The sequence below is a fragment of the Humibacillus xanthopallidus genome (assembly GCF_006717145.1).
GTDB lineage: Bacteria > Actinomycetota > Actinomycetes > Actinomycetales > Dermatophilaceae > Humibacillus > Humibacillus xanthopallidus.
Map to the genome: position 1 here is coordinate 1,724,098 of NZ_VFQF01000001.1, position 57,328 is coordinate 1,781,425.

50 protein-coding genes and 2 tRNA genes (1 of these 52 cut by a window edge) are annotated in these 57,328 nt (G+C 71.2%); 25 read left to right on the forward strand and 27 right to left on the reverse strand.

The genetic code is table 11. The features are described 5' to 3' along the window. Positions 1-176: 176 nt before the first annotated feature. Both FHX52_RS07640 and FHX52_RS07645 read right to left on the reverse strand, forming a co-directional pair. The gene (locus tag FHX52_RS07640; protein ID WP_141821328.1) at positions 177-962 is read right to left on the reverse strand and encodes a TIGR03936 family radical SAM-associated protein; all 786 of its coding nucleotides are present in this window, start codon (positions 960-962) and stop codon (positions 177-179) included. A 96-nt stretch (positions 963-1,058) separates the two neighbouring features. Then, positions 1,059-1,865, reverse strand: coding sequence for a lysophospholipid acyltransferase family protein (locus FHX52_RS07645; RefSeq protein WP_141821330.1), 807 nt, complete (start codon positions 1,863-1,865; stop codon positions 1,059-1,061). Positions 1,866-1,937: 72 nt separating this feature from the next. Here FHX52_RS07645 and FHX52_RS07650 point away from each other — a divergent pair, with 72 nt between their 5' ends. The 7 genes from FHX52_RS07650 (at position 1,938) to FHX52_RS07680 (ending at position 10,468) form a co-directional block, all read left to right on the forward strand. After that, on the forward strand, positions 1,938-3,359 hold the full coding sequence (locus FHX52_RS07650; protein WP_141821332.1) for a DUF2207 family protein: 1,422 nt from the start codon (positions 1,938-1,940) through the stop codon (positions 3,357-3,359). Then, positions 3,356-6,010, forward strand: a complete 2,655-nt coding sequence (gene valS, locus FHX52_RS07655) for a valine--tRNA ligase (RefSeq protein WP_141821334.1) — start codon at positions 3,356-3,358, stop codon at positions 6,008-6,010. The genes FHX52_RS07650 and valS overlap by 4 nt, the downstream gene beginning before the upstream one ends. Positions 6,011-6,076: 66 nt before the next feature. Continuing rightward, positions 6,077-6,868 carry a DUF4129 domain-containing protein gene (locus FHX52_RS07660; protein ID WP_141821336.1) on the forward strand — a complete coding sequence of 264 codons (792 nt, stop codon included), beginning with the start codon at positions 6,077-6,079 and terminating at the stop codon, positions 6,866-6,868. Further along, a complete protein-coding gene (locus FHX52_RS07665; protein ID WP_246069664.1) occupies positions 6,865-7,434 on the forward strand; it encodes a hypothetical protein in 570 nt (189 codons plus the stop codon). The genes FHX52_RS07660 and FHX52_RS07665 overlap by 4 nt, the downstream gene beginning before the upstream one ends. Before the next feature lie 3 nt (positions 7,435-7,437). Next, entirely contained in the window at positions 7,438-8,562 is a 1,125-nt protein-coding gene (locus FHX52_RS07670; RefSeq protein ID WP_141821338.1) for an AAA family ATPase, read from the forward strand. Beyond that, positions 8,559-9,872, forward strand: coding sequence for a DUF58 domain-containing protein (locus tag FHX52_RS07675; RefSeq protein ID WP_141821340.1), 1,314 nt, complete (start codon positions 8,559-8,561; stop codon positions 9,870-9,872). Before FHX52_RS07670 ends, FHX52_RS07675 begins: the two co-directional genes overlap by 4 nt. 113 nt (positions 9,873-9,985) lie before the next feature. After that, positions 9,986-10,468: a hypothetical protein gene (locus FHX52_RS07680; protein WP_246069665.1), complete on the forward strand. Its 483-nt coding sequence runs from the start codon at positions 9,986-9,988 to the stop codon at positions 10,466-10,468. Between the two features lie 140 nt (positions 10,469-10,608). Here FHX52_RS07680 and FHX52_RS07685 read toward each other — a convergent pair whose 3' ends face one another. Further along, on the reverse strand, positions 10,609-12,447 hold the full coding sequence (locus FHX52_RS07685) for a DUF6077 domain-containing protein (protein WP_141821344.1): 1,839 nt from the start codon (positions 12,445-12,447) through the stop codon (positions 10,609-10,611). A 571-nt stretch (positions 12,448-13,018) separates the two neighbouring features. Here FHX52_RS07685 and FHX52_RS07690 point away from each other — a divergent pair. Beyond that, positions 13,019-13,657, forward strand: a complete 639-nt coding sequence (locus FHX52_RS07690; protein WP_246069666.1) for a TetR-like C-terminal domain-containing protein — start codon at positions 13,019-13,021, stop codon at positions 13,655-13,657. A 54-nt stretch (positions 13,658-13,711) separates the two neighbouring features. Continuing rightward, on the forward strand, positions 13,712-15,265 hold the full coding sequence (locus FHX52_RS07695) for a DHA2 family efflux MFS transporter permease subunit (protein ID WP_141821348.1): 1,554 nt from the start codon (positions 13,712-13,714) through the stop codon (positions 15,263-15,265). A gap of 295 nt (positions 15,266-15,560) precedes the next feature. Here FHX52_RS07695 and FHX52_RS07700 read toward each other — a convergent pair whose 3' ends face one another. The 8 genes from FHX52_RS07700 to tig all read right to left on the reverse strand — a co-directional run bounded on the left by FHX52_RS07700 (position 15,561) and on the right by tig (position 22,799). Then, positions 15,561-16,220: a hypothetical protein gene (locus tag FHX52_RS07700; protein ID WP_141821350.1), complete on the reverse strand. Its 660-nt coding sequence runs from the start codon at positions 16,218-16,220 to the stop codon at positions 15,561-15,563. A 46-nt stretch (positions 16,221-16,266) separates the two neighbouring features. Beyond that, on the reverse strand, positions 16,267-17,544 hold the full coding sequence (gene clpX / locus FHX52_RS07705; RefSeq protein ID WP_141821352.1) for an ATP-dependent Clp protease ATP-binding subunit ClpX: 1,278 nt from the start codon (positions 17,542-17,544) through the stop codon (positions 16,267-16,269). Positions 17,545-17,853: 309 nt separating this feature from the next. Continuing rightward, positions 17,854-18,783: a hypothetical protein gene (locus FHX52_RS07710; protein ID WP_246069667.1), complete on the reverse strand. Its 930-nt coding sequence runs from the start codon at positions 18,781-18,783 to the stop codon at positions 17,854-17,856. Positions 18,784-18,971: 188 nt separating this feature from the next. Then, entirely contained in the window at positions 18,972-19,226 is a 255-nt protein-coding gene (locus FHX52_RS07715; RefSeq protein ID WP_141821354.1) for an acyl-CoA-binding protein, read from the reverse strand. Between the two features lie 89 nt (positions 19,227-19,315). Further along, complete coding sequence (locus FHX52_RS07720; RefSeq protein ID WP_141821356.1) at positions 19,316-19,972, reverse strand: ATP-dependent Clp protease proteolytic subunit; 657 nt, start codon at positions 19,970-19,972, stop codon at positions 19,316-19,318. A 33-nt stretch (positions 19,973-20,005) separates the two neighbouring features. After that, positions 20,006-20,608 carry an ATP-dependent Clp protease proteolytic subunit gene (locus tag FHX52_RS07725; RefSeq protein WP_141822102.1) on the reverse strand — a complete coding sequence of 201 codons (603 nt, stop codon included), beginning with the start codon at positions 20,606-20,608 and terminating at the stop codon, positions 20,006-20,008. A 305-nt stretch (positions 20,609-20,913) separates the two neighbouring features. After that, positions 20,914-21,249, reverse strand: coding sequence for a hypothetical protein (locus tag FHX52_RS07730; RefSeq protein WP_141821357.1), 336 nt, complete (start codon positions 21,247-21,249; stop codon positions 20,914-20,916). A 164-nt stretch (positions 21,250-21,413) separates the two neighbouring features. Next, positions 21,414-22,799, reverse strand: coding sequence for a trigger factor (gene tig / locus FHX52_RS07735; protein WP_141821359.1), 1,386 nt, complete (start codon positions 22,797-22,799; stop codon positions 21,414-21,416). Positions 22,800-22,936: 137 nt separating this feature from the next. On the opposite strand from tig, the gene FHX52_RS07740 reads away from it, so the two are divergent. After that, a complete protein-coding gene (locus FHX52_RS07740; protein WP_141821361.1) occupies positions 22,937-23,464 on the forward strand; it encodes a hypothetical protein in 528 nt (175 codons plus the stop codon). A gap of 54 nt (positions 23,465-23,518) precedes the next feature. Here FHX52_RS07740 and FHX52_RS07745 read toward each other — a convergent pair whose 3' ends face one another. Then, the gene (locus tag FHX52_RS07745) at positions 23,519-23,815 is read right to left on the reverse strand and encodes a DUF2087 domain-containing protein (protein WP_141821363.1); all 297 of its coding nucleotides are present in this window, start codon (positions 23,813-23,815) and stop codon (positions 23,519-23,521) included. A gap of 51 nt (positions 23,816-23,866) precedes the next feature. Beyond that, a tRNA-Gly gene (locus FHX52_RS07750) sits at positions 23,867-23,940 on the reverse strand. Positions 23,941-24,056: 116 nt separating this feature from the next. Here FHX52_RS07750 and FHX52_RS07755 point away from each other — a divergent pair. Further along, positions 24,057-24,130: transfer RNA gene (locus FHX52_RS07755), tRNA-Pro, on the forward strand. Positions 24,131-24,331: 201 nt separating this feature from the next. Here FHX52_RS07755 and trmB read toward each other — a convergent pair. Continuing rightward, positions 24,332-25,108, reverse strand: coding sequence for a tRNA (guanosine(46)-N7)-methyltransferase TrmB (gene trmB, locus FHX52_RS07760; protein ID WP_246069668.1), 777 nt, complete (start codon positions 25,106-25,108; stop codon positions 24,332-24,334). Between the two features lie 170 nt (positions 25,109-25,278). On the opposite strand from trmB, the gene FHX52_RS07765 reads away from it, so the two are divergent. Next, entirely contained in the window at positions 25,279-25,482 is a 204-nt protein-coding gene (locus FHX52_RS07765) for an antitoxin (protein WP_141821365.1), read from the forward strand. 93 nt (positions 25,483-25,575) lie between these two features. Here the strand turns inward: FHX52_RS07765 and FHX52_RS07770 are convergent, their stop codons facing one another. The 3 genes from FHX52_RS07770 to FHX52_RS07780 form a co-directional block, all read right to left on the reverse strand. Beyond that, entirely contained in the window at positions 25,576-26,691 is a 1,116-nt protein-coding gene (locus FHX52_RS07770; protein WP_141821367.1) for a PP2C family protein-serine/threonine phosphatase, read from the reverse strand. A 50-nt stretch (positions 26,692-26,741) separates the two neighbouring features. After that, entirely contained in the window at positions 26,742-27,224 is a 483-nt protein-coding gene (locus FHX52_RS07775) for a ribose-5-phosphate isomerase (protein WP_141821369.1), read from the reverse strand. 93 nt (positions 27,225-27,317) lie between these two features. Next, a complete protein-coding gene (locus FHX52_RS07780) occupies positions 27,318-27,992 on the reverse strand; it encodes a mycothiol-dependent nitroreductase Rv2466c family protein (protein WP_141821370.1) in 675 nt (224 codons plus the stop codon). Positions 27,993-28,131: 139 nt separating this feature from the next. Between FHX52_RS07780 and pepN the strand changes: the two genes are divergently transcribed. From pepN to FHX52_RS07800, 4 genes are all read left to right on the forward strand, one after another. Continuing rightward, the gene (gene pepN / locus FHX52_RS07785; RefSeq protein WP_141821371.1) at positions 28,132-30,714 is read left to right on the forward strand and encodes an aminopeptidase N; all 2,583 of its coding nucleotides are present in this window, start codon (positions 28,132-28,134) and stop codon (positions 30,712-30,714) included. A gap of 132 nt (positions 30,715-30,846) precedes the next feature. After that, positions 30,847-31,899, forward strand: coding sequence for a mechanosensitive ion channel family protein (locus tag FHX52_RS07790; RefSeq protein WP_246069669.1), 1,053 nt, complete (start codon positions 30,847-30,849; stop codon positions 31,897-31,899). A gap of 31 nt (positions 31,900-31,930) precedes the next feature. Continuing rightward, a complete protein-coding gene (locus tag FHX52_RS07795) occupies positions 31,931-32,317 on the forward strand; it encodes a globin (protein WP_141821372.1) in 387 nt (128 codons plus the stop codon). Between the two features lie 137 nt (positions 32,318-32,454). Next, complete coding sequence (locus tag FHX52_RS07800) at positions 32,455-33,060, forward strand: hypothetical protein (protein ID WP_141821373.1); 606 nt, start codon at positions 32,455-32,457, stop codon at positions 33,058-33,060. A gap of 60 nt (positions 33,061-33,120) precedes the next feature. On the opposite strand, the gene FHX52_RS07805 is transcribed toward FHX52_RS07800, so the two are convergent. The 3 genes from FHX52_RS07805 to FHX52_RS07815 all read right to left on the reverse strand — a co-directional run bounded on the left by FHX52_RS07805 (position 33,121) and on the right by FHX52_RS07815 (position 36,051). Further along, complete coding sequence (locus FHX52_RS07805; RefSeq protein WP_141821374.1) at positions 33,121-33,528, reverse strand: NUDIX hydrolase; 408 nt, start codon at positions 33,526-33,528, stop codon at positions 33,121-33,123. 158 nt (positions 33,529-33,686) lie between these two features. Then, complete coding sequence (locus FHX52_RS07810; RefSeq protein WP_141821375.1) at positions 33,687-34,919, reverse strand: HNH endonuclease signature motif containing protein; 1,233 nt, start codon at positions 34,917-34,919, stop codon at positions 33,687-33,689. A gap of 274 nt (positions 34,920-35,193) precedes the next feature. After that, positions 35,194-36,051, reverse strand: a complete 858-nt coding sequence (locus tag FHX52_RS07815; protein WP_141821376.1) for an LLM class flavin-dependent oxidoreductase — start codon at positions 36,049-36,051, stop codon at positions 35,194-35,196. Positions 36,052-36,166: 115 nt separating this feature from the next. Here FHX52_RS07815 and FHX52_RS07820 point away from each other — a divergent pair, with 115 nt between their 5' ends. The 5 genes from FHX52_RS07820 (at position 36,167) to FHX52_RS07840 (ending at position 42,366) form a co-directional block, all read left to right on the forward strand. Beyond that, positions 36,167-37,939, forward strand: coding sequence for a glycoside hydrolase family 13 protein (locus FHX52_RS07820; RefSeq protein ID WP_141821377.1), 1,773 nt, complete (start codon positions 36,167-36,169; stop codon positions 37,937-37,939). A gap of 104 nt (positions 37,940-38,043) precedes the next feature. Next, entirely contained in the window at positions 38,044-38,388 is a 345-nt protein-coding gene (locus FHX52_RS07825; RefSeq protein WP_141821378.1) for a hypothetical protein, read from the forward strand. Further along, the gene (locus FHX52_RS07830; protein ID WP_141821379.1) at positions 38,385-41,180 is read left to right on the forward strand and encodes a CdiA C-terminal domain-containing protein; all 2,796 of its coding nucleotides are present in this window, start codon (positions 38,385-38,387) and stop codon (positions 41,178-41,180) included. Before FHX52_RS07825 ends, FHX52_RS07830 begins: the two co-directional genes overlap by 4 nt. Positions 41,181-41,193: 13 nt before the next feature. Further along, the gene (locus tag FHX52_RS07835; protein ID WP_141821380.1) at positions 41,194-41,502 is read left to right on the forward strand and encodes a hypothetical protein; all 309 of its coding nucleotides are present in this window, start codon (positions 41,194-41,196) and stop codon (positions 41,500-41,502) included. A 63-nt stretch (positions 41,503-41,565) separates the two neighbouring features. Next, positions 41,566-42,366, forward strand: a complete 801-nt coding sequence (locus FHX52_RS07840) for a glycerophosphodiester phosphodiesterase family protein (RefSeq protein ID WP_141821381.1) — start codon at positions 41,566-41,568, stop codon at positions 42,364-42,366. 101 nt (positions 42,367-42,467) lie between these two features. On the opposite strand, the gene FHX52_RS07845 is transcribed toward FHX52_RS07840, so the two are convergent. Next, positions 42,468-43,109: a DUF8185 domain-containing protein gene (locus FHX52_RS07845; RefSeq protein ID WP_141821382.1), complete on the reverse strand. Its 642-nt coding sequence runs from the start codon at positions 43,107-43,109 to the stop codon at positions 42,468-42,470. A gap of 15 nt (positions 43,110-43,124) precedes the next feature. Continuing rightward, on the reverse strand, positions 43,125-43,610 hold the full coding sequence (locus FHX52_RS07850; protein WP_141821383.1) for an acyl-CoA thioesterase: 486 nt from the start codon (positions 43,608-43,610) through the stop codon (positions 43,125-43,127). Between the two features lie 107 nt (positions 43,611-43,717). On the opposite strand from FHX52_RS07850, the gene FHX52_RS07855 reads away from it, so the two are divergent. Then, entirely contained in the window at positions 43,718-45,847 is a 2,130-nt protein-coding gene (locus tag FHX52_RS07855; RefSeq protein WP_141821384.1) for a RecQ family ATP-dependent DNA helicase, read from the forward strand. 55 nt (positions 45,848-45,902) lie between these two features. After that, on the forward strand, positions 45,903-46,877 hold the full coding sequence (locus FHX52_RS07860; RefSeq protein WP_141821385.1) for an acyl-CoA thioesterase: 975 nt from the start codon (positions 45,903-45,905) through the stop codon (positions 46,875-46,877). Positions 46,878-47,156: 279 nt separating this feature from the next. Here the strand turns inward: FHX52_RS07860 and treZ are convergent, their stop codons facing one another. From treZ to glgX, 3 genes are read right to left on the reverse strand one after another with little or no spacing between them, the layout of a single operon-like run. Continuing rightward, a complete protein-coding gene (gene treZ / locus FHX52_RS07865; protein WP_141822105.1) occupies positions 47,157-48,974 on the reverse strand; it encodes a malto-oligosyltrehalose trehalohydrolase in 1,818 nt (605 codons plus the stop codon). A gap of 5 nt (positions 48,975-48,979) precedes the next feature. Next, on the reverse strand, positions 48,980-51,406 hold the full coding sequence (treY, locus tag FHX52_RS07870) for a malto-oligosyltrehalose synthase (protein ID WP_141821386.1): 2,427 nt from the start codon (positions 51,404-51,406) through the stop codon (positions 48,980-48,982). Beyond that, the gene (glgX, locus tag FHX52_RS07875) at positions 51,403-53,574 is read right to left on the reverse strand and encodes a glycogen debranching protein GlgX (protein ID WP_141821387.1); all 2,172 of its coding nucleotides are present in this window, start codon (positions 53,572-53,574) and stop codon (positions 51,403-51,405) included. Before glgX ends, treY begins: the two co-directional genes overlap by 4 nt. Before the next feature lie 293 nt (positions 53,575-53,867). Between glgX and FHX52_RS07880 the strand changes: the two genes are divergently transcribed. After that, entirely contained in the window at positions 53,868-55,010 is a 1,143-nt protein-coding gene (locus FHX52_RS07880; RefSeq protein ID WP_141821388.1) for a baeRF3 domain-containing protein, read from the forward strand. A gap of 102 nt (positions 55,011-55,112) precedes the next feature. Here the strand turns inward: FHX52_RS07880 and FHX52_RS07885 are convergent, their stop codons facing one another. Next, positions 55,113-55,871: an SDR family oxidoreductase gene (locus FHX52_RS07885; RefSeq protein ID WP_141821389.1), complete on the reverse strand. Its 759-nt coding sequence runs from the start codon at positions 55,869-55,871 to the stop codon at positions 55,113-55,115. After that, positions 55,871-57,016, reverse strand: a complete 1,146-nt coding sequence (locus FHX52_RS07890) for an acyl-CoA dehydrogenase family protein (protein WP_141821390.1) — start codon at positions 57,014-57,016, stop codon at positions 55,871-55,873. Before FHX52_RS07890 ends, FHX52_RS07885 begins: the two co-directional genes overlap by 1 nt. Positions 57,017-57,176: 160 nt before the next feature. Here FHX52_RS07890 and FHX52_RS07895 point away from each other — a divergent pair, with 160 nt between their 5' ends. After that, positions 57,177-57,328: the start of a TetR/AcrR family transcriptional regulator gene (locus FHX52_RS07895; protein ID WP_141821391.1), read on the forward strand. The gene runs 448 nt beyond the window's last position; the window shows 152 of its 600 coding nt (coding positions 1-152); the start codon lies at positions 57,177-57,179; its stop codon lies off the right edge, out of view.

A 57,328-nucleotide genomic window follows, 5' to 3' on the forward strand; every position in this document is an offset into this window, starting at 1 on the left:
CTCGGCCGGAGCCGCCGACACCGCACGAGTGCGGTTCGCAGTCGTCCACCGCGTCTGCGGCGGACGGAAGTCGTTTCGCTACACCCGAAAACGGTTCGCGCTGGGCGCGGCCCCGTGATCGAATGCCGTCGACCTTCTCGTCGGCAACCCTTGCCGGAGTCTGACCCTGGATTGGGTCAGGACAACGGGTCGGTCACCCTCGCGGTTGCGGTGTCGAGCGGTCCCTGCGCCAGTCGCGTCACCAGGGGGGGACGCGGCGGCTGCAGCTCGGCGATCTCACGCAGCGCGGTCAGAATGTCGTCGGGGCGTACGGCAGGTGTGGTGTGTCGTACGACCATTCGCAGTATCGCACAGTCCGCCGCGATGAGGTGAGCCGGTCCGAGCTGTGCAGCCGTGTCGAGCCGGGCCTCGTCGGGTGACTGGACCACTGCCCCGAGCACGGCGCCCCGCACGTCGAAGGTGCGCGGGCCCGTCTTCGTCATGCGCGTCACCTCGGCCGTGTCGCGGGCGAGCAGCAGGTCGACCGCGCCCTGCAGGGTCCGCACGTCCAGACCGCCGAACTCGAGGAGCCAGTCGCTCGCCTCGAGCCGGTCGGCGAGCGCCCCGGGAGCTGCCTCGACGACCGTGAGGATGTCGATGCCGGGCGGGAGCGCCTCGTCGAGCGCCACCCGGACCGACTCGGTGTCGACCCGGTGGGTCACCGAGATCTCGACGTACTCCGCCTCGCTCGCCGTCCCTGTCGAGGCGGCGTTGGCGTAGCTGATCTTCGGGTGCGGGTGGAATCCCGCCGAGAAGGCCATAGGCACGTCGGCGCGGCGCAGGGCCCGCTCGAGCGCGCGCTGGAAGTCGCGGCTCGAGGTGAACCGCAACCGGCCGCGCTTCGTGTAGCGGATCCGCAGCTTCTGCACGGCCGGGTCGGGCGCCGGCCCCTCGGGGACGCGCTGACGTGCCTGTCGTGCCATGGCGTGAAGGCTACCTGCCGCACGGCCACACACTGCGCGACCCGCGACGCACCCCGGCGCCACCCCGAGCCCACGCCGACGTCACCGCGGCGCGGGTCAGCCCTTCGGGCCCGTCTTCTTGGCGGCGTCCTCGGCGGCCTTCTTCGCGCGCTCCTCCTTGCGCTTGCGGATGCGCTCGGCGGCCTCCTCGCGGTCGAGGCGGGTCGCCTCGGTGAGGGTGGGCGCGGTGCCGCCGAGGCTCGCGGGCAGGAACTTGAGGTCGGGGCCGGTCAGCGGCTCGTAGGCGGCGCGGGCGACGTCGAGCATCTCAGCCATGACCGCCTTGTAGCGGGCGGTCACCTCGTTGACGTCGGCGTCGGGCGCGACCGGGATCGGCTCCCCCACCGTCATGATGATCGGCACGTTGGTGCGCCCGAGCCGGCGCGGCATCCCCTTGGTCCAGACCCGCTGCGAGCCCCAGATGACGAGGGGAAGGATCGGCACACCGGCCTCGGCGGCCATCCGGGCCGCGCCGTTCTTGAAGTCCTTGAGCTCGAAGGAGCGCGAGATCGTCGCCTCGGGGAACACCCCGACGATCTCGCCGTCGCGCAGCGCACCCACCGCCGCGGCATACGACCCCGCGCCGGCGGCGCGGTCGACGGGGATGTGCTTCATCCCCCTCATGAGCGGGCCGCTCACGGGGTGGTGGAAGACGGTGTCCTTGGCCATGAAGCGCACGAGGCGACCGGACTTCTGGGCGGCTAGACCGGCATACGCAAAGTCGAAGTAGCCCGTGTGGTTGATGACCATCACGGCTCCCCCGTGCGTGGGCACGTTCTCATCGCCGAGGATCGTGAACTTCAGCCCCTGCGCCGCGAAGAGGACACGCGCGAAACCGATGACGGGGGTGTAGACGGGCTCCATGGGGACACTCTGCCCTGCGCCGCTACGCTTCGGCACGCCGATGCGCCGATCGGGGGCGCCGACGGACAGGGGATGACCATGGGCACGACCGTCGCAGTGACTCACGCCACGCTCGCGGCGGCCCTGCCGGGCAGCTGGTATGCCGCCTCGCCGGCTCTCGTCGACCGTGACACGTTCGTCGGGGCCGCGGTCCTCGGGCTGGTGCCGCTCGCGCTCGCCGGGCTCGTCGTCCTCGTCAAGTGGTGGCGCGGTCGGGACGAGATGTTCGACGCCGTCACGCCGGGCCTGCTGCCGGAGGACCCGGGCAGCGCCCCGCGGCACCGGGTGCGTGGCGGCGAGTGGTCCGGGGTCGTCGCGCCGGCCTTCGCACCGCCGCGCGACGTGCGCCCCGGCGTCGTCGGCACGGTGGTCGACGGCGTGGCCGACCCCCACGACGTGAGCGCGACGCTGCTCGACCTGGCGGTCCGTGGCTGGTTCCGCATCGTCGACCTGCGCGAGGCCGGCGACGACGGGGTGGCCCGGGACTGGGAGCTGCGCCGCGCCGACCCCGCCCCGACCGAGGACGTCACGGCGTTCGAGAGGCTCCTGCTCGACCGGATCTTCGAGGGGCGCGAGCAGGTGCGGCTCTCGGCGCTCAGGGGCGGCTTCGGCCTGACGATGCGCGAGGCCCAGATCGGCCTCTACCGCGAGGTCGTCGACCGCGGCTGGTACGCCCGTCACCCGAGGGCCCGCAACGGCCGGACCCGCCTGGCCGGGCTCGTCGTGCTCGTGCCGCTGACGCTCGTCGCAGCGGTTCTCGTCGTGGCGGGGCTCGCCGACGCGCACGACTGGTCGCTGACACCGGTGCTGGTGGGGCTCGTCGCCGCGCTCGTGGTCCTGGCCCGCTGGGGCGGCGCCCGCACGCCACGCACCGCCGAGGGCACGGCGCTGCGCATCCAGGCGCTCGGCTTCCGCGAGTACCTCGCGACCGCGGAGGCCGACCGGCTGCGGTTCGAGGAGAAGCGCGCACTGCTCAGCAGCTATCTGCCGTATGCCGTCGCCTTCGGTCTGACAGCGCACTTCGCCGCCCTGCTGCGCGACCTCGCGAAGGACATCCACTGGACCGACTACCTCGACGGGCTCGACTGGTACGACTTCGGCGGCTCCGGCCCGGACGGCGCCGACCTCTCGCTCGGCGACGCCCTCGGCGACATCGGCGACGCGTCGAGCTGGCTCAACGACCCGGGTGACCTCCTCGACGGCGTCGACGGCTTCACCGACGCGGCAGACGGCCTCTTCTCCTGGGACGGCATCCCCGGGTGGGGCGACGGGTGCGACGTCCCGGGCTGCGACCTGCCTGGCTGCGACCTTCCGGGTGCGACCTGCCGGGGTGCGACTTCTGACGTCAGGGCCGGGCGGCACCGACCCCGCCGTGGGCGCCTGACGACGGAGACGGCATACGGCGTAAAGGCGGTCGAGGGCACCCCGAGGGTCATGGAAGGATTGGGCGCATGACTGACGCACCTGACACCACGACCTCGCGGATCCCCGAGCGGCCCACGCTCGACGGCCTCGAGGAGAAGTGGATGCAGGTATGGGCGCAGGAGGGCACCTACTCCTTCGACCGCGAGAAGGCGCTGTCGCTCCCCCGCGAGCAGGTCTTCGCCATCGACACCCCGCCGCCCACGGCGAGCGGCAGCCTGCACGTCGGCCACGTCTTCTCCTACACGCACACCGACTGCATGGCGCGCTACAAGCGGATGCAGGGCCTCGAGGTCTTCTACCCCATCGGCTGGGACGACAACGGCCTGCCGACCGAGCGCCGCGTGCAGAACTACTACGGCGTGCGCGGCGACGCGAGCCTGCCCTACGAGGAGGGCTTCACGCCGCCCTTCGAGGAGGGGGTCGACGCGAACGGCAAGGCGATCAAGCCGGCCGACCAGCGCCCGATCAGCCGCAAGAACTTCATCGAGCTGTGCGACATCCTCACCGTCAAGGACGAGGTGACCTTCGAGTCGCTCTTCCGCCGCCTCGGCTTCAGCCTCGACTGGGACATCACCTACCGCACCATCGACGAGCGCTCGCGCGCCGTGGCGCAGCAGGCCTTCCTGCGCAACCTCGAGCGCGGCGAGGCCTACCAGAGCGAGGCCCCGGGCCTGTGGGACGTGACCTTCCAGACGGCCGTCGCCCAGGCCGAGCTCGAGGCGCGTGACTACCCCGGCGCCTACCACCGCGTCGCGTTCCACCGCCCCGACGGCCAACCGGTCCACATCGAGACGACCCGCCCCGAGCTCATCCCGTCGGTCGTCGCGCTCATCGCCCACCCCGAAGACGAGCGCTACCAGCCGCTCTTCGGCACGACAGTCACCTCGCCGCTCTTCGGTGTCGAGGTGCCCGTGCTCGCCCACCGCGCGGCCGAGATGGACAAGGGCGCCGGCATCGCGATGTGCTGTACCTTCGGTGACCTCACCGACGTCCTGTGGTGGCGCGAGCTGCAGCTGCCGATGCGCTCGCTCATGACCCGCAACGGCCGCCTGCAGGCCGAGACCCCCGACTGGATCGCCGGCGGCCCCGGTGAGCAGCTGTATGCCGCCTCGCTGGCGACGAAGACGACGTTCACCGCGCGTGAGGCCGTGGTCGCGGCACTGCGCGAGTCGGGTGACCTCGACGGCGAGCCGGTCAAGACCCAGCGCAAGGCGAACTTCTACGAGAAGGGCGACAAGCCCCTCGAGATCGTCACCTCCCGCCAGTGGTACATCCGCAACGGCGGCCGGGACGAGGCGCTGCGCGGCAAGCTCGTCGGCATGGGCGACGAGGTCGACTTCCATCCGGCCTTCATGCGCTCGCGCTACAAGAACTGGGTCGAGGGCCTCAACGGCGACTGGCTCATCTCGCGGCAGCGCTTCTTCGGCGTGCCCTTCCCGGTCTGGTACCCCGTCGACGCCGACGGCCAGCCGGACCACGACCACCCGATCGTCGCGCCGGAGTCGGCCCTGCCCGTCGACCCGCAGATCGACGTGCCAGAAGGCTACGAGGAGTCGCAGCGCGGCCAGGTCGGCGGCTTCGTGGCCGACCCCGACATCATGGACACGTGGGCGACGTCGTCGCTGACACCGCAGATCGCCGCGGGCTGGCCGGTGCGCGACGGCGAGGGGCTCGGCTCCGACGAGGCGCTCTTCTCCTCGCTCTTCCCCTACGACCTGCGCCCGCAGGCGCACGACATCATCCGCACGTGGCTCTTCGCCACCGTGACGCGGTCCTACCTCGAGCACGGCGTCGCGCCGTGGCGGCACGCGGCCATCAGCGGCTGGATCCTCGACCCGGACCGCAAGAAGATGAGCAAGTCCAAGGGCAACGCCGAGACGCCCGAGGACGTCGTCAAGGCCAACGGCGCCGACGCGGTGCGCTACTGGGCGGCCTCGGGACGCCTCGGCACCGACGCCGCCTACGACACCGGCCAGATGAAGGTCGGCCGCCGACTCGCCATCAAGGTGCTCAACGCGAGCAAGTTCGCGTTGGGCTTCGGCGACGTCGACGGTGACCTGCGTTCGGCCGTGACGCATCCGCTCGACCTCGCGATGCTCGCCACCCTCGGTGACGTCGTCGACAAGGCGACGGCCGGGTTCGAGTCGTGGGACTACACGAAGTCCCTCGAGGTGACCGAGACCTTCTTCTGGTCCTTCTGCGACGACTACCTCGAGCTCGTCAAGGACCGTGCCTACGGCGGGCAGGGCGACGAGGCCGCCGCGAGCGCCCGGGCCGCCCTTCGCCTCGCGCTCGAGACGCTGCTGCGCCTGCTCGCGCCGTTCATCCCCTATGCGACCGAAGAGGTCTGGTCGTGGTTCGGCACGGGGTCGGTGCACCGCCAGAGCTGGCCGACCCGGTCCGAGCTGCCCACCGGCGGTGACGCCCTGCTGCTCGACTCGGTCGGTGCCGCCCTTGCGGGCGTGCGCAAGGTGAAGTCGGAGGCCAAGGTCGGCATGCGCGCCGAGGTGCGCACGATGACGCTCGTCGCACCGGAGGCGGCCCTCGCGCACGTGCGGGCGGCCGAGAGCGACCTGCGCGCCAGCGGCCGCATCTCCGAGCTGTCGTATGCCGTCGGCGACCACGTCGAGGTCCGTGACGCCGAGCTCGTCCCGGTGGAGAAGCAGCCCTCGAAGGCCTGAGCGCCCTTGCAGCCAGTTGGCCGGGCTGCCCCCGCTGCGGGGTGGCCCGGCAATAGGCTGGAACGCATGTCGAGGCGAGGGGTGATGGTCGCCGTCGCGTGCGGGCTCGTCGTGATGGCAGGCCTCGTCGTGGCGGCTGTGGCTCGCCCGGTGGCGCTGCTCGCGCGTCCCGAGGCCGCCGCGCCCGCTGCGCCGATCCCGTCGGTGCCCCAGAGCCTGCTGCCCACCTCGCCGCCGCGGTCGAGCTCGGGCCAGGGCGAGTTCACCCCGTCGGACCCGTCGCCCTTCCTCGTGGCCCTCGTGCAGATCATGCTCGTGCTGACGGCGGCCATCGTCCTCGCGGTGCTCGTGCGCATCCTCATGTCGCTGTGGCGCCGGCCGCGGATCACCCTGCACGAGGACCCGAGCTTCGAGATCCCCGACGTGCCGGTGGAGCTGCTGCGCACGGCCGAGCAACGGGTCACCCTGCTGCGCACCGGCGCTCCCCGCAACGCCATCGTGGCGGCGTGGCTCGACCTCGAGACGTCCGTCGCCGCCACAGGCCTGCCCCGCGACCCCGCCGAGACCTCGACGGAGTTCACCGAGCGGGTCATCGGCACGTGGGAGGTCGACCGGCTCCGGCTCGGCGACCTCGCCGCCCTCTACCGTGAGGCCCGCTTCTCTGTGCACGAGCTGGGCGAGTCGCACCGGGAGCGGGCCCTGCTCGACCTCGAGACCCTCCACGCGGACCTCACCCGGGTCGCCGAGGGGGCCCGGATGGCAAGGGCAGCCACCGACGGTTCGGCAGGTCCGGGTGCGCCGGGCCCGGGCGCCCCTGACGCCCCGGACGCACCCGGCAACCGCGGCGGCGCAACGTGAGCCAGCCGGACGGCATACCGGCGACGGCTGCTCCTGCGACGCGGAGCTGGCGCGAGGTGGCGCGGTCGCTGCGGCCGTGGAAGCGGCGGCTCATCGGGCTGCTCGTGACGTGGGTGGTCATCGCCGGGGTGACGGTGGCCTTCGGCACCTCCCCCAACGTGCCGGTACTGCTCGCCGTGCTCGCCGCGCTCGCGATGCTGCTGTGGCACGTCGTCGACCACGCCGAGGCGCACCACCTGACGGCCTGGCCGCTCGTCGACGGCGAGCTCGGCGGGCAGGGCCGCGGCAACGACTTCCGGGTGACCAACCTCGCGGGCCGGCTGGCTGCCGCGAACGTCGCGAAGGAGGGGCGCGAGGCTCTCGTCCACGACCTGCACGTGCAGCTGCAGGTGCTCATCCGCGAGCGCCTCTATGCCAAGCACGGGCTCGTCGCCGAGGAGGAGCCGCGCTGGTCGGAGGGCGTCACGCCGCCCGAGCTCTGGCAGCTGCTCGTCGGCCTGCCGCCGCCCGACCTCTACCGGCCCGACCGGCTCGACCCCTTGCTGACCAGACTCGAGAAGTGGTGACTGATGAGTGAACCCCTGGGTGACCCTGTGAGCGAGAGCGTGAGCGAGACCGTGAGCGAGACCGTGAGCGGCACGCCGCCGACGATCGGCATCGCCCGCACGAGCGAGCTCGCGGGCCGGGTGCTCGACGAGGTCGACCGAGCCGTTGTCGGCAAGCGGGAGGCCCTGACGCTCGTGCTCGCGGGGGTCCTCGCGGGCGGGCACGTGCTCATGGAGGACTTCCCGGGGCTCGGCAAGACGCTCGCCGCGCGCAGCTTCGCGCAGGCGCTCGGTCTCGACTTCAAGCGGGCCCAGTTCACCCCCGACCTGCTGCCCGGAGACATCACCGGGTCGTTCATCTTCGACCAGCGCACGGGCGACTTCGAGTTCCGTGCCGGGCCGCTCTTCACCGGGCTGCTGCTCGCCGACGAGATCAACCGCACGCCCCCGAAGACGCAGGCGGCGCTGCTCGAGGCGATGCAGGAGAAGCAGGTCACCGTCGAGGGCCGCACGTTCCAGCTGCCGCGCCCCTTCCACGTCCTCGCGACCGCGAATCCCGTTGAGTACGAAGGCACCTACCCGCTACCGGAGGCGCAGCTCGACCGCTTCCTCATGCGCGTCTCGTTCGGCTACCCGTCGCTCGACGAGGAGTGGCAGATCCTCGCGAACCGGATGGCTCGCCAGCAGGAGGAGCAGGTGCTCGACGCCGTCGTCACACCCGCCGAGCTGCTCGCGATGCAGGCCGCCATCGAGGCCACGGTCGTCGACGAGTCCGTCGGCCGCTACTGCGTGGCACTGACGGCGGCGACCCGCACCCACGGCGACGTGCTCATGGGCGCCTCGCCTCGTGGCGCGCTCGGTCTGCTGCTCTGCGCCCGGGCGTATGCCGTCGTCGACGGCCGCGACTACGTGACCCCCGAGGACGTCAAGGCCGTCGCCCACGCCGTGCTGGCCCACCGCATCACCGTCAAGCCCGAGCTGTGGATGAGCAACGTCAGCGGTGCCGGTGTCGTGGCGAGCATCCTGCGCACCGTCGACACACCGTCGGCTCGCGAGGCGACGCCGGGGTCGGGGCCGGGGTCGGGGCCGGGGTCGGCGCCGGGGTCGGGGGCCGGCTTCCGACCGGGCGGAGAGCGGCATACCCCATGAGCAGCCGGCGGATGCGCGCGACGGCGTCGCGGACCCTCGGGGTTTGGGAGACGACGGCTGCGCACCAGCGGGCCATCGCCCTGGCCGGGCTCGGCGCCGTCCTCGCCGCGCTCGGCCGGCGGCCCGACCTGCTCGTCATCGCCGCTCCGCTCGCCGTGGCCGCGGTGTGGGGTCAGCTGGCGCGCCCGCGCGTGACGGTCGAGGCGACGGCACGGCTCACCGACGTCACGCTGCGTGAAGGGCAGGCCGTGGCGCTGCACGTCGTCACCGAGCCCGTGGTCCCCGACGTGCACGGCGTCGTGACGCTCGCGCAGGTGCCCTTCGTCGACCGCCAGCCCGGCAGCGGCATCGCCCTGCTCGACGACGGCGCAGCCACGCTCGGCGTGCGCAGCACCCGGTGGGGGCGCCGGCGGGTCGGCACCGTGTCGGTGACGCTGACGAGCGCGTGGGGCGCCTTCCGGGTCGGGCCCGAGGAGCTGCCCGACCTCGACACCGCGACGCTCCCGGTGCCGGCGGCGTTCGACGCGAGCGCCCCGACCCCGCACCCGCGCGGGATCGTGGGCCTCAACCGGTCCAACCGCCCCGGCTCGGGCAGTGAGTTCAACACGATCCGGGCCTTCCATCCCGGCGACCGGCTGCGCCGGATCAGCTGGCCGGTCTCGCTGCGCACGGGCACGCTGCACGTCACCTCGACCTTCAGCGACGAGGACGCGCACGTCATGCTCCTCGTCGACGCCTTCAGCGACCTGGGCCCGCGAGAAGGCATCGACGGGCGGCCCACGAGCCTCGACGTCACCGTGCGGGCGGCGGGCGCGATGAGCGAGCACTTCCTGCGCAGCAACGACCGGCTGACGCTGCGCACGGTCGGCGCTGCCGAGGTGCCGATGCTCGGCACCGGCTCCGGCACCAACCACCTGCGGCGGGTCCTCGACACGCTCGCCCTCATCACGCCCGCCAGCGAACGCCGTGATACCGGCGAGCACGCCCTGCGCGGGGTCGACCCCAACGCGCTGTGCCTCGTGCTGTCGCCGCTCATCGACCAGACGATGGTGGGGCTCGCGCACACCCTGGCGGCGCGAGGCATGACGGTCGTCGTCGTCGACACCTTCCCCGAGCACCTCGTCGCCGGCACCGGCGACGTCTACCAGGCCCTCGCCTGGCGGATGCGACTGCTCTCGCGCGAGGCCCAGGTGAGCAGCCTGCGCCTGCGCGGAGTGCCGGTCGTGCCCTGGCGCGGCCCCGGCTCGCTCGACCAGGTGCTGCGCGACATCGCCCGTCGCGCCTCGGCCCCACGGCTGTCGAGGCGATGAACATGTCGTCACCCCCGGTCGTCCCTCCGTCTTCCCCGGTCGCACCGCCGCCGCACCGCCGCCGCACCCTGCGCTTCGGAACCGGACCCGAGTGGTCCTTCGCTCAGCTCGGGATGACGGCCGTGGCAACCTCCGGGGTCGTGGTCTACCTCGGCGCCCTGCACCGCGCGGTCGGCGGCTTCGACGGCGTCTGGTGGCTGCTCGCCCTTGTCCCCCTCGTGCTCATGCCGTGGCCGGGGTCGGCTGCGCCGCTGGCCCTCTGGGCGGTGCTGCTCACGGGCTGGTTCGTGCTCACTCCCGAGGGCACCTTCTCGTGGTGGGCCCTGCCGGCAGCCGCGGGGGCCGTCGCCGCGCACGCCGCGCACGCCTTGTCCGCGACCTCCCCGCCCGCCGGGTCGTTCACCCGAGTCACGGTGCGGCGATGGCTCCGGCACTGCGTCGTCGCCCTCTCGGCTGCCTGCGCCGTCGTCGTCGCCGTCGCCTCGCTCTCCAGCCGGGACCTGACGATCGGAGCGGTCGGCCTCGTCGTGGGACTTCTCGGGGTGGCCGCCGGGCTCGCCTGGGTGCGCACGAGCCCTCCGTCCTCAGCGGACTGAGCGGCCGCCAGGCCCTGGCTGCTCGCGCAGGCAACGCGACGGTCCCGACGCGCTCGGCCCGGAGGGCGAGGTGCCGGGGCGGACGGTGTCACGGGTCCTGCGCCGCCACCACGTGCTGTCCGTGCGTGACTGCGACCCGATCACACGGAGCGACGGAAGCAGACGAGCGTTCCCGCGGCGGCGACGGCGTGAAAGCCGACCGCTTCCAGCGCTGCCACTGCCGGGGCCCGGGACGCGCGTACGCAGGCGGTGTCGACGCTGAGCCGATCCAGCTGCTGACGGAGCTTCTCGTGGTCGGCCTCGGTCCGCCCGTCGGCAAAGGACTGGAGGTCACGCCGGTCGGCCACCAGCGAGCCGGGGAGGGACTCGTACTCGTGCAGGTAGAAGGACCGGGCCGACACCGGGTGCACGTCGACCGACATGTCGGCGACGACCCGCGTCGTGTCCCAGGGGGCGAGCAGGACGTCGCCAGGACGCGACACCCGTAGCGCCATCCGGGCCGACGCCTCTGCGCCGACCGGCACCTTCCACGCCGTCGGCGCCGACCACCGCGCACCGTTCTCGTTCGGGCCGATCCATCGCCCGCCGACGAGCGGCATCAGGCCGACGACGAGGGCGGTGGATGCGGCGACGAGTGCCCGCGCCCGGCCGTGGACAAGACCAGCGGCGACGCCAGTCAGTGCGCCGACGAGAAGCGGCACCGGGACGACCCACCACATCCGCCAGAGGACCGGGCCAACTCCGCCGGCCTGGGTCAGGAAATGGGTGACCGGTGGTAGCAGGATCAGGCTCGTGGCAAGGGTCGTGGAGACGACCACCGCGCGGGCGGCGAGAGATCGCATGCCCAGCCAGCCCAGGCACACCGCGAGATAGGTCGCCACCATGAGCCCCTTGGCACCCGGAACGGCGGTGATCGGGTTCAGGAACGCTGACGGGTCGGCCGCCGCACCGGTCTCCCCTGCGACGGTCGGATCAGCGCCGGGCGTGGCCAGCAGGGCCATGATGACCCCGCACACCAGCGGGTAGGCGAGGACCGCGACGACCGCCGCCGCGCGTCGCCACTGACCCAGCAGGAGGGCGGCGAGCACGACACCGCCGAGCAGCACGGGAAGGAGGAAGACGGCGGTGTTGCTCGCTCCCACGGCCGCCACGACAGCCAGCCCCAGGGCGAGGCCGCGCCTCCAGCCCCCGCGCCGGAGGAACTCGATGGCAACGGCAGTGACGAGGGGCAGCACCAGCGTGGCGAGCACGCTCTTGCCCTGCCACATCCGGGGTGCGAAGAAGTTGCCGAAGGACGCGCCCGAGCCGCCGGACGTGAGCAGGTAGAGCACGGCTGCTGACAACGCGAACGCGCTGAAGGGGATGCGGCACACCGAGACGAGCCAGGTCAGGGCCAGCACGGCGGCGACCGTGAGGACCGGCGCCGCCACCACATAGGTGATCGCGGCCCCGGACTGGCCGGTGAGGTAGCCGATGGCGCCGAAGAGGCCCTCGATGCTGTGAATGGGCGGGTCGTGTCCCGTGATCGCGGGGAGGACCTCGTCACTCAGCATGGTGTCGCGCCGAGGGAAGTCGCCCCGGTCGGAAACCCACTGCGCGAGGTTGACGAAGTAGGCGTCGTCACCGTCAGGCTTCGCGGTCAACGCACTGAGCGCGCCGCAGGCGAGCGCCCACAGCCAGCCGGTCACCCACAGCACGGGCTCCGCCGAGCGGTGCTGCGGCCCGACGAGACGAACCCGGTAACGAGCGGCGATGGCGAGCGCCGCCCAGGCTGCGCTGCCGCACGCGAAGAGGCTGATGGCGATGGCCTGGTGACCGAGCAAGCCGGCCCCGATGGCCAGCACCGCCACCACCGCAGCGGCCACCAGCTGCCACCGCGACTCGGGACGCATCCGTTCCGTGGGCGAGCCCTTCCAGAACGTTCGCACCACGACAAACGACAGGGTCGCGGTGAGGGCCAGCGCGGCTGTCGCTGTCACTGGCACTTGGAGATCGGCGAACAGGGCCACCTGATAGACCAGTGTCCAGCTGGCCAGGGCGACCAGACCCACGAGCAACGCGGACTGGGTCCAGCGCTCGAGCCACCCGAGACGAGCCGTCCAGCCCGACGGCGGCGCAGACCTGGTCGTATCGCCACCCGTAGTGGCGATGGTGGTGGGGGCGGTCACCGGGCCCCCACGCCCGCAGAAGCAAGCGCGAACGCGGTCTTCGAGCAGGACGCGATGAGGGCGCTCGTCAGGCGGAACTCGCCGGCGGCGTGACTGGACATAGTGGCTGTTCCTCGGGATGGGCGACGGCACATGGTAGCGGCAACGGACCCCAGTGCATCAGCTGCGCAAGCCTGCCCAGGACGCAACTCGGGTCCAGCTCGGGTCCACCTCGGCCCAGCTCGGGCCCGGGCCGGGAGCACGACGTCGGCCGGGTACACGGCCCGATGCCCCGCCAACGCGTCCGGCGTTTGCATTCGGTCGCGCACCGACTTACGCTGCGCATGAAACGAAACAGTTTCGTTTCATCGAGGCCATATCGGGAGTGAGTATGGGGGTGAGCATGAGCTCAGGAACGGCGAGCACGACGGAGCCGAGTCATGCGAGCCGTCCGCGCGTCGCGGGCGACCGCGAGCAGGAGCTCCTCGAGGCAGCGATCGCCGTCCTGCGCGAAGTCGGCTACGACCGGCTCACCTTCGACGCGGTCGCTGCTGCGGCCCGCGCGTCCAAGGCCACGCTCTACCGCAAGTGGCCGCACAAGAGCGAGCTCGTCATCGACGCGCTCGCCCTCTTCATGGGCTGCCCCGCCGAGGAGGACCCCGACACGGGTTCGCTCCGCGGCGATCTCATCGCCCAGGCCTGTGCCGTCGGGGGTCTCGACGACGAGGTCGTCATGCAGACGTGGAGCGCCCTGCTCCCCGTCATCCACCGCGAGCCCGAGATGGCGCGCGGCATCCACGAGCGGTTCGTCGCTCCCAAGCTCGGGGCCGCGCGAGCGGTGTTCGAGAACGCCCAGCGCCGGGGTGAGGTCGGCGCCGACGCCGACCTCGACACCCTCGCCATGATCCTCCCGGCCCTGTCGATCCACGAGACCTTGCTCTCGGGACGACGGCCGGGGCCAGACCGCATTGCCGTCTTCGTGGACACCGTCGTCCTGCCGGCCTGCGCCGCCACCACCACCGACGCCGCCAGCCACCGCTGAGCAGTCCGTGACGGGGCGACCCACCGCACCAGCACGCCTTCGAGAGGAACACCCATGTCTTCGTCTTCGCCCTCGGTCGACGAGGTGATCGACCCGTCAGAGGAGTTCAGCTCCCACGACGCGCCGCCCAAGCGGCTCGGTCTCGCGCTCTTCGTCATCTGCGCCGCCCAGCTCATGATCGTGCTCGACGGCACCATCGTGAACATCGCGCTGCCCCACATCGAGCAGGACCTCGGCTTCAGCCAGGCCAACCTGCAGTGGGTCATCACCATCTACACCCTCGCCTTCGGTGGCGTCCTGCTCCTCGGCGGACGCCTCGGTGACCTCTACGGCCGCCGACGGATGTTCGTCTGGGGCGTGGCGCTCTTCACGCTCGCCTCGCTCGTCGCGGGCATCGCCCAGACCGAGTCGCAGATGCTCATCGCCCGCGCGGTCCAGGGCCTCGGCGGCGCGCTCGCTGCCCCGAACGCCCTCGCGCTCATCACGACGACGTTCCCGGCCGGCAAGGAGCGCAACAAGGCGATGGGTGTCTTCGCCGCCATGTCCGGCGCCGGAGCGGCCATCGGCCTCATCCTCGGTGGCGCCCTCACCGAGATCGACTGGCGCTGGAACTTCTTCATCAACCTGCCGATCGGCATCCTCGTCGCGTTCTTCGCGCAGCGGATCCTCACCGAGTCCGAGGACGGTCGCGGCTCGCTCGACATCCCCGGCGCGATCACCTCGATCGCCGGTCTGTCGTCGCTCGTCTACGGTCTGACCCACGCGGCCAGCACCTCATGGAGCGACCCCACGACGGTCACCTACCTCGCCGTGGGTGCGGCACTGCTCATCGCCTTCGTCGTCATCGAGACGCGGGTCGCCCACCCCCTCCTGCCGATGCGCATCCCCGGCGACCGCACGCGTGGCACCTCGTACTTCGTCATGCTCATCGTCGGCGCCGGCATGTTCGCGATGTTCTACTTCCTCGGCATCTACATCCAGACGATCCTCGGCTACTCCGCGCTGACGACGGGCCTCGCCTTCCTGCCCTTCTCGGTCGGCATCGTCGTGGCCGCCCAGGTCGCCTCGCGCCTCATCTCCCGCGTCGACCCGCGCTGGATCTCCGGCGCCGGCGCCGGCTTCGCCACGCTCGGCATGTGGGGCTTCACCCACCTGACCCCGCAGAGCACGTATGCGTCGGGCCTGCTGCCGTGGATCATCATCCTCGCCTTCGGGCTGGGTCTCATCTTCGTGCCGCTCACGCTGACCGCGGTCCACGGTGTGGCGCACGAGGACAGCTCGGTCGCCTCGGCGGTGCTCAACACGATGCAGCAGGTCGGTGGCACCCTCGGGCTCGCGACGCTGAGCACGATCTTCGTCAACAACCTCAACGACAAGGTCGCCGAGCTGACGGCGAAGGTGCCCCAGGGCGGTCCGGCTCCGACCCAGGAGCAGCTCGCAGCGGCGCAGAAGATGATCGCCGACGAGGCGTTCACCTACGGCGCGAGCAAGGCCTACCTCGTGGCGGCGATCATGATCGCGGTCGGCGGAATCATCACGCTGGTCTTCCTCAACGTCAAGCACCAGGAGCTCGCACACGACGGGGCAGCCCCGGCCCACATGGGCTGACCGAGAGCCCTCCCCCGGCCCCACCGATTCGAGGTGATCCCGAGACCCACCTGGGTCCCGGGATCACCTCGAATCGCACTCCCCTCCGGCCCGATCGAGGTGATCGCGAGACCCACCTGGGTCCCGGGATCACCTCGATCCATGTCCGGGCACGCCCTGGTTCGAGGTGATCTCGACACGGACGTCCGGCGCGGCATCACCTCGAATCACACTCTCCTCTTGCCCGATCGAGGTGATCGCGACAGCAACCCCCCGGCCGGCATCACCTCGAAACCAGGTCGTGGTGGGCTAGTGGTCACGAGTCGGAGTCGACGGCGGCCCAGACGACGGCCCAGGGCACGTCCCAGCCGGCCAGCCGGAGTCGACGGTCGACGAAGGCCTGTCTGGGCAGGTCGACCACCCGACCGATCGACGGCTCGTAGACGTCGAGGTCCTGGTCAGCCGTGGGTGGCATGACGAGCAGGACGTGGCGCGGCAGCCGGGGGTTGCCGATGTAGAGCAGCGCGGGACGTCCGTCGCGCACCCGGGCCAGCAGGGCGGCATACGCCCGCTCGAGGCCGGCGCGGCCACGATGGCGCAGCCAGGTGACCTCGTAGGCGGCGCCGGGCGCGGCGGCCCCGAACTCGATCTCATGGCGAGCGCCCCACGGCGGGGTGCCGAGCGCGCGAGGCCAGGGCAGCTGGAGGGAGCCCCCGGCGCCGACGAGCCCGTTGGTGCGGCCCGCCACGACCTGCTCGTAGGCGGCGAAGCGCTGCCGGGCGGTCCCGGCGTCAGGCACGAAGGCACGCGACATGACGTCGTCACGCGCGCCTTTCGGTATGCCGTCGCGGATCCATGCGGCGAAGGCCGGGTTGACGAGCATGCGGGCCACGGTCAGCGACGCGGACCCACACGTCGTGCTCGACTGCTGCACCGGCGCGTAGTCGCCTGCGACGAGCCGGAAGGGCGCAGCCACGCCTCAGCCTCCGTTCACGCGCACGAGGCGCGAGCGGCCTTCAGGGTCAGGCGGATTCCTTGCGCTGACGCTTGGCACGCGGCTCGACCTCACGGCGCACGATCGTGGGGTTGACGTTGTCGAGCACGACCTCGCGGGTCACGACCACGCGGGCGATGCCGTCGTCGCTCGGCACGTCGAACATCACGGGGAGCAGCACCTCCTCCATGATCGCGCGCAGCCCACGGGCGCCGGTGCCGCGCAGCAGTGCCTGGTCGGCGACGGCCTCGATGGCGTCGTCGGTGAACTCGAGCTCGACGCCGTCGATCTCGAACATCTTCTGGTACTGCTTGACGAGAGCGTTGCGCGGCGCTGTGAGGATGTTGACGAGCGCCTGCTGGTCGAGCGGCGAGAGGGTCGTGAGGACGGGCAGCCGGCCGATGAACTCAGGGATGAGGCCGAACTTCAGCAGGTCCTCGGGCATGACGTCTTGGAAGCTGTCGCCGAGGTCCTTGGGGTTGTGCAGCGGCTGGCCGAAGCCGAGCCCCTTGCGGCCCGAGCGCGACTCGATGATCTTCTCGAGGCCGGCGAACGCGCCGCCGACGATGAAGAGCACGTTCGTCGTGTCGATCTGGATGAACTCCTGGTGCGGGTGCTTGCGCCCGCCCTGGGGCGGCACCGATGCGGTCGTGCCCTCGAGGATCTTGAGCAGGGCCTGCTGCACGCCCTCGCCGGAGACGTCGCGGGTGATCGACGGGTTCTCGCTCTTGCGGGCGATCTTGTCGACCTCGTCGATGTAGATGATGCCCGTCTCGGCCTTCTTGACGTCGTAGTCGGCGGCCTGGATGAGCTTGAGGAGGATGTTCTCGACGTCCTCGCCGACGTAGCCGGCCTCGGTCAGGGCCGTCGCGTCGGCGATGGCGAAGGGGACGTTGAGCATCTTGGCGAGCGTCTGCGCGAGGTAGGTCTTGCCCGAGCCCGTGGGGCCGATGAGCAGGATGTTGGACTTCGCGATGTCGACGTGCTCGTCGTCGCGCTTCGGGCCCTCACCGGCCTGGATGCGCTTGTAGTGGTTGTAGACGGCGACGGCGAGGGACTTCTTCGCGGTGTCCTGGCCGACGACGTAGTTCTGGAGGAAGTCGAAGATCTCGCGGGGCTTGGGCAGGTGGTCGAGGCCCAGCTCGCTGCTCTCGGCGAGCTCCTCCTCGATGATCTCGTTGCAGAGGTCGATGCACTCGTCGCAGATGTAGACCCCCGGACCGGCGATCAGCTTCTTGACCTGCTTCTGGCTCTTCCCGCAGAAAGAGCACTTGAGGAGGTCTCCGCCTTCTCCGATGCGTGCCACCGATTCGCTCCTGGTCCGTCGGCGCCGAACGTGGGGGTTCGCTCGGCAGACCCCACCCCGGGGCCGACTCCTATTAGACGACGGACGGGGCCACCCTCGCTCGCGCAACGCCGTTTGTCCGCTGATGGCGGACAAACGACGCCCCTGTGACTAGAACCAGGTTCCAGCGAATAACCGCAGGTCACAGGGCTGCGCGGGGCGCCGAGCGGCGGCTCACACCTCCAGCCACGGCTGGATTGTTGCGGGCCCGGGGCCGCCTCGCCCGCATCGATCCGGCCACGGCGGGGTCGTCGTGAGCAGGGCGACCGTTCACCCTGACGCTGGGTCGTGCACGTCCTCCGGCAGGCTGGTGAAATGCCGCCGCCACTCGTCGTCGACGGGAGGTACGGCCATGCCCCGCTGGCGCATCGCGGCGCGGATCCGGTGCAGGGTCGCCGCCGGCGTGCGGTGGAGGTCCGTGGCGATGACCACGACGATGCGCCAGTCGTTGCCGTCGAGCCACTCGCGTCGGCCGAGGTCCGAGCCCCACTGGGTCGTCGAGTCCGCATGCTGGCGGCCGTCGTACTCGACGACGAGACCCGCCTTGGGATAGCTGAGGTCGAAGCGGAACCTGACCTGCCCGTCGGGCCAACGGATCTTGTGGTTGACGACGGGCTCCGGCAGGCCCGACAGGACCATGAGCATCCGCAGCCGCGTCTCCATCGCCGAGTCGACGTCGGCGCGGACCAGCCGAGCAGCCCTGCGGGCCAGTCGACTTCCTGGCCCCCGGTGAGCCGACGCGGCCTCGACGAGCATCTCGACGGTCACCCGCTTGCGACGCACGAGGGAGTCTCCGAGGACGACGAGATCGACGAGGCAGAGCACCGCAGCGAGGTCGAGGAAGGTCTGGATCGGGGTCGTCACGGGCAGCCGGCGCCAGACCGTCGTCGCCTTGCTCGGCCCGAACCGGTGCGATCGGATGCCCTCGACCTGCGCCCGTCGGCTCGGGCAGGCGAGGTGCACGATACCGTCGTCGGGCACGATGCCGCCCCACAGCCGCGCCGCACTGTGGTGCGAGACCGTTGCGTCAGGAACGACGAGGAGCGCTGCGCTCGCCAGCAGCACCGGCGTCAGTTCCGCCGCCCGGTCGACGTACACGTCGTGAAAGAGTCGACGGAAGGACGCCGTGCGCAGGCGCCAGTCCGTCACACCTGCTGGTCGCTGCCCCCGACGGAAGGGCGCGGACTCGTCTGCCGCCATGTCCCGATCCTGCCGGGACGCCGCCGACGCTCCCGATCCCCATCCACAGGGCCCACCTGGTCAGCGCCGCGGCGGGATCGTTGCGGCCGGATCGGCACCTGCGCCGCCGGCAGCCGTCCATGGCGGGATCGTTGCGGTCCCGCACTCCCCTCCGCCGCAACCATCCAGCCGTGGCGGGACGGCTGAGGTCAGGACGACGTGAGGTCGCGCACGATCGCGACGTACTGCTCCTCGGCGGCCTCCGGTGCGGTGCCGGACACCGTCGCCCAGGCGTCGTACTTCGCCCGCCCGACGGGGTTCATCATCCCCGGTCGGGAGCCGGAGACGTCGCCCTCGCTCGCCTGCTTGTAGAGCGCGTAGAGACGCAGCTTGACGTCGTTGCCGGGGTCGCGGGTCAGGCCCTTGACGCTCTCGACGGCGGACTCGAACTCAGCACTGGCCATGCGTCCCAACATAGCCGTATGCCGTGGGGCCGGGTCGAGACGACCGGGGCCCCACGGCATACGTGGGCTTCTGTAGTGCCGGCGTCAGCTCACTGCTCGAGCGAGGCCTTGCGCGAGGCGAGCACCTCGTCGATGAGGCCGTACTCCTTGGCTGCCTCGGACGAGAGGATCTTGTCGCGCTCGATGTCGCTGCGGACCTGCTCCGAGGTGCGCCCCGTGTGGTGGGCCATGGTGTCCTCGAGCCAGGTGCGCATGCGCAGCACCTCGTTGGCCTGGATCTCGATGTCGGAGGCCTGCCCGTAGTCACCGCCGGAGAGCGCCGGCTGGTGGATGAGGATGCGGGCGTTCGGCAGGGCGAAGCGCTTGCCCGGCGCGCCGGCGCCGAGGAGCACCGCCGCGGCCGAAGCCGCCTGGCCGATGACGAAGGTCTGGATGTCGGGCCGGACGAACTGCATCGTGTCGTAGATCGCCGTCATGGCGGTGAACGAGCCACCCGGGCTGTTGATGTACATGAGGATGTCGCGGTCGGGATCGAGCGACTCCAGCACGAGCAGCTGGGCGATGATGTCGTCGGCCGACGCGTCGTCGACCTGCACGCCGAGGAAGATGATGCGGTCCTCGAAGAGCTTGTTGTAGGGGTCGGACCGCTTCATGCCGTAGGAGGTGCGCTCCTCGAACTGCGGCAGGATGTAGCGGCTCGACGGCTGGGCCACGTCGCCGAGGCGCGCGGTGGGGTTGATCATCATGGGTATCTCCAAGTCCTCTTCAGGCCCGCGGGGTCAGTTCTCGGCCTTGGCGTCGGCCTGGCCGACGCTCTTGCCCTCGACCGCCTGGTCGGAGCGGCTGAAGACGTGGTCGACGAAGCCGTACTCCTTGGCCTCCTCCGCGCTGAACCAGCGGTCGCGGTCGGAGTCCTTCTCGATCTGGTCGACGGTCTGCCCCGTGTGCTGGGCGATGAGCTCGGCCATCTGCTTCTTGACGTAGAGCATCTGCTCGGCCTGGATCTTGATGTCGGTGGCCGTGCCGCCGATGCCGCCCGAGGGCTGGTGCATCATGACGCGGGCGTGGGGCGTGGCGTAGCGCTTGCCCTTCGTGCCGGCCGAGAGGAGGAACTGTCCCATCGAGGCGGCCATGCCCATCGCGACGGTGGCGACGTCGTTGGGGATCCAGTTCATCGTGTCGAAGATGGCCATGCCGGCGGAGATCGAGCCGCCGGGGCTGTTGATGTAGAGCCAGATGTCCTTCTCGGGGTCCTCGGCCGAGAGCAGCAGCAGCTGCGCCGCGATGGCGTTCGCGTTGTCGTCGCGCACGTCGGACCCGAGGAAGATGATCCGCTCCTTGAGCAGGCGGTTGTAGATGTGGTCGTCCAGACCACCCGGCATGCCGTTGCCGTTGGCGGAGGTCTCCGAAATCACCGTGTCTCCATCGTTCGAAGTGGTCCAGTCGCGCGGGCCCACCCGAGGGTGGAGCGGTCGCCGGCTGGCTCGTCACTGACCCTAACGCCCGAGGTGGGGACCAGATTTCCCGAACCGCACCGTGTTCGCCCTGAGCGCACAAACCTGAGCGGTGGACGCGCAACACTGCGCCCCACGACGTGACAGACCCCGCCGACGTATGCCGTCCGGCGAGGTCCGTGGGGGCATGACCCCCGTGCGTGTGGGCGGGGGCTGCCGACTACTGGGCGAGACTACTGGGCGAGCCCGTTGTCCTGACCGGAGTCGCCGGCGTCGGACGACGTGCCGTCAGCCTCACCGACGTCGGCGGCGTCGGCGGAGCCGGCGGAGCCTGCGGAGTCGGCGGCCTGGTCGAAGGAGCCGTTGCCGCGGGCCTCGTCGAGGGCACGGTCGCGCGGCTCGTCGAGGGCGTTGCTGCCGTCGAGGTTGCCGCGCTCGGCGTCGTCGCCCGAGGCGCCCTCGGCCGTGCTGCCGCCGCCGGGGTTCACCAGGTTGCCCGATGCGTCGGGGTCGGTGCTGTTGAGGTCGGAGTCCGCCATGGCGGCGCCCGACTCGTCGATGGTGCTCATCTCTGACTCCCTCGTCACGGTGCGTGCCGCCGCGATGGCGACTGACTGAGCCGTACCCGCGCCGCACCCACCCGGAACAGCCGGCCGGTCCGGGTAGGTGCCGGGCACGCGTGAGGCCGGCTCCCGAGCGGGAGCCGGCCTCACGGCATACGTCGTGGGAGGCGTCAGGCCTTGGCGGCAGCCTCGGTCTCGTCGGCGTCAGTGTCGACGTCGTCGGCGGCGTCGACCTCGACGACCTCGACGGACTCCTCGGTGACGACCTCGATGTCCTCGTCACCCTCGGTGCCGGGGACGGCCTCGTTGAGGTCGATGACGTTGCCCGCGGTGTCCTTGACGGCGACCTTCTCGAGCACCGACGCGAGCGCCTTGCGGCGAGCGACCTCGGCGACCATGGCGGGGATCTGGCCCTCCTGGTCGAGCGACTGCGCGAACTGGTTGGGGTCCATGCCGTACTGCTGAGAGCTCATGACGAGGAACTCGATGAGCTCCTCCTGCTGGACCTGCACCTGCTCCTTCTCGGCGAGGGCGTCGAGCAGCAGCTGGGTCTTGAGTCCCTTGCGGGTGCTCTCGTCGACCTCGGCGCGGTGCTCGTCGTCCTCGAGACGACCCTCGCCCTCGAGGTGGCTGTGCACCTCGGCGGAGACGATGCTCTCGGGGATCGGCACCTCGACCTTGTCGAGGATGGCCTCGAGCAGCTGGTCGCGGGCAGCGACACCCTGGGCGAACTTCGCGTCGATCTCGGCCTTGGTCGTGAGGTCGGCCTTGAGCTCCTCGAGCGTGTCGAACTCCGAGGCCAGCTGGGCGAACTCGTCGTCGAGCTCGGGCAGCTCGCGCTCCTTGACCGCGGTGACGGTCACGGTGCACACGGCCTCCTGGCCCTCGCGGTCGCCACCGGCGAGCGGGGCGGTGAAGGTCTTGGTCTCGTCGGCGGACATGCCGAGGAGAGCCTCGTCGAGACCGTCGAGCATGTTCTTGGAGCCGACCTCGTAGGAGACGCCGGTCACCTCGTCGATGTTCTCGCCCTCGATCTCGGCGGCGAGGTCGATCGAGACGAAGTCGCCGTCCTGGACCGCGCGCTCGACGCCCTTGAGGGTGCCGAAGCGAGCCCGGAGGTCATCGAGGCGCTGCTGCACGGCCTCGTCCTCGACCTTGGCCTCGTCGACCGTGATCTCGAGGTCGGAGAAGTCGGGCAGGTCGATCTCGGGGCGGGTGTCGACCTCGGCGGTGAAGGTGAGGTCGTCACCGTCGGCGACGGGAACCGTGAGGTCGGTGATCTCGGGCTGGCCGAGCGGGCGCACCGAGTTCTCCTCGATGGCCTGGCCGTAGAACGTCGGCAGGGCGTTGTTGACGGCCTCCTCGAGCACGGCGGCGCGACCGACGCGCTGCTCGATGATGCGGGCCGGGATCTTGCCCTTGCGGAAGCCGGGCACCTGGATGTGCTCACCGATGTGCTTGATGGCCGCGTCGAGGCTCGGCTTGAGCTCCTCGTACGGGACCTCGACGGTCATCTTGACCCGGGTCGGGCTGAGGGTCTCGAGCGCACTCTTCACTGCGGGGTACTCCTGGGATGGTGCCGACGATGTCGTCGACGGTGAACGGACGGGCCAGCGCACCATGCTATAGGGCAGGGAGCCGATGGCTAAATGCGCGGATCGGCCACGGGTTCCGATCACCTAGGCTCGAGGCCATGAGCGAGTCGCCGGTCCCGTCGCCCAGCCCCTTCGGCTCCCCGACGCAGGCCGCGCTCCGGCCGGTGCAGATGGTCAGCGCGATGGTCGGTATGGGCGCTCTCATGCTGTCGGCCGTGCGGATCATCGTCGAGCCCGCCGCTCCGATGCCCTCGGCGCTCGCCATCGCGATCGTGCTCGTCGCACTGATCGGGTCCGCGCTGCTCATCCGCCGCGTCGGCTACTCCGTGCCAGCCCTGCCCCACCGCCTGCCCCGCGAGAACGCCGAGGCGACGAGCCTGCGCTTCTTCACCTCGACGACGATCCTGCGCACCGCTCTCGCCGAGGCGCCGGTGCTCGTGGCCTTCGCGGTGTCGTTCGCCTTCACGCCGCACAGCTGGCTCACGCTGCTCATCGCGCTGCCCGGCGGTCTGGCTCTCTTCTGGATCCACGCCTGGCCCTCGCCGCGCACCGCCGCTGCGCTGGAGGAGAGCCTCGAGGCCGACGGCGCCGAGAGCTACCTCAGCGAGGTGCTCGGCTTCCGCTGAGCACCTCTCGCCGGGGTGGTCACCGGGTGGTCACGAGGGTGGTCAAGGCGGTGGTCAGGAGACGGTGCCGCCGCTGCGCCAGTACTGCCCGTCGGCGCGGTCGAGGAAGCCCTCCTCGACGAGGTAGCGGCGCAGGGCCGCCACATCGGGGTGGAAGGCGCGGAGCCGGTTGTTGACCTCGGTCTCGGTGAACTTCGCACCCGGCTCGAACTCCTGCGACAGGCGGTCGAGCACGACGAGCCGCTTGCGGATCTTGGTCGGGATGGCTGTGAGGCTCCCGTCGGCGGCGAAGAACGACCGGATCACGGCGTCCTTGTCGCGGAGGGCGTCCTGCAGGTCTGGTCGGAACATGGTCCCCACGGTAGGAGCCGACAACCTTGGTAGCCAACGCATTTGATGCTGTGGAGCGGGCGACGAGAATCGAACTCGCGTGATCAGTTTGGAAGACTGAGGCTCTACCATTGAGCTACGCCCGCAGGCCGCCGATGTGACCCGGCGATCCGAGGCGCTAGCCTAACGGTTCGCGTCCCGGGAGCCGAAATCGAGTCGCCCGCGGGTGCGGTCGTGTCGCGAGCAGGATCAGGGGGCACGACGGGGCATGGCGCAGTTTGGTAGCGCGTCCGCTTTGGGAGCGGAAGGTCGCAGGTTCAAATCCTGTTGCCCCGACTTTGCGAGGAGGGCTCGTGACGCGACGGAGTCGCAGTCACGAGCCCTCCTCGCACGCGGGGCGCCAGGATGCCGGGAGGCCGAGCAGGCGCGGCGAGGAACGAGCGTCGAGACGCGACGGCGGCTCCTGTTGCCCCGCCGGATCCGCAAACTCACCGAGCAGTCGTCGACACCACGAGGTGTGCCCCGTCGAGTTGACGGTTACTCGGTGTGTTGCATGTCAGTCGTGGGGCCGGTGGGTCCGACGAGGTCGAGGCGCAGCTCGGTGATCTCGCGTCCGGCCGCCCTGCCCTTGGCCTCGAAGCCGTCCGAGGGCCGCCACGACGGCCGCTCCACTCGACGGGCCTCGAAGCGCGGGTGGCCAGCGACCTCGTCCAGCACGTGCCGGGCGTAGAAGTCCTGGTCGGTCGCGATGAGCACATGCCCCCCGGGGCGCAGCACGCGCGCGAGCAGGTCGAGGTTCGTCGGGCTGACGAACCGGCGCTTCGTGTGCTTCTTCTTGCGCCAGGGGTCCGGGAAGAAGAGGTGGATCGCCTCGAACGTGGCGTCGGCGACGCGCTGCTGGAGGAAGAGCACCGCATCACCTTCCTCGATGCGCAGGTTGGGCACACCCGCCTCCTCGGCATCGGCGAGCATCCGGGCCAGGCCGGGGGTGTGGACGTCCATGGCGATGAGGTCGTGCTCGGGGAAGGCGGCGGCATACGCGATGGCGGCGTGCCCGTGGCCGCAGCCGATCTCGAGCACGACGGGCGCGAGCCGACCGAAGGTCGCCCGTGCGTCGAAGCGGCCCGCTGGCAGGGCCCGTGACGGGGCGAGATGCTCCATCCGGTCGCGCGTCAGCGTCGACAGACGACCGCGACGCACGAAGCTGCGAACCCGGGCCGGCGAGACGCCCGGCGGGAGCTCGGGCACCGCCTGCTCGGTGCGCCGGCCGGATCCGGTGTCGTGGGTCGTCGGTTCGGTGGGGCGCTCGCTCACGCAGGCATCGTAGTGACAGCGCGGCCCTGACCCCCGGCCCTCCGAGCGCACCCTCCGAGCGCGCGCCTGCGCACCCTCCGGCGGCACCCCTGTACCGATCCTCCCGGTGTGGCTAGTTTGTGAGGTGCATGCGGGCCAGGTGTGGCCCTCGACGACGAAGGGATCAGGGTATGGGCGTCTTCGACAACATGAAGGACAAGGTCAGCGAGCTCGTCGACCAGCACGGCGACCAGGTGGGTGAAGGCGTCGACAAGGCCGGCGACCTGGTGGACGAGCGGACCGGCGGCCAGTACGCCGACAAGGTCGACCAGGGGCAGGAAGGCGTGAAGAACGCGCTCGACGGTCTCGACGGTCAGGACGACGACATCCGCTGACACCGTCCGCTACCGAGCAGACGAGGGCGACGGCCGGTTCGGTCGTCGCCCTCCGGCGTGCTCCCGTGCGATCCGGCTCGCGACCGGCCCGGGTCAGGCGCGCCAGATGGTGACGACCGCGCGGTCGTCACCCAGACCTGCGGCAGCCTGGTCGCAGAGACGCTGCGCCAGCCCCTCGAAGCCGGTGCGGATGAAGGACTCCGCCCGGCCGAGCATGCGGTCGATGCCGTCGGTGAGCGCCTTGTCGCGGGCCTCGATCACGCCGTCGCTGTAGAGCACGAGCGCGTCGCCCCTGCGGATGAGGCCGGACTCGCGCGGGAACTGCGCCCCCTCGATGACGCCGAGGAGGGGCCCGCGACCACCGGCGAGCATGCGCCACCGGCCGGAGCCGGCGGCGTACTGAGCGGCAGCCGGGTGGCCGGCATACCCGATGGTGAACTCGCCCGTCTCGAGGTCGATGGCGACGTGCACGGCCGTGGCGAAGCCCTCGGACCAGCGCAGGCGCAGCAGGTGGTTGTTGGCCGACTGGAGGAAGCCGCCCTCGCTCATCTCGCCGAGCAGCCCGCCGAGCGCACCCGAGAGCAGCAGCGACCGCGCGCCCGCCTCACGACCCTTGCCCGAGACGTCGACGAGGGCGACCTCGAGCACGCGCCCGTCGGTCGAGCGGCTGGCGACGACGAAGTCGCCGGCGAAGCCGTCGCCGTAGGCGGACTCGAGAGCCACCTCCGCGCCCCAGGGCGTGGGCAGCGTCGGCAGCTCACCCTGAGCTCGCAGGCGGTCACGCATGTCGACGAGCATCGACTCCCCACCGACCCCGACGACGCCGGCCTCTGCCCGAGCGTGCGAGAGCCACAGCATGAGCATCATCGTGAGGACGGTGACGAGCTCGGCGCCGAGCGTCGCCGTCTTCGCCTCCCCCACCACAACGCCGACCGTCGTCATCGCGAGGAAGAGGCCGACGAAGACGACGATGAGCAGACGCGGCTCGAGGAAGAGGCCCGCGGCGACGACGAGGAAGGTGTAGACCCCCCAGGGCACCTGGTGCGGCCAGACCGTGATCGCGAGGCTCGCGATCACACCGAGCAGCAGGAAGAACGTGACGATCAGCCACGGAGCACGCACGAGCCACTGGCCGAACAGCCGGAGCCGCCGAACAGGTCCTGCGGGGTAGCGGGCACGCCGAGAGACGATGCTCTCGTTGATGGCCACGTGCTCCCCCCTCCCCGTGCCGAGGGGGACCGGAACCGGGGCCGTCGGGCTCAGCTGACGCCCGACTCCGGAAGCGCCGGCAGGTCACCCGTGCTCTCGTACGCGGTCACCATACCCAGCCGACGGCTGTGCCGCGCCTCATCGGAGAATTCGGTCGACACGAAGGTGTCGACGATCTCCTTGGCGAGGTCGGTGGCGGTGAAGCGGGCCCCGATCGAGACCACCTGCGCGTTGTTGTGTTCCCTTGCGAGAGAAGCGAGCTCAGCAGACCATGCGAGAGCGGCGCGGATGCCCCGCACCTTGTTGGCCGCCATCTGCTCGCCGTTGCCGGAGCCGCCGAGGACGACGCCGAGCGACCCCTCCTCTGCCGCGACGGCCTCGGCCGCCCGCAGCACGTACACGGGGTAGTCGTCCTGCGCGTCGTAGTCGGCCGGACCGTGGTCGACGACGTCGTGCCCGCCGTCGGTGAGGTGGGCGACGAGGGCCCGCTGGAGCTCGTATGCCGCGTGGTCGCCGCCGATGTGGATGCGCATGTCCGTCCTTGGGTGGATGGGTGGGTGGTGGGTGCGTCGAGCGTGAGGAGAGGAGACCGGAAGGCCGCGGAGCGCGTGTCCTGCCAGGGTTGCTCAGTCGAAGATCGGGCCGCGCGAGCGGGTGCGCTTCAGCTCGAAGAAGCCGGGGGTAGCGGCGACGAGGACGCAGCCGTCCCAGAGCTTCGCGGCCGCCTCACCGGTCGGAGCCGGCGTGACGACGGGCCCGAAGAAGGCAACGCCGTTGACGGCGATGACCGGTGTGCCGACGTCGGTGCCGACGAGGTCGATCGCGCGCTGGTGGCTCGCGCGCAGCGCCTCGTCGTTGGCGTCGGTCTTGGCGAGCTCGGCGAGCTCGGCGGGCAGCCCGACGTCCTCGAGCGCCTCGCGGATGACGACGGCGACGTCCTGCTCGCCGCCGGGGTGGAAGCGCATGCCCATCGCGTCGTAGAGCGGCTTGACGACCGCGTCACCGTGCTGCGCCGCCGCGCCCATGACGACGCGCACGGGGCCCCAGGCGCGCTGCATCATCGCCTGGTAGGCGGGCGGGAGGCTCTCGGCGTGCTCGTTGAGGACGGCGAGGCTCATGACGGACCACGTCACCTCGATGTCGCGGTGCTGCTCGACCTCCATGAGCCAGCGCGACGTCATCCATGCCCACGGGCACATCGGGTCGAACCACATCTCGACGGTCTCCTTGCCCGACCCTGTGGGGCTGGGAGCGGCTGCCGTCTCGTCGACGGGCGAGGTGGTCTGGTTCGCGTCGGCCATGGGGCCCATCATGGCACCGCCGCCTGCGGAGGAAAGCGGTGGTGGCCCCCTCCCCCGATCGTGCGAGGATGTCCGGCGACGTCGCCGTCGGACCGACGCGTCGTCGTGCCCACGCAACCCTGCCCAGGAGGTCACCCCCGTGCCCGGCAAGAACCTGACCCGCGACGAGGCCGCCGCTCGCGCGAGCATCCTGACCGTCGACAGCTATGCCGTCAGGCTCGACCTCACGACGGGTCCCGAGCACTTCCGCACCGTCACGACGGTGCGCTTCAGCTGCTCCGAGCCGGGGGCCGACACCTTCGTCGACCTCATCGCGGCCTCGGTCGAGAGCGTGACCCTCAACGGCGCGGCGCTCGACCCGGCCGAGGTCTTCGCCGACTCGCGCATCGCCCTGCCGGGCCTGGCCGCCGACAACGAGCTCGTCGTCGACGCCACCGGCAGCTACACCAACACCGGTGAGGGCCTGCACCGCTTCGTCGACCCGGTCGACAACGAGGTCTACCTCTACACACAGTTCGAGGTGCCGGACTCGCGCCGGATGTATGCCGTCTTCGAGCAGCCCGACCTCAAGGCGAGCTTCGCCTTCACGGTGACGGCTCCCGCGCACTGGAAGGTCGTGTCCAACTCCCCCACGCCGACCCCCGAGGCGGCGGGCGTGACGGACGGGGTCGAGGTGGCGACGTGGTCCTTCGCGCCGACGAAGCGGATCTCCTCCTACATCACGGCCCTCATCGCCGGGCCCTACGACGAGGTCCGTGACGAGGTGCAGGCCCGCGAGGGTGTCGTGCCGCTCGGCATCTTCTGCCGCAAGTCCCTCACCGAGCACCTCGACGCCGACAACATCTTCGACTGCACGAAGAAGGGTTTCGCGTTCTTCGAGAAGGAGTTCGACCAGCCGTACCCCTTCGAGAAGTACGACCAGATCTTCACGCCCGAGTACAACATGGGCGCGATGGAGAACGCCGGAGCCGTCACCTTCACCGAGGTCTACGTCTTCCGCAGCAAGGTCTCCGAGGCCAAGGTCGAGCGTCGTGCGCTGACGATCCTGCACGAGCTGGCGCACATGTGGTTCGGCAACCTCGTGACGATGAAGTGGTGGGACGACCTCTGGCTCAACGAGTCGTTCGCCGAGTGGGCCTCGACGACGTGCCAGGCCGAGGCCACCGAGTGGACGAGTGCCTGGACGACCTTCGGCACGTCGGAGAAGGCCTGGGCCTACGACCAGGACCAGCTCTCCTCGACCCACCCGATCGCCGCCGACATGCGCCACCTCGAGGACGTCGAGGTGAACTTCGACGGCATCACCTACGCCAAGGGCGCCTCGGTGCTCAAGCAGCTCGTCGCCTACGTCGGCCGTGAGCCGTTCGTCGCCGCGCTGCGCCAGTACTTCGCCACGCACAAGTGGGGCAACACAACCCTTGCCGACCTACTCGACGAGCTCGAGAAGGCGTCGGGCCGCGAGCTCACCGAGTGGAGCAAGCTGTGGCTCGAGACGGCCGGCGTGAACACGCTGCGCCCCGTCTTCGAGGTCGACTCGGACGGGCGCTACACGACCTTCGCGATCGAGCAGACCGCTGCCGACTCGCACCCGACGCTGCGTCCGCACCGCCTCGGCATCGGGCGGTATGCCGTCCGGCCGGGTGGGTCGCCCGACGCGGGCGACGTGCTCGAGCGCGTCGGCTACGACGAGGTGGACATCGACGGGGCACGCACCGAGATCGAGGCGCTCGTCGGCCAGGCCCAGCCTGACCTGCTGCTCGTCAACGACGAAGACCTCGCCTACGCGAAGATCCGCCTCGACGAGCGCTCGCTCGCGACGGCCCTGTCGCTGCCGCGCGGCTTCACCGACTCGCTGCCGCGCTCGCTCGTGCTCGGCGCGACGTGGGACATGACCCGCGATGCCGAGATGTCGGCCCGCGACTTCGTGCGCTTCGTGCTCGAGACGCTGCCGGGTGAGAGCGACTCGACGCTGCTGCGCGTGCTCGTCAACCAGCTCTCGACGGCGACCCGGCTCTACACGGCGCCCGAGCACCGCGGCGAGACCTCGGCCCTGCTCAGCTCCTCGCTCAAGGCCCTGGCCACGACGGCGCAGCCCGGCAGCGACGCCCAGTTCCAGCTCGTCGAGGCGTGGGCCAACACGACCCGCGACCTCGCCGACGAGACGCAGCTGCGGGCGCTGATCTCCGGCGAGTCGGCCTTCGAGGGGCTCTCCGTCGACACCGAGCTGCGCTGGACGTTCGTCAAGGCGCTCGCCGCCCTCGGCGTCGCGGACGAGGCCGAGCTGCAGGCCGAGCTCGACCGCGACCCGACGTCGACCGGCCGGGAGCGCCACGCCGAGGCCCTTGCCGCCCGCCCGACCGCCGAGGCCAAGGCCGACGCCTGGGCCAAGGCCGTGGAGCAGAACGTCCTGCCCAACCAGATGGTCGAGGCGGTGAGCGCGGGCTTCCGGCGCAGCACCGACCTGTCGCTGCTCGAGCCCTACATCGAGAAGTACCACGCCATGCTCGTCGAGGCGTGGGACGGGCGCAGCGTCGCGATGGGTGAGCGCGTCGTCGGCGGATTCTATCCGTTCGCGCTCGCGAGCGAGCAGCTCAAGGCGGCCTCCGACGCCTGGCTGGCCGGGCACACCGACGCTGCAGCGGGCCTCGTGCGCACCGTCGCCGAGAACCGCGACACCGTCGCCCGCGCCCTGCTCGCCCAGGCTCGCGACCGCCGGGGCTGACCCGACCTGTCCGGTGGCCGGGCCGCTTCACGCGGCCCGGCCACACGGCATACCGTCGTGGCACGCCGACGGACCCCGAGGCCACCGCCGGACGCACGAACGACCCACCCGTCCCCTGCCGACTGAGACGCTGTGATCCTCCACCTCACGACCGCCCAGACCGCCCTCGTGCACCTCGCTGCCCCCGCGGCGACCACGCCCCCACCCACGCCAGCACCCACGCCCTGGGGGCAGGACCCCGTGCAGACCGTGTCCGCGACGATGACGAGCCTGACGACCGTCACCTGGGACGAGTTCACCTCGTGGCTCGTCGGCACGCCGCTGCTCATCCTCGTGACGCTCGTCGTCGGCTTCGTCGCTCGCATCCTCCTGCACCGGGTCATCGACCGGGTCGTGGCGACGGCCACGTCACGGCGGGCCGAGCGCCTCGCGGCGATCCCCGGTGCGGGTCTGGCGCTGCAGGCCGTCGGGGTGGCCCAGACCCGCCACGTCCAGCGCACGCAGACCATGGGGGCGCTGCTCAAGAGCATCTCGACGTTCGTCGTCGGTGGCATCACGGCCCTGACGGTGCTCTCGCTCGTCGGCATCCCGCTCGGCCCGATGCTCGCCTCGGCGAGTGTCGGCGGCGTGGCGCTCGCCTTCGGCGCGCAGAGCCTCGTCAAGGACTTCCTGTCGGGCATCTTCATGATCATCGAGGACCAGTACGGCGTCGGCGACGTCATCGACACCGGTGAGGTCATCGGCACTGTCGAGAACGTCTCGCTGCGCGTCACCCAGCTGCGCGACGGCAACGGCATGACGTGGTACGTCCGCAACGGCGAGATCATCCGCATCGGCAACCGGACCCAGGGCTGGTCGACGGCGCTCGTCGACGTCGCGATCGCCTACGACGAGGACGTCGAGAAGGCCACGGCGGTCATCCGTGAGGTCGTGGAGGCCATGCCCGAGGACGACGCGTGGAAGGCCATCCTGCTCGAGAAGCCCAACGTCGTCGGCGTCGAGTCGATCTCCGCGGGCGCGATCACGATCCGCATCGTCGCCAAGACTGTGGCCAACGAGCAGATCGGGGTGCAGCGCGAGATGCGCGAGCGGATCAAGCGGGCCTTCGACGCGGCCGGCGTCCGCAGCCCCCAGCCCGTCATGCCGCCCTACGGCGGCGCGGCGCCGCAGGGCACCGCCCCGTGAGCGCCGCAGCGGCTCTGGGAGACTGGTCGACGTGACCTACTACGACGACTTCGGCGGCCACGAGACCTTCGCCAAGCTCGTCCGCGAGTTCTACCGCGGCGTCGCGCAGGACGAGCCGCTGCGGGCGCTCTATCCCGAGGACGATCTCGCGCCCGCCGAGGAGCGGCTGCGGATGTTCCTCGAGCAGTACTGGGGCGGACCGACCACCTACTCCGAGCAGCGTGGCCACCCCCGACTGCGCATGCGCCACATGCCGTATGCCGTGACGCCCGACATGCGCGACCGCTGGCTCCTGCACATGATGAACGCCGTCGACTCGCTCGAGCTCGACGCCGAGCAGGACGACCGGCTGCGCGACTACCTCACGCGGGCCGCATACTCCCTCGTCAACAGCGGCGGGCCTGCCGAGGACTTCTGAGCACGCGGGGACTTTTTCGACGCAACTCACAGCAAGTCACAGGTCCATCGAGGCGCGACGCAGGGCGCCCGGGTGTTCTCTGGGAGGAACACCACGGCGTCGGGCGGCCAGCCCGGCGTCTCGACGAAGGGACTGAGATGGCCTCCATCAGCAAGAAGGCCGCGGGCCTCGCCGCCGCGGGAGCGGCCGTGGCCGCGATCGGCCTCGGCGCCTCGCAGATGGCCCGTGCCGACGACGCCACCCCGACGCCCAACCCCTCGGCGACCTCCAACCCCGGGAACGCCGACCCCGGGCAGGGGAACGGACCTGGCTCTGGACCGGGCTTCGGACCGGGTGGTCGGCACGGCGGCATGGGGCTGGGCAAGGGCATGGGCATGGGTGCCGAGCTGTCCACTCTCGCAACGAAGCTCGGCGTCGACGAGACAAAGCTCAAGGACGCCCTCAAGGCAGTGCGTGACGAGCTCCGCGCAGCTCACACACCGGGCCAGGGCACGGCCAAGCCGGACCCGGCGACGATGCAGGACGAGCTGGCGACGAAGCTCGCGAGCAAGCTGGGCCTCGACGCGGCGAAGGTGAAGGCTGCCTTCACCGACCTGCGGGCCACCGCAGACGCCGCGCGCCAGAAGGCGTTTGACGACAAGCTCGCCAAGGCGGTCACGGACGGCACGCTCACCCAGGCCGAGGCCGACGCCGTGAAGAAGGCGGCCAAGGCGGGCGTCATCGGCATGGGCGGACCGCGCTAGAGCCGCTCATCCTGCGGCGACGGGCGCTCGCGAAGGGGCGTCACCCCGGGGTGGCGCCCCTCAGCCTGCCGCGAGGTGAGACCTCAGCGAGGGGACGACGTGGTTGCGCAGGAGGGGCGCGAGGTCGTCCGGCAGGTCGTCGTCGAGGCCGAGCCAGCGCTGCTCGGCGATCTCGGCGAGTGGGGCCGGAGCGTCGTCGTCGCGCAGGTGCGTGACGTAGACGGTCGCGTCGACCCAGGCGTCGGGCTCGTTGGCCGCGACGTCATGGAAGCGGCCGAGCGCCTCACCGAGGCCGGAGACGTCGACACCGACCTCCTCCATCACCTCGCGCACGGCCGCCTCACGGGGGCTCTCGCCGGGGTCGATCTTTCCGCCGGGCAGCATGAAGCGGGTGGACCCGGACTTGCGGACGGTCAGCAGCCGGCCGTCGCGGACGAGGCAGAAGGCCGCCGTGACAAAGGTGGTCATGCCCCGACGCTAGCGCTGGCCGTCGTCCAGCGGCGGAGCCGACCAACAGAGCCAGTCCCGGCGTGAGCCGGTCGAGACGGCAGCTGAACCGACCACCGCGCCGAGTCGAGGCATGCCTGTGGCCCCGCCGGTGGGGGCGGGGTCTCGGGGCGGGGCAGCTAGCGGTGCCAGGTGACGGCGGTGGTGGTGACGGTCGCGGTCATGCCGCGCTCGTGGACGACGGTGTGGTGGCGCCCGCACAGCAGGGCCCCGTTGGCGAGGTCGGTGCGGCCGCCGTCGGCCCAGTGCGTCACGTGGTGCGCGTCGCACCACTGCGGGGGCACGGTGCAGCCCGGGAAGGTGCAGCCACCGTCACGGCGGGTCAGCGCCCGCCGCTGCGCCGGGGTGAAGTACCGCTCGGTGTAGCCCTGGTCCAGGACCTGCGAGCGGCCGCCGAGGACCATCGGGATGATCGCTGCCTCGCACGCGAGGCGGCGCACCGTCGCCGGTGACAGGACCGCGTCGTTGTCGCACACCCCGGCCCCGCGCAGGCGCTCCATCAGCGCCTCCATCGTCATCGTCACGACCAGCTGGGTGCGCGGAGTGCGGGTCACGCCCTCCGGCGCCGCGACACCCCGGCCCACGATCTCCAGCAGCGCGTCGGCGCGGCGGGTCTCCGGCCGGCGCGGGTCGGCCGTGGTGTCCCCGCCCCAGTCGAGGTCAGGGCGGGGCCGGGCCAGCGGGTCGATCGCGGCCTCGATGACCGCGGCCGCCTCCGGGTCCAGCCGCAGCAGGTAGTCGATGAACCCGGCCGTCTCACCGATCTTCTTGAACGCCCGACCGGCCCGCATCGCCCGGTCCTCGTCGGCCAGGTCTGCCGGCGGCCGCATCGAGGCGCGGCCGTGCGCGGCCACCCGGGCCATCTCCCGCGCCGAGAGCACGTCACTGACCTCGACCATCGCGTCCACGACCGCCTGCAGGTGCTCCGGATCCGCGATCCGGGCCAGGTCGGCGTGGAACCGCACGATCATCGCCGCCTGCGCGACCGAGGTCGCACCCGAGGTCACCTTCGCCGCGAGCGCGGCCCACCGCGGCTCGGTCATCGCCGCCGCGACCTTCGCCACCCCCGGCGCCTCCCGCGGGTCCAGCGTCGGAGCCTGCGTGCGCAACCAGTCCGCCGCCGACAACCCCTCCGCCGCCGCCAGCCCCCGCGAGTGCGCCTCACGCGCCGAGACCGCCGTGATCACCTGCGCCGCGTCACGCACCCGCTGCGCCAGCCCGACCGCCTCACCCACCTGACCCTGCGACAACCCCCACGTCGGACACTGCTCCGCGGCCAGCCGCAACGCCTCGTCAGCGAACCGGAGCACGCCGACCAGGCCCCTGTCCTCCACGAGCTCGCTGACCTCCATGACTTCACCCTAGACTCGACCACTGACAACGCATGACACCGTCACATGCCACAGCCTCTGCGAGCGTCGATCTGATCTCCACGGGCAGGGCGCCGACACGGCGGCGCACGTCATGGCGCACGTCATGGCGCACGACAGGGAGCACGGCAGCCGGGGACGACGACAGCGCGCATCGACCGACCGAGTGGGCAGAACGGCATACGGCAGCTGGAAGAAGGAAGCAGCACCTGGGCGCCTGCGGCGCCGCTCAGCACCTGTGCGACGGCGGCACCGCTCAGCGACTGGTCGGTGGGCCCGCCTCGACCCGGCGACGCACCTCGGCCAGGCCCTCGGGCCCCTGCGGCACGTCCCACCAGCTCTCGACCCACCACGTGGCGCCGGCCTGCTCCCAGGCCGCCGGCTCGGCGGGCTCCAGCGAGGTGAACGACCCCCACGAGTCGGCCTCGATGACGACGTCGTAGCCCTCCCACGGCAACCCGAGCCCGGCCCGGATGCCCCGCACGCCCTCGACGACGGAAGCGAAGTCCTCGAGCTTCTTCGGAACGCCCTCGTCCGGCGCGTGGATGGCGGGCACGACCCCCTGCCAACGCGCTGCGCGCTCGAGCGAGCGCTGCCGACCACCGCCCGGCGTGGGCGCAGCCACGACCCAGACCGGCGGGTGTGGGCGCTGTGGGGTGGGCGGGGGCAGCATGAAGTCGTTGGCGGCGGCGCTGTAGTGCTCTCCGGTGAAGGAGAAGGTCGCGGCGTCCTCGAGCAGGCCCGCCCAGATCGCGAGGCCCTCGTCGAGCTTCTTCGCGCGCACACCGCGCCCCTCGTCGGGCTCGTAGGCCGTCCAACCCGGATGGAGCGCGCCCAGCCCCACCGTCATCACGGCGCGCCCTGCGCTGATGCGGTCGACCGACCCCACCCGCGAGGCGAGGTCCCAGGGCCGGTGCCGCGAGGCGGGGGTGAGGAGCGTGCCGAGCCGGATGTGCTCGGTCACCATCGCGGCGGCTCCGAGCTGCACCCACGCGTCGACGCCGTAGAGCGCCTCCCAGCCGAAGACCGCATCCCACCCCCGCTCCTCGCCCAGGCGCGCGAGGCCTGCGAACTCGCGCTCGGTGGCATACGGGACGACGAAGCCGGCTCTCATCCGACCGTTCTACCAACGCCCACCGACAGTCGTCGGCCCCAGCCGAGCCCGCCCTCCTGCAATTTCTTGCAAACCTGTTTTGAATCTTGCCGTCGATGCGGAACGATGGTGGATCGTGACCCGAGCAGCAACCTCCACCCTGACCCCTGACCGGCCCGACGACGCGACCGCCGAGGCGATCCGCGAGGCCTCGACCCCGGTGCACCACGCCGACCGGCCCGATGCGGCCTGGTGGCGGCACGCGGTGATCTACCAGATCTACCCGCGCTCGTGGGCCGACAGCAACGGCGACGGCATCGGCGACCTCCCGGGCATCACCTCGCACCTGCACCACCTGCGCGACCTCGGCGTCGACGCCCTGTGGCTCTCGCCCTTCTACACCTCACCGCAGGCGGACGCCGGCTACGACGTCGCGGACTACCGCAGCGTCGACCCGATCTTCGGCACCCTCACCGACGCGGACGCCATGATCGAGCGCGCTCACGAGCTCGGGCTCAAGGTCATCGTCGACATGGTTCCCAACCACTCCTCCGACGAGCACGTCTGGTTCCAGGCGGCGCTCGCGGCCGGGCCGCGTTCGGCAGAGCGGGAGCGCTACATGTTCCGCGAGGGTCGCGGCGAGCGCGGCGAGCTGCCCCCGAACAACTGGGAGTCGGTCTTCGGCGGCGCGGCGTGGACCCGCGTCACGGATGCGGACGGCGAGCCGGGCCAGTGGTACCTGCACCTCTTCGACCCCAAGCAGCCCGACTTCAACTGGGAGCACCCCGAGGTGCGCGCCGAGTTCGAGGCCATCCTGCGCTTCTGGCTCGACCGCGGCGTCGACGGCTTCCGCGTCGACGTGGCCCACGGCCTCATCAAGGCGCAGGGCCTGCCCGACACGCGCGAGGAGCGAACGGTGATGCTCGGCAACACCGACTTCGCCGACGACCACCACCGGGTCAACACCCCGTACTGGGACCAGGACGGCGTGCACGAGATCTACCGGTCATGGCGCGCGATCCTCGACTCGTACGGCGCGCCCGACCGCATCCTCTGCGCCGAGGCGTGGGTCGAGCCGCAGGAGCGTGCCGTGCGCTACGTGCGCTCGGACGAGATGCACCAGGCCTTCAACTTCGACTTCCTCGGTGCGCCGTGGGAGTCCGAGGCGCTGCACTCGGTCATCCGCTCGTCGCTCGAGGCCGCTGACTCCGTGGGCGCCCCTTCGACCTGGGTGCTGTCCAACCACGACGTCGTGCGGCACGCCTCGCGTCTCGGCTTCCCCGTCGGCACCCACCGGATGAACGGCATCTCCGCCACCGACCCCCAGCCCGACCGGGCCCTGGGCCTGCAGCGCGCCCGCGCCGCGACGGCGCTCATGCTCTCGCTGCCCGGTGGCGCGTACATCTACCAGGGCGAGGAGCTCGGGCTGCCCGACTCGACCGACATGCCGGCCGAGTTCCGTCAGGACCCGACCTTCGCCCGCACGGAGGGCAAGGAGACCGGGCGTGACGGGTGCCGCGTGCCGATGCCCTGGGTGGGCGACGCGCCGAGCCTCGGCTTCGGCCCGTCCGACGCCTCGTGGCTCCCCCAGCCGGCCGCCTACGCCGACTACGCCGTCGACCGCCAGGAAGGCGTCCCGGGCTCGACCCTCGAGCTCTACCGCTCCCTCCTGCACCAGCGCCGCATGCTCGGTCTCGGCACGGGGTCGCTGACCTTCGTCGAGGGGTATGCCGCCGACGTCCTCGCGCTCGCCAACGGGGGTGACGGCCGCGAGCGCGTGCTCGTCGTCACCAACTTCGGTGAGTCGCCTGTGGAGCTGCCCGAGGGTGCCGAGGTCGTCGTGGCCTCCGGCGCGCTCGACGACGGTCGCGTGCCGCGCGACACGACCGTCTGGGCCGTCTGGCACTGACGAAAACCTCTCCACCAGAGGGCATCCCGCGGCGCGGGGTGCCCTCTGGTCGTTCCTGTGGACAAGTCGCCGAGCGGCTCGGGGATCTTTCCTAGGGTCGCTCCATGGCGCGCTACGAGATGGACCGCGACGGGGTCGCCTCGGTGAGAGCCGCGGTCAGCGGCGATCCCGCCCTCCTGCGCGAGGCAGCCCAGGTGGTTGCCGCGGCGTCGGCGACGGCCCGGTGCGGCGTGGGCTCGGGCCAGCCGCAGCTGGCCGCCGAGCTCGACCGCTTCCGGCTCGTGCACGCCCGGCTCCTCGACGCCATGGCCGATGCGGTCGCGGCGCTCTGCGGGGGGATTGACCTCGCGGTGCGAGGCGACCGCGAGACCGAGCTCACGGCGGCCGCAGCTCTCGGGTCGCTCGCTGGTGCGCACGGTCGTGCCGCAGTGGTGAGGGCGCGAGCGTGAGTCGCGCCCACTCCCCCGGCGCCGGCGGGTCGGTCTCGGGGGCCGGCGCCCTGCCCGCACCCCCCGGCGACGCCGCCGTCCTGCGAAGTGCGGCCGTGAGGCTGCGGCGCGCGGAGCAGACGGCCCGTGCCACCGTCAGCCTGCGCGGCCGGCTGGTCACCGTCCTGCCTCAGGTCTGGTCCGGGCCAGCGGCCGACGCGGCCGTGGCCGAGTCGGCGGAGCTGGTGCAGCGGTGCACCTCGGCAGTGGGCAGGCTGACGGAGGCGGCTGTCGCCCTCGAGCGCTGCGCCGGTGCGCTCGAGCAGAGCCAGCATGCGGTGCGCGCCCTCCAGCACGAGTGGGACCGTGCGACCGAGGCGCACGAGCACACGGTCGCAGCCGTCCGCCTTCGCGTGGGGGCAGACCTCGACGCCGGCCGGTTGCTCGCGCGACTCCACGAGGAGCGGCAGGCAGTCACGGCACGCCTGTCGCGTCGGCACGCCGAGCTGGTCGAGGAGCTGGACCGGGCTGCTCTCCGGGCGACGGCTGCCCTCGCCTCCCTCAATGACGAGGGGCTGCCACGGAGCCTCGACCCGCATCCGACGTCGTTGCGCGACAGGCTGGTTCACGGCCTGCCCATCGCCAGTGGAGCTGCGCGCGCGTCCGACGTCAGGGCGTCCGCCATGGCCGGGGCAGCAGAGGCGAGGCGACTGCTCGGTCGGGGCGCCGGATCCGTGACGCCGCCCGAGGTGGGCGACCTCGTGCACACCCTCCAGGAGCACCGCGGCGACCCCCTCTATGCACAGGCCCTCGTCGAGGAGGTCGGCGTCGACGGCGTCAACCGGCTCGTGGTGCTGCTCGGTGACGCCTCCGCCACCACCGGTGTCGACCTGACCCGGCAGGCGGTCGGTGAACTGGGCTTTGTGCTGCTCACGGCCGTTGCGCCCACGGGATCGGGGGGTCGTGATGCCCGCACCGCTCGACAGGTGGAGTCCGCCGCGGCCCTGCTGCGCGACGACCTCGTTGCGTCGATGGGCAAGGTCGTCGGCAACGACGCCACACGGAGCCGCGTCACCGGCTACTGGGCCGTCGGGCAGCTCGTCGTCGGCGCGCGCCTGTCCGGGTGGTCGGTGCCCCTCCCGACGGCCCTCCTCGCTCGTCTCGCAGCAGGGACCGCCTCCGCCGAGATCGGCGAGACGCGCGACGACGACGCCGAGCGCGTGCACGGCAGCAGCGCCGACACCGGAGGCCACCGTTTCGCATCGCTGTTCGATGACGCCGACGTGACCGGCGATGCGCTGCACACCCTCCTCGCCGAGGTCGGAGACGACCGGGAAGAAGTCGCCGAGCTGCTCTCCACTCCCGTGGACGGCCACGGGCTGACGAACTCGCGCGGTGGTCAGCTCGTCCTGGCCGAGGCCCTGGCCCGTCGGTGGGTCACCTACCAGGCGAGCACGTCGGCGACCCACCCCGATCTCTCCCTCGCGACGAGCGCCGACCTCACCCGGCTCATGGCGGCGGCCGGCGGCGCCAGCGAGACGGCGGCCGCCCTGCGGGCCCGGGTCATGAGCGAGATCGGTCGCATCAACTCCTTTGCGCAGCAGGAGCATTCGACGACCGCCGTCTACGAGAGCAGCACCGCAGCGCTTGAGTCGGCCGCCGTCGACTGGGTCATCGCCATGCCGGATGCCATCGACCTCGCGCTGCGGCGGACCGATGTCATCGCGGTCGACTCCTGGACCGTGAAGGTCAGCGAGGGCTACCAGCCCCTCCTGCGGCTCGACGAGCTGAGCGGGCTCGTCGGCGCCTTCGCCGTCGGCGTCGACACGACCCGGGCCGGCAAGGCGCCCGCTGCCGGCTACCGGAGGCTCATCGACGCAGAGCTCGGGCGGGGCGCACTCCTCGCCCGGGCTGCGCGAGAGTCCGGCGTCGGCGGCCTGGCGCTCGGACCGTCCCTCGACCTGCCGCTCGACCGGTTGGCCGCCCGGGTCGGCTACTTCGAGCAGTCGGCCTCGGCTGCTCTCGTCACGGTGGCACGACGACAGGATGCCGCCAACCTCTCCATGTGGCGCACCCTGGCCGAGGCCAAGGCGCTCGCCGTCGCCTGGCGCGAAGGGCCGAAGGCGTTGGGCTCGGCGCTCGTCACCCTCGTGTCGGGAGACACCAACCGCACCGCCGAGGACGACCTCGCGATCTCGCTCATCCGCTCCGACATCGAGCTCGAGCAGACAAGGGTCGACGAGCAGCGCACGGCCACACTCACATCGGCGCTCGAGGCCCTGCGGTCAGGGGCCGGCGGCGGCCCGGTTCCGACCGCCACGCTCCTGGCCGCCGGCGCCCGACGAGCACCCGCGCTGGCCACGAGCGACCAGCTCATCGGTGTGCGGCGTCAAGAGCACCTCGACGCCCTCGCCCTCGTGCTGGACGACCGGATCTCGCCGCGGCACGAAGTGCTCGCCTCCAAGGCCCCGGCGCCGGAGGCGCACGAGCTCTACACGGCCGAGAGACTGCGCCGCGCCGGCTTCACGGTCGACTTCCTTCCTCGCGCCGACGACGCGAAGTCACCGGACGCCCTCATCGGTGGTGAGACCTGGGAGTTCAAGGCTCCCTTCGGCAGTGGCTCCGGCACCATCACCCAGGCGGTGAGGTACGCCCGCGAGCAGTCACCGCGAGTCGTCATCGACCTCGCCCGATGTCCCCTCGCCGTGGAGGAGGCGGTGCGGCAGGTCGACGCGGCACTGCGTCGCTACGATCGCCTCGACGTCGTGCTCGTCATCACCCGCGACGGCGAGATCCTGGAGAGAAGACCCTGAGATGTCCGGATGGATGATCAACATCGATCTGCCCCTCGAGATCGTGCAGCAGATCCTCGAGGCCCTTCCGGAGGGTCAGGTCAAGGGCTTCGCCGAGGGCTTCAGCGTGACGTTCGCGGATGGTGTGGTCGCCTACGGCTCCGACGCCGAGCCCGATGCCGGCACCGACATCGTCGTCAAGGGACCAGCCGCCACGAGGCAGTGGCAGCTCTATCGTCACCTGGAGAGTGAGAGTCCCAACGACGTCGTGCTCTGGATGATGAACGATGGAGCCGTCTTCGTGGCGGGCCGGGGCACGACTGCCGCCGAGCTGGGGCTCTGACCCTCGGGCGCCTCTGAACGGCCTGACACCGGGTCCGGAGCCGGCACGGATAGCCTCGGGTGCATGGCGAGCTCTCGGCCCTACCTGGCGCGCACCCCTGTGGCCCTGGCTCACCGTGGCGGCGCCCTCTATGCGCCCAACGTGGGGCTCGAGAACACCCTGACGGCGTTCGGCCGCGCCGTCGCGCTCGGCTACACGCACCTCGAGACCGACGTCCACCTGACGAGGGACGGGCGCCTCATTGCCTTCCACGACACGCGGCTCGACCGCGTGAGCGACCTCGCCGGCCGCATCCGTGACCTGTCCTGGGACGAGGTCCGCCGAGCCCGTCTCGGGCCGGGGCCCGAGCACGACCGGGTGCCGCTCCTCGCCGAGGTCGTCGGGGCCTTCCCCGACACCTGCCTCAACATCGATCTCAAGGCGCCCGCCACCGCCGGTCCGTTGTGGGAGCTCATCCAGGAGCACGGTCTGCAGGACCGGGTCTGCGTCGGCTCCTTCCATCAGCGGCACCTGTCGGAGTTCCGCCGGCTCTCGCGCGGTCGCGTCGTCACCGCAGCGGGTGTCCCGGGCACCGCGCTGCTGCGCTTCTCGCCCCGCTGGCTGACGGCGATGCTCCACACCCCGGCCGAGGTGCTCCAGGTGCCGCCGTCGGTGCCGGTGCGCGGGCGCCGGCTCGAGCTCACCACCGAGCGCTTCATCGAGTCGGCCCACCGGCACGGCAAGCAGGTGCACGTGTGGACGATCGACGACGCGTCCGAGATGCGCCGTCTGCTCGACCTCGGCGTCGACGGCCTCGTCAGCGACCGCATCGACGTGCTCAAGGAGGTCCTCCTCGAGCGCGGTCAGTGGACGGGCGCTCCCTGACGCCGCAGCCGCGTGCGGTGGCCCGGGTGAGCTCCCCGGCCGGTGCACGTGGACCCGGCCGGACGGCATAGGGGATCGGCGCCCGTGATCGCAGCCCGCCGTCAGCGCACGAGGACGTGGCCGCGCGAGGTGCTGAGCCTCGTCCACCGCCCGTGGGCGGCGACGGCGGCCTGCTCACCGGGCGCGGTGAAGCCGAGCACGTGCGCGCCGAAGGCGAGCCCGGCCGCGATCGGCGGCACCGTGTCGCTCATCGAGGACCACACGCGCCGGCGAAGCGCAGCGACTGCCTGACCGCCCGCGCCGTCGGGCGTTCCCTCAGCGACTTGCGAGATGCCTTGTCGCGCAATGGAGTCGACGTCCTCGCACATGAGGGCGCCCACGGGCTCCCACCCTTCGCGCGGCGCGGCCAGCGCGGCCCATGCCACGCGCACCTCGGCAGGCGGCACACTCAGAGTGCTCGTGGTGACATCGGCGCGGGCGAGCCGGTCCGACACCGCCGCGAGCGCCACCGTCGCGTCGACGGTGCCCTCCGGGTCGACGGTGGCGACGCGCACGACGCGCAGCCCGAGGACCGTTCCCTCGCCGAGGAGTCCGGTCCCCTCGAGCACGGCGACCGTCGTCACGAGGAGCGGCCCCATGAGCTGGAGGCGGACCGCTCCGTCTGGGTTGGCCTGCTTGGCCCGGCCGACGAAGGTGGCGAGGTCTGCGAGCGCTCGGGGGCTGCCGAGGTCGATCTCGGTCACGGCGGGCGCCACTGGTCACCGCCGCCTGCGGCGGAAGGGAGCCGCGCCGCCGACGTGCTCGAGGACGGAGGCGCGCTCGTCGGGTCGCATGCGACGGGGCATCGCGGTGCGGAAGTCGTAGAGGGCGAGCTCGGTCTCCGCGACGGCGTAGATCGTGCCCTCGGGGCCGTCTCCCACGCCGTCGGGGTCGGTGACGATGTAGGCGATGTCGAAGCCCGCGCCACCGACGCGCGAGACCCAGAGCTGGATCTCCACGGGCTCGTGCCGGAAGCCGAGCGGTCGGCGGTACTCGATCTCGTGCCGCGACACGAGCACGCCCTCCTCGAGCAGCGAGCGGTCGGTCGCTCCCCCGGCCTCGAACCAGTCGCGGAAGGCGATGACACGCGCATCCTCGAGCAGACGCAGGAACTGCACGTTGTTGATGTGCGCATAGGCATCCATGTCGGACCAGCGCAGTGCCACCTGCGCGGCGTACGGCGTGTGGTCGGCCGGGTCAGTCATGGGCCCATCCTTCCAGCCTGTCCACACCCCCGCCGACCGAGGCGCGGGTGTGGACAGGCGGGGGTATGCCGTCCGGTGTCGTCGGGGGCGCCACGTAGGTTGGGTGCATGTCGAGCTCCCCCACCGCCCCCGCCATGGTCGACCTGCGCGAGCGCGCCACCGCGGCGCTGCGGCGCCTCGTCGGCCGCGACGACGTCGACTTCCGTGACGGGCAGCTCGAGGCCATCTCAGAGCTCGTCGAGGGTCGACGCCGCGTGCTCGTCGTCCAACGCACGGGGTGGGGCAAGTCGGCGGTCTACTTCGTCGCCATCGCGCTGCGTCGGGCCGAGGGCGCCGGTCCGACGGTCATCGTCAGCCCGCTGCTCGCCCTCATGCGCGACCAGATCGCCGCGGCCGAGCGCGCTGGCATCCGTGCCGTGACGCTCAACTCGACCAATGCCGACGAGTGGGGTGCCGTCTCCGGGGCGCTGGCCCGAGGCGAGGTCGACGTGCTGCTCGTCAGCCCCGAGCGGCTCAACAACCCGCGGTTCCGCGACGAGCAGCTGCCGGCGCTCGCCGAGTCGTGCGGCCTGCTCGTCGTCGACGAGGCCCACTGCATCAGTGACTGGGGGCACGACTTCCGGCCCGACTACCGACGCATCCGCGACCTGCTGACGACCCTGCCCGAGCGCACGCCCGTGCTCGCGACGACGGCGACCGCGAACGCCCGGGTCGTCACCGACGTCGTCGAGCAGCTCGGTGCCGGAGGCCGCGACGTGCTGACGCTGCGCGGGCCGCTCGCACGCGCCTCCCTGCGTCTCGGTGTGCTGCCCCTCGCTGCGCCCGAGCAGCGGCTCGCCTGGCTCATCGCCCACCTCGCCGACCTGCCGGGCTCGGGCATCGTCTACGCCCTCACGGTGGCGGCGGCCGAGGACGTCGCCGTGGCGCTGCGTGAGGCCGGCCATGCCGTCGCGGCCTACACGGGGCGCACCGAGACCTCCGAGCGGGTGCGGCTCGAGACGGCCCTGCGCGACAACGAGGTCAAGGCGCTCGTCGCCACGTCGGCGCTCGGCATGGGCTTCGACAAGCCCGACCTCGGCTTCGTGCTCCACCTCGGCGCGCCGAGCTCGCCGGTGGCCTACTACCAGCAGGTGGGCCGAGCCGGCCGGGCCACCGAGCGCGCCGATGTGCTCCTCATGCCGGGACCGGAGGACAAGGACATCTGGCGCTACTTCGCCTCGGCGTCCATGCCGCGGCAGGACCAGGCCGATGCCGTGCTGCGGGCACTCGCCGAGGCGGGGCGGCCGCTGTCGACCGTCGCCCTCGAGTCGATCGTCGACGTGCGCCGCACCCGTCTCGAGCTGCTCCTCAAGGTGCTCGACGTCGACGGGGCCGTGCAGCGGGTGCCGGGCGGCTGGAGGGCGACCGGTGCATCGTGGACCTACGACGCCGAGCGCTACGACCGGGTGAGCGAGGCTCGCGAGCGCGAGCAGCAGCTCATGGTCGACTACGAGCGCACCGGGGAGTGCCGCATGGCGTTCCTGCAGGAGTGCCTCGACGACGACACCGCAGAGCCGTGCGGTCGCTGCGACCGCTGCGTCACCCCGTGGTTCGACACGACCATCCCCGAGGCTGCGGTCAACACGGCGAGATCACGCCTCGAGCGGCCGGGTGTCGTGCTCGACACCCGCGCCCAGTGGCCCACGGGCATGGACCGGCTCGGCGTGCCGCTCAAGGGCAAGATCGCGCCCGCCATCGCCATGGACGAGGGTCGCGCGGTGGCACGCCTGTCCGACCTCGGCTGGGGCCAGCGGCTGCGCGAACTGCTCCGGGGGCCCGACCGCGTGGTGCCGGCCGAGGTGGTGCGGGCCTGCGTCGACGTGCTCGCCGGCTGGGGGTGGCAGGAGCGTCCGGTGGCCATCGTGTCGATCCCCTCCCGGCGGCGTCCCGAGCTCGTCGGCTCCCTGGCTGCCGGACTCGGTGAGCTCGGGCGCCTGCCCTACCTCGGGGCCCTCGACCTCGTCGAGGGCGGTCCCGTGGGTGAGCCCGGCGGCAACAGCGCCTTCCGGCTGGCGAATGTCTGGGGTCGCCTCGCGGTGGGTCCCGACCTCGCCGAGCGGCTGCGCGGCATACCGGGGCCGGTCCTGCTCGTCGACGACGTCGCCGACTCCCGGTGGACCCTCACCGTGTGTGCGGGCCTGCTGCGCGAGGCAGGTGCGCCGGGAGTCCTCCCGCTCGTCCTCGCCCAGGAGGCCTGAGCGGGATCGGGCAGGGAGTCTTCGGCGGGGGCAGCGGCCTCGGTAAGGTCACCTCGTGACCGACGACTCCCCCGCACTGTCGCCCATCGACGACCTGCTCGACGTGCTCGACCTCAAGGACGTCGGCACCGCGCAGATCTCCGTGACCGACGTCGCTGGCCGCGACGCGGCGGAGTCCATCGGTGCGTCGTCGGCACGGGTCTTCGAGGGCCGCAGCCAGAAGATGCCGCACGGCCGGGTCTTCGGCGGTCAGGTTCTCGCGCAATGCGTCATGGCCGCAGGCCTGACGGTGCGGGGCGCCGGCGGAGTCGGAGACCTCGGCGCCGATGACACCGCACGGCCCATCCACTCCCTGCACGGCTACTTCATGCGCCCTGGCGACGACACCTTGCCGATCCGCTTCGCCGTGGAGGAGATGCGTGACGGCAACTCCTTCTCGACCCGACGGGTGCACGCCGTGCAGAAGGGCGCCCCCATCATGTCGATGGTGTGCTCGTTCCAGGTGCGCGCCGGAGGCCTGAACCACCAGGACCCGGCGCCACAGGTGCCCTCGCCGGAGGACGTTCGCTCGCTCGCCGAGGCCTTCCGCGGGGTCGATCACCCCGGCGCTCGGCACATCGCCGAGGCCCGCCCGATCGAGCTCCGGCCGGTCGAAGGCAACCTCTTCGTGGATGCGGGACCCGAGCAGGTCGCGAGCAACCACGTGTGGATGCGCGCCGTCGACCGCCTGCCCGACGACCCGCTGCTGCACGCGGCCGTGCTCGCCTATGCCAGCGACTACTCGCTCCTCGAGCCAGTGCTGCGCCGCCACGGCCTCGTCTGGACGGACCGCCGCCTGCGGGTGGCCAGCCTCGACCACTCCATGTGGTTCCACCGCGACGCCCGCGCCGACGACTGGCTCCTCTACGCGCAGGAGTCGCCCTCTGCCATCAGCGGCCGGGGCCTCGCCATCGGCCACATGTTCTCCCGTGAGGGCGTCCTCGTCGCGACGACGGCCCAGGAGGGCATGGTCCGGGTCAAGCAGTCCTGACGACGACCCTCGACGGTCGCGAGCCCAGACAGAACACCTCACCCCCAAGACAATCGAAAGAGCAGTTCGTCGCCGCCGAGCGCGCCCGTGGGGTCGCGGACAAAGGGCGACGAACTGCTCTTTCGATTGGCGAGGGCGACGGGCACGAACATCCCGACGAAGCGCTCTTTCGATTGGCGAGGGCGACGGGCACAAACATCCCGACGAAGCGCTCTTTCGATTGACGAGGGCGACGGGCACGAACAGCCCGACGAACTGCTCTTTCGATTGGTGGAGCGGTCAGAAGGTGCGGAGGACTGCCACGTCGTGGCCGTCGAGGCGCACCCCGTCGCCGCGCACGATCGGTGCGCGGCCCCACGAGGCGAGCACGTGCGAGACCTCTCCGGAGAACGGCACGACCTGCGAGCGCCCCGCGAGGTTGACAACCACGTGCACCTTGCCGCGGGACATGATGAGCCAGCGGGCGTCCTCGTCGAACTCCACGGACGTCTCGCGCAGGTCGCCCGACGCGATGTCGGGCTCGGTGCGCCGCACCTTCGTGAGGGCCACGTAGAAGTGCAGCATCTCGGTGTGGCTCGGCGCCATCGGCTGGGTCCAGTCGAGCACGCTCGCGTCGCGGGTGGCGCGGGCCTGCGGGTCGGGCACGTCGGCGGCGGCCCAGCCGTGCGGGGCGAACTCGGCCCGGCGACCCCGGCGCACCGCGTCGGCCAGATCCTCGTCGCCGAAGGACGTGAAGTAGGCGAAGGGGGTGCTGGCCCGCCACTCCTCCCCCATGAAGATCATCGCCGTGAAGGGCGACAGGAGGTAGAGCGCGGCGCCGATCGCCTGCTGCCCCGGCGAGATCGAGTCGCTGATGCGGTCTCCGGTCGCCCGGTTGCCCACCTGGTCGTGGGTCTGCAGATAGGCGAGGAACTGGTGACCCGACTGCGCCTCGGGGTCGACCTTGACACCCCACACCCGCCCCCGGAAGGTCGAGACGCGACCGTCGTGGAGGAAGGCGTCGGTCAGCGTCTTCGCGAGCACCGAGAGCGACCCGCCCTCCGGCCACGCCTCGGTGCCACCGGCGAAGTCGGCGTAGTAGCCGGCGGTCTCACCGGTGAGGGCGACGTGGAGCGCGTGGTGGATGTCGTCGTCCCACTGCGCCGTCATTCCACGACCGCCCGCGGCGGTGGGCGTCACCATCATCGGGTCGTTGAGGTCTGACTCGGCCACGAGATCGAGTGGACGCCCCAGCTCGGCTGCGAGAGAGGCGATCTCGTCGGAGAGCTCGGCCAGTAGGTGCGGCTGCGAGTCGTCGCGCAGCTCGTGCACCGCGTCGAGCCGGAGCGCGTCGACGTGGAAGTCGCGCATCCACCTCACGGCGTTGTCGATGATCCAGCGGCGCACCTCGTGGCTGCCGTTGCCGTCGAGGTTGACCGCAGACCCCCACGGTGTGTGGTGGGCGTCGGTGAAGTAGGGCCCGAACTCCCCGAGGTAGTTGCCGGTCGGCCCGAGGTGGTTGTAGACGACGTCAAGCCCGACGCCCAGCCCACGCTCGTGGCACGCGTCGACGAACCGCTGGAAGGCAGCGGGTCCGCCGTAGGCCTGGTGGACGGCATACAGGTGCACGCCGTCGTAGCCCCAGCCCCACGGGCCGTCGAACGCGGCGATCGGCATGATGGAGACGAGGTCGACGCCGAGCCCCACGAGGTGGTCGAGGTGGGCGATCGCCGCGTCGAAGGTGCCCTCGGGCGTGAAGGTGCCCACGTGCAGCTCGTAGACGACGCCGCCACAGACTCCGCGGCCGTCTCGGGTGCCGCGCCAGGCGGCGTCACCCCAGGGGTATGCCGCCGGGTCGAACGTGCGGCTCGGGCCGTGGACGCCACGTGGTTGCCACGGGCTGCGGGGGTCGGGCCGTGGGTCGCCGCCGTCGATGCTGAAGGCGTAGTCGATCGTCCGGGCCTCGAGCTGGTCGCCGGGGTTCCAGGACCACCAGCCGCCGGCCTCGCGCGTCATCGGCGACAGCGTGAGCTCACCCGTCACCGCACCACCCGACTCGTCCGGCGCCGACCACACCACGGCAACCTGTTGCGCCTCCGGCGCCCACACCCCGATCACTGAGCTCACACCTCTTCCCCTACCCGCACCAGCAGCGCGACAGGCAGCCCGTCGGGATCGCCGACGAGCGACGCCAGCTGAACGGCCCCGCCATCGACGGTCTGCTGCGCGAGCACGTCGGTCCACTCGCCGTCCGGCAGCGTCAGCGTCGAGTCGCCGAAGCCCCCAGCGTCGCGCAGACGGCCCGCGAGTCGGGTCACGACGGTCACCACGTCGATGCCGTCGCCCGCGCCGCGACCGAAGGCGACGGCATACGGGCTCGTCGTCTCGAGCGGCTGGTAGCCGGCCTCGGGCCCGACGAAGCACTCGGACCACTCACGCCGCGTGCGCAGGGCGGCCGCCGTGACGAGGAGCTTCTCGTCGTGGAGGTCCGATGGCACGACGCCTGCGTCGAGTCGCGCGAGCCGCCGGCGCCGCTCGTCGTAGTCGACCAGGCGACGGTTGTCGGGGTCGACGAGCGAGAGGTCGACGAGGTCGGTGCCCTGGTAGACGTCGGGCACGCCGGGCATCGTCAGCTGCACGAGCTTCTGCCCGAGCACGTTGGCGCGGGTCTCGACGCCCGTGGCCTCCACCCACGACTCGAGGTGACTCACGATCTCCGGCGTCGACACGAGACCGGCGACGAAGAACTCGACCGCCGACTCGTAGGCGGTGTTGGGCTCGGTCCAGCGCGTGAAGAGCTTCGACTCGCGAATCGCCTTGAGCGCGTAGGCCTGCAGCCGCTCCTCGCTGATCGGCCACGCGCCGACGGCGGTCTGCCAGAGGAAGTACTCGGTGAGGACGTCGAGCTCGTCGGAGCGCAGGTCGACCGCGAGGCGGCGGGCCTCGGCGAGCCACTCGGCCCACGCGGCAGGTCGCTCGGCGAGGACCGCGAGCCGCGCCCGCACGTCCTCGGCGCGCTTCGTGTCGTGGGTCGACAGCGTCGTCATCGTGCGGGGTGAGCGCTCCAGCAGGCCCCGCGCGAAGGCGTGGAAGGTGCTCGTCGACACCCCCACGCGGGTGGGGTCGCCGCCGACCTCGTTGAGCCCGACGAGGCGCACGTAGCGGTAGTAGGCGGTGTCCTCGATGGCCTTGGCCATCGCCGGCCCGCAGGTCTGCTGGAAGCGCACGACGAACTCGTCCTGGGCGGCAGCTTCGACCGGCGATGCCTGCCCCAGAGCCAGGTCGATGACGGCCTCGACGACCGCGCGCGGCAGCTCCACCCCAGGTCGCGCCCCTCGCGCCACCGTCGACTCGAGCTCGGCTGCGTCGGCCGCAGAGGCGGGCACACCGGGACGGATGTAGACGCGGTAGCGATCCATGCCGACGAGCATCGCCTCGACCACCTCGCGGGCTGCCGCCTGCTCGAGGTCGGGCCGGGCACGCGCGACGAGCCGCATGAGCCGGCTCACCTCGGCCGCGAGCATGACCTGCACGACCCAGCGCTTCGACTCGGTGATGATCGCCTCGAGGTCCTGGTGCTCGCCGAGCAGCTGGGCCGACAGGTCGTCGAGCGGGCCTGCTCCGTCGGGGTCGACGAAGAGCCCGCCGACCCGCAGCAACGCGTCGTAGCCGGTGGTGCCGGCCGTGCGCCAGCCAGCCGGCAGCCGCTCGTCGCCCTCGAGGATCTTCTCGACGACGACCCACGCGCCGTCGGTGACCTCGGCGAGCCGCTCGAGATAGCCCTCAGGGTCGGCCAGCCCGTCCGGGTGGTCGATGCGCAGGCCGTCGATGGCGCCCGACCGGATGCCGTCGATCAGCAGTCGATGGGTCTCGTCGAAGACCTCGGGCTCCTCGACCCGCACCGCGATGAGCGAGGTGACGTCGAAGAACCGTCGGTAGTTGAGCTCGTCGTCGGCGATCGTCCAGGACGCGAGGCGGTAGTGCTGCGCCTCGACCAGCTCGCCGATGGGCGCTTCGGTGTCGCTCCCCGCTGCGAGGGGGAAGACGTGGTCGTAGTAGCGCACCACCGGCTCCCCCTCGTGGTCACCGAGGGTGATGTCACCGGCAGCGAGCACCTCGTCGAGCGGCGCACCGAGCACGGGCATGAGGATGCGACCGCCCTGGGCGTCCCAGTCGATGTCGAACCACGACGCATACGACGACCCGCGACCCTCGCGCAGCACCGACCACAGCGGCCGGTTGAGCCACAGCGGCGTCGGAGTCGTCATGTGGTTGGGCACGACGTCGACGACGACACCGAGGCCGGCCGCGTGGGCGGCCGCCACGAGACGGGCGAAGGCCTCGTCACCACCGAGGCCCTCGGCCACGGCCGTGTGGTCGATGACGTCGTAGCCGTGCTTCGAGCCGGCCGACGCCTGGAGGATCGGCGACAGGTAGAGGTGCGAAACCCCCAGTGTCGCAAGGTGATCCACTTGCGCCACCGCATCATCGAGAGTGAAGTCGGGCTCGAGCTGGAGCCGGTGGGTCGAGACGATCGGTCGCTCGGTCACGCGGTGGCCTCCTCCGTGAGCCCCGGGACGCTCGCCGGCACGATCACGCGCGGGCACCGGAGCACGACGATGCTGCGTGGCTGCACCTGGATCTGCCACGACGGGTCGAGCGAGTGGCTCTCGAGGTCATGGGCGGCCGTGTCGACGACAGGGATCCACTCCGAGCCGTACTCCTCGTCCGGCAGCGTGAAGCTGAGCGGCTCGCTGTAGGCGTTGAACATCACGAGGAACGAGTCGTCGAGGACGGGGTTGCCGCGCGGGTCGGGCCCCGGGATGGCCGAGCCGTTGAGGAAGACCATCAGCGACTTGGCGAGGCCGTTGCGCCAGGCGTCCTCGTCCATGTGCTCGGCATCCGGCGTGAACCAGGCGATGTCACCCAGCTCGCTCTCGCCACCGTGGTCGGCGCTGCCGGCGAAGAAGCGGCGCCGGCGGAAGACCGGGTGCTCACGGCGGAGCTTGACGACCGACTGCGTGAAGGTGAGCAGCTTCTGGTCGTCGCTGTCGAGCACCCACTGGATCCACGAGATGTCGTTGTCCTGGCAATAGCCGTTGTTGTTGCCGCCCTGCGTGCGACCGAGCTCGTCGCCGTGAAGCAGCATCGGCACGCCCTGCGAGAGCAGCAGCGTCGTGATGAAGTTGCGCTGCTGGCGCAGGCGCAGGTCACGGACCTTCGGGTCGTTCGTCGGCCCCTCGACGCCACAGTTCCACGAGCGGTTGTGGCTCTCGCCGTCGTTGTTGCCCTCACCGTTTGCCTCGTTGTGCTTGTCGTTGTAGGACACGAGGTCGCGCAGGGTGAAGCCGTCGTGGGCGGTGACGAAGTTGATCGACGCGATCGGCTTGCGGCCGGAGTGCTCGTAGAGGTCGCTGGATCCCGTGAAGCGAGAAGCGAACTCGCCGAGTGCGCCGCCTTCGCCGCGCCAGAAGTCGCGAACCGTGTCGCGGTACTTTCCGTTCCACTCGGTCCACAGGGGCGGGAAGTTGCCGACCTGGTAGCCACCCTCGCCGACGTCCCACGGTTCGGCGATGAGCTTGACCTGGCTGACGACGGGGTCCTGCTGGATGAGGTCGAAGAAGGCCGAGAGCTTGTCGACCTCGTGGAACTGGCGCGCCAGCGTCGCGGCGAGGTCGAAGCGGAAGCCGTCGACGTGCATCTCGGTGACCCAGTAGCGCAGCGAGTCCATGATGAGCTGCAGCACGTGCGGGCTGCGCATGAGGAGGCTGTTGCCCGTGCCCGTCGTGTCGTAGTAGTGCGTGAGGTCGTCGCTCACCAGCCGGTAGTAGCTGTTGTTGTCGAGCCCGCGGAAGGCGAGCGTCGGGCCCAGGTGGTTGCCTTCGGCGGTGTGGTTGTAGACGACGTCGAGGATCACCTCGATGTGCGCGGCGTGCAGGGCCTTGACCATCGCCTTGAACTCGAGCACCTGCTGCCCGCGCTGCCCACCGGCCGCGTAGGCGTTGTGCGGCGCGAGGAAGCCGATCGTGTTGTAGCCCCAGTAGTTCGACAGTCCGCGGTCGATCAGCGGCGCGTCCTGGACGAACTGGTGCACCGGCATGAGCTCGATGGCGGTGATGCCGAGCTCGCTGAGGTGCTTGATCATCGCGGGGTGGGCGATGGCCGCATAGGTGCCGCGGATCTCCTCCGGGATCTCGGGGTGCATCATCGACAGGCCCTTGACGTGGGCCTCGTAGATGACGCTCTCGTGGTACTCGTGACGCGGCGGCCGGTCGTCGCCCCAGTCGAAGAACGGGTTGATGACGACCGAGTGCATCGTGTGCCGCACGCTGTCGTCGAGGTTGATCTTCGTCGTCGTCGCGGCCTTGGGGTCGCCGAACGTGTAGGAGTAGAGCGACTGGTCGTTCTCGGCCTGCCCCTCGATCGCCTTGGCGTAGGGGTCGAGCAGGAACTTGCTCGGGTTGCAGCGGTGCCCCTTGTCCGGGGCGTAGGGGCCGTGCACCCGGAAGCCGTAGCGCTGTCCGGGTTGCACGTAGGGCACGTAGCCGTGCCACACGAAACCGTCGGTCTCGGGGAGGTCGATGCGGGTCTCGACGAAGTCGTCGTCGATGAGACAGAGCTCGATGCGCTCTGCCACCTCGGAGAAGACGGCAAAGTTCACACCCGATCCGTCATAGGTTGCGCCGAGGGGGTAGGGCTTGCCGGGCCAGATCTCCATGGACCTTCTTCCGTCGTCGGTCGCGGCACGGGGCCACGGCGCCACGGCGTGGCGACGAGCGGACGACAGTGGCCGCAGGGGCCATTCTTGCCTGCCCAGCACCCCGGTGCACAACCACGGGGTATGCCGCGTCGCGCGGCCACGCTCGCCAGGGCCGCTCGCAGGCCGAGCCGGGGAGCCTCGGGGCCCTGTGGAGAGCGCCGGGACCTAGGGCCCTGCCTCAGTTACTGCCGTCCTGCTGGCATGGGAGTGAGGGAGCCCGGACCTGCCGAGCCCACCCAGAGGAGTCCGTGATGATCACCCACCTGCCGCATGTCCCCCACACCCCGCCTTGGGACGAGATGGACCTCGCCTCCGCAGACAGCCTGCTCCGGCTCAGTGAGGTCGAAGGACCGTGCGTCACCTTCTACCTGCACACCAGCGTCTTCGGTCCGGACACGAGACTCGGGCCGTCCCGGCTGCGCACCCAGGCTCGGGAGGCTGCCGAGCAGCTCGCCGCGGCCGGCATCGACCACCAGGTCGCGGCAGACCTCCTCGAGCCGCTGAAGGACCTCGAGAGCGACCACGACTTCTGGCAGTCCCAGGGGCCCTCCCTCGCACTCTTCACCGCACCGACCTTCGCGGCGCACCTCCGTCTCCCGGTCGAGCTGTCCGAGGAGGTGGCGGTGGGACCGGTCTTCCGCCTACGCCCCCTCGTCCCGCTCCTGTCCCCCACCAGTGGTTTCCTCGTTCTCGCCCTCGCGCAGAACGCGGTCCGGCTCCTGCACGGCACGCGGGAGGGTGTGCGCGAGGTGTCCCTCGGCGCGATCCCTGCCTCCATGAACGAGGCCATCCCGCAGGAGGAGACGGAGCGGCACGGGCAGTCCCACTCGACCGGTCGCACCGGCGTGCGCGGTGAGCAGCAGGTCCACGGGCAGGGCAACGAGGCCGACTACGACAAGGCCGCGCTCGAGCGCTACTTCCGGGCGGTGGACGAGCCTCTCGTCGAGCGCTTCGGCTCTCGGAGCGATCCGCTCGTGCTGGCGAGCGTCGGCTACTACCTGCCGATCTACCGTCGGGTGAGCCGCTACCCGGCGCTCTGGGACGCCGTCGTCGAGGGAAATCCGGAGCACCGCACGTCGGAGGAGCTGCACGCCGCCGCGTGGCAGCTCATCGCTGCCGACATCGACCGCCGTGACCAGGCTCTGCGTGACCACTTCCAGGAGCTCGATGGGACGGGACGCACCGCACGAGAGCCGGCGGAGGTCCTTCTGGCCGCGCGGGACGGTCGCGTCGACACGCTGTTCGTGGACCCAGCCGCGAGACCGGACGCAGAGCCTGCCGAGGACTCCCTCATCGACAAGGCGATCGTCGACACGGTCCGCCACGGGGGCCGCTGCGTGCCGATCGGCGTGCTGCCCGTGCCGGGCCGGGTCGCAGCGCTCCTGCGCTTCTGAGCGGGCGCTCTGGGCTGAGCCCGCCAGAGCCGGTCGGCCGCTGGGCCGGGACCACGCGACGGCGGACTGTCCCGGCCCAGCGGTATACCTCGTGGAACTCGGCTAGAGGCCGCCGCCGAGAGTGACACCGCCATCGATCGTCAGGGTCTGCCCGGTGATCCACGACGCGTCGCGGCTGAGCAGGAAGCTGACCGCGCCCGCGACGTCCTCGGGGAGGCCGAGCCGCTTCATCGGGTAGGCGCGCACGACCTTCTCCTCACGCCCCTCGTAGAGCGCTTCGGCAAACTTCGTCTTGACGACGGCGGGCGCGACGGCGTTGACCCGCACGTCGGGGCCGAGCTCGAAGCCGAGCTCGGTCGTCAGGTGGATGAGCGCGGCCTTGGACACGCCGTACCACCCGATGACACCGGAGGCGCCCTGCCCGGCGACCGAGGCGAGGTTGACCACGGCAGCCGGGTGCTCGGCGTCGCCGAAGCCCGATGCGATCGCCTTTGTGATCCACGAGAAGGCCGCGACGACGTTGACGTCGAGCACCTTCCGGGCGACGTCGAGGTCGGTGTCGACCATCGGCCCGTAGACCGGGTTGATGCCGGTGTTGTTGACGAGCAGGTGCAGCCCGCCGAAGGTCTCGTGCGCCGTGGCGATGACCTCGTCCTGGTGGGCCTCGTCAGCCGCGTTGCCGGCCACGCCGAGAGCGTGCGCCGAGCCGCCGAGCTCCTCGACGGCTGCTGCGAGCGCCTCAGGCTTGCGCGCGGTGATGACGACCTTGGCGCCCTCGGCGACGAGCCGGTGAGCGATGCCCAGCCCGATGCCGCGGCTCGCGCCGGTGACGATCGCGACGGCTCCCTCGTGCGCCCCCATCAGAAGCCGAGGTCCCGGCCGATGAGCTCCTTCATGATCTCGTTGGAGCCGGCCCAGATCTTCGTCACGCGCGCGTCGCGCCAGGCACGCGCCACGCGGTACTCGTTCATGAAGCCGTAGCCGCCGTGCAGCTGCACGCAGTGGTCGAGCACGTCGTTCTGAACCTGCGAGCTCCACCACTTGGCCTTGGCGGCGTCGACGGCCGACAGCTTGCCCTCGGCGTGCGCCGCGACGCAGTCGTCGACGTAGGCCTCGGCGACCTCGATCTTCGTGACGAGCTCGGCCATGAGGAACTTGTTGTGCTGGAAGGCGCCGATCGGCTGGCCGAAGGCCTTGCGGTCCTTGGCGTACTGGATCGTCTCCTCGAGGATCGCCTTCGCGTGGGCGACGTTGGAGACCGCGGCCCCGACGCGCTCCTGCGGCAGACGCTGCATCATCGCGATGAAGCCCATGCCCTCCTCGCCGAGACGGTTCTCGTCGGGCACGCGGACGTTCTCGAAGAAGAGCTCGGCGGTGTCGGACTCGTCCATGCCCACCTTGTCGAGCTTGCGCCCGTTGACGAAGCCCTCCATCCCCCGCTCGACCATGAGCAGGGTGATGCCCTTGGCGCCCTTCGACGGGTCGGTGCGGGCGGCGACGATGACGAGGTCGGCCTGGTAGCCGTTGGTGATGAAGGTCTTGGAGCCGTTGAGGATCCACGAGTCGCCGTCGCGGACGGCAGTGGTCTTGAGCGCCGCGAGGTCGGAGCCGCCGGACGGCTCGGTCATCGCGATGGCGCAGACGAGCTCGCCGCTCGCCATGCCGGGCAGCCAGCGCTGCTTCTGCTCCTCGGTGCCGAGGTCGACGATGTAGGGCGGGCACACGTCGGAGTGGATGCCGAAGCAGGAGCTCGTCGCCGCGTTGAAGCGCGACATCTCCTCGGCGACGACGGCGTTGAAGCGGTAGTCGTCGACACCGGCACCGCCGAACTCCTCGGGGATGTCGAGGCCGAAGAAGCCCTGCTTGCCGGCCTCGAGCCAGATGTCGCGCGGGATCGACTTGCCCTCGATCATCTCCTCGGCGCGCGGCGCGAGCGTGCGGGCGACGAACTCGCGCGCCGACGCGCGCATCGCCTCGTGGTCCTCGTCATAGATGTTGCGGGGCATCCGTCCTCCATCGGGCGTGATCTCTGGGTGCGAGGCGCCGTACCGACAGGTAACTAAGCGCTTGCTTAGTTTCTCTCCCCTGCGGCATGCTGTCAACGTGCCGCAGCCACTCAGTAGCCACGCGACGAGTCCCGCGCGGACCCAGCCCGCGACTCCCCCCATGAGTCCCACCGCAACGTCGGACCCCGACGCGTCGACGGTCGACCGGCTCATGCAGGCCGCCGCCCAGGCCTTCGCCGAGAAGGGTTTCCACGCGACGACGACCCGCGACATCGCGTCGGGTGCGGGCCTGTCGCCCGCCGGCGTCTACGT

What these genes read in the sequence shown, in the direction of transcription:
- FHX52_RS07640 (WP_141821328.1), bottom strand. Translation starts at nt 962, where the DNA reads ATGGCACGACAGGCACGTCAGCGCGTCCCCGAGGGGCCGGCGCCCGAC.
- FHX52_RS07645 (WP_141821330.1), bottom strand. Translation starts at nt 1,865, where the DNA reads ATGGAGCCCGTCTACACCCCCGTCATCGGTTTCGCGCGTGTCCTCTTC.
- FHX52_RS07650 (WP_141821332.1), top strand. Translation starts at nt 1,938, where the DNA reads ATGACCATGGGCACGACCGTCGCAGTGACTCACGCCACGCTCGCGGCG.
- valS (WP_141821334.1), top strand. Translation starts at nt 3,356, where the DNA reads ATGACTGACGCACCTGACACCACGACCTCGCGGATCCCCGAGCGGCCC.
- FHX52_RS07660 (WP_141821336.1), top strand. Translation starts at nt 6,077, where the DNA reads ATGTCGAGGCGAGGGGTGATGGTCGCCGTCGCGTGCGGGCTCGTCGTG.
- FHX52_RS07670 (WP_141821338.1), top strand. Translation starts at nt 7,438, where the DNA reads ATGAGTGAACCCCTGGGTGACCCTGTGAGCGAGAGCGTGAGCGAGACC.
- FHX52_RS07675 (WP_141821340.1), top strand. Translation starts at nt 8,559, where the DNA reads ATGAGCAGCCGGCGGATGCGCGCGACGGCGTCGCGGACCCTCGGGGTT.
- FHX52_RS07680 (WP_246069665.1), top strand. Translation starts at nt 9,986, where the DNA reads ATGACGGCCGTGGCAACCTCCGGGGTCGTGGTCTACCTCGGCGCCCTG.
- FHX52_RS07690 (WP_246069666.1), top strand. Translation starts at nt 13,019, where the DNA reads ATGAGCTCAGGAACGGCGAGCACGACGGAGCCGAGTCATGCGAGCCGT.
- FHX52_RS07695 (WP_141821348.1), top strand. Translation starts at nt 13,712, where the DNA reads ATGTCTTCGTCTTCGCCCTCGGTCGACGAGGTGATCGACCCGTCAGAG.
- FHX52_RS07710 (WP_246069667.1), bottom strand. Translation starts at nt 18,783, where the DNA reads ATGGCGGCAGACGAGTCCGCGCCCTTCCGTCGGGGGCAGCGACCAGCA.
- FHX52_RS07715 (WP_141821354.1), bottom strand. Translation starts at nt 19,226, where the DNA reads ATGGCCAGTGCTGAGTTCGAGTCCGCCGTCGAGAGCGTCAAGGGCCTG.
- FHX52_RS07720 (WP_141821356.1), bottom strand. Translation starts at nt 19,972, where the DNA reads ATGATGATCAACCCCACCGCGCGCCTCGGCGACGTGGCCCAGCCGTCG.
- FHX52_RS07725 (WP_141822102.1), bottom strand. Translation starts at nt 20,608, where the DNA reads ATGCCGGGTGGTCTGGACGACCACATCTACAACCGCCTGCTCAAGGAG.
- FHX52_RS07730 (WP_141821357.1), bottom strand. Translation starts at nt 21,249, where the DNA reads ATGAGCACCATCGACGAGTCGGGCGCCGCCATGGCGGACTCCGACCTC.
- FHX52_RS07740 (WP_141821361.1), top strand. Translation starts at nt 22,937, where the DNA reads ATGAGCGAGTCGCCGGTCCCGTCGCCCAGCCCCTTCGGCTCCCCGACG.
- FHX52_RS07745 (WP_141821363.1), bottom strand. Translation starts at nt 23,815, where the DNA reads ATGTTCCGACCAGACCTGCAGGACGCCCTCCGCGACAAGGACGCCGTG.
- FHX52_RS07765 (WP_141821365.1), top strand. Translation starts at nt 25,279, where the DNA reads ATGGGCGTCTTCGACAACATGAAGGACAAGGTCAGCGAGCTCGTCGAC.
- FHX52_RS07775 (WP_141821369.1), bottom strand. Translation starts at nt 27,224, where the DNA reads ATGCGCATCCACATCGGCGGCGACCACGCGGCATACGAGCTCCAGCGG.
- FHX52_RS07780 (WP_141821370.1), bottom strand. Translation starts at nt 27,992, where the DNA reads ATGGCCGACGCGAACCAGACCACCTCGCCCGTCGACGAGACGGCAGCC.
- FHX52_RS07800 (WP_141821373.1), top strand. Translation starts at nt 32,455, where the DNA reads ATGGCCTCCATCAGCAAGAAGGCCGCGGGCCTCGCCGCCGCGGGAGCG.
- FHX52_RS07805 (WP_141821374.1), bottom strand. Translation starts at nt 33,528, where the DNA reads ATGACCACCTTTGTCACGGCGGCCTTCTGCCTCGTCCGCGACGGCCGG.
- FHX52_RS07810 (WP_141821375.1), bottom strand. Translation starts at nt 34,919, where the DNA reads ATGGAGGTCAGCGAGCTCGTGGAGGACAGGGGCCTGGTCGGCGTGCTC.
- FHX52_RS07815 (WP_141821376.1), bottom strand. Translation starts at nt 36,051, where the DNA reads ATGAGAGCCGGCTTCGTCGTCCCGTATGCCACCGAGCGCGAGTTCGCA.
- FHX52_RS07825 (WP_141821378.1), top strand. Translation starts at nt 38,044, where the DNA reads ATGGCGCGCTACGAGATGGACCGCGACGGGGTCGCCTCGGTGAGAGCC.
- FHX52_RS07835 (WP_141821380.1), top strand. Translation starts at nt 41,194, where the DNA reads ATGATCAACATCGATCTGCCCCTCGAGATCGTGCAGCAGATCCTCGAG.
- FHX52_RS07840 (WP_141821381.1), top strand. Translation starts at nt 41,566, where the DNA reads ATGGCGAGCTCTCGGCCCTACCTGGCGCGCACCCCTGTGGCCCTGGCT.
- FHX52_RS07850 (WP_141821383.1), bottom strand. Translation starts at nt 43,610, where the DNA reads ATGACTGACCCGGCCGACCACACGCCGTACGCCGCGCAGGTGGCACTG.
- FHX52_RS07855 (WP_141821384.1), top strand. Translation starts at nt 43,718, where the DNA reads ATGTCGAGCTCCCCCACCGCCCCCGCCATGGTCGACCTGCGCGAGCGC.
- glgX (WP_141821387.1), bottom strand. Translation starts at nt 53,574, where the DNA reads ATGGAGATCTGGCCCGGCAAGCCCTACCCCCTCGGCGCAACCTATGAC.
- FHX52_RS07880 (WP_141821388.1), top strand. Translation starts at nt 53,868, where the DNA reads ATGATCACCCACCTGCCGCATGTCCCCCACACCCCGCCTTGGGACGAG.
- FHX52_RS07885 (WP_141821389.1), bottom strand. Translation starts at nt 55,871, where the DNA reads ATGGGGGCGCACGAGGGAGCCGTCGCGATCGTCACCGGCGCGAGCCGC.
- FHX52_RS07890 (WP_141821390.1), bottom strand. Translation starts at nt 57,016, where the DNA reads ATGCCCCGCAACATCTATGACGAGGACCACGAGGCGATGCGCGCGTCG.